At 38.5% G+C, this 57,671-nt stretch carries 58 protein-coding genes and 2 pseudogenes (2 of these 60 running past the window's edge); 39 read left to right on the top strand and 21 right to left on the bottom strand.

Annotation, left to right across the window (positions count from 1 at the left end; all coding sequences use genetic code 11):
* Positions 1–1,110: the 3' portion of an aminotransferase-like domain-containing protein gene (locus J2S10_RS16810; protein WP_307409831.1), read on the top strand. 342 nt of this gene lie to the left of the window's left edge; only the last 1,110 of its 1,452 coding nucleotides appear in the window; its start codon lies off the left edge, out of view; the stop codon is at positions 1,108–1,110.
* A gap of 243 nt (positions 1,111–1,353) precedes the next feature.
* Here J2S10_RS16810 and J2S10_RS16805 read toward each other — a convergent pair whose 3' ends face one another.
* Positions 1,354–3,666, bottom strand: coding sequence for a thiamine pyrophosphate-dependent enzyme (locus J2S10_RS16805; protein ID WP_307409829.1), 2,313 nt, complete (start codon positions 3,664–3,666; stop codon positions 1,354–1,356).
* Positions 3,667–3,683: 17 nt separating this feature from the next.
* Complete coding sequence (locus J2S10_RS16800) at positions 3,684–4,694, bottom strand: 2-oxoacid:acceptor oxidoreductase family protein (protein WP_307409827.1); 1,011 nt, start codon at positions 4,692–4,694, stop codon at positions 3,684–3,686.
* Between the two features lie 485 nt (positions 4,695–5,179).
* Here J2S10_RS16800 and J2S10_RS16795 point away from each other — a divergent pair, with 485 nt between their 5' ends.
* From J2S10_RS16795 to J2S10_RS16775, 5 genes are all read left to right on the top strand, one after another.
* Complete coding sequence (locus J2S10_RS16795; protein WP_307409824.1) at positions 5,180–5,605, top strand: DMT family transporter; 426 nt, start codon at positions 5,180–5,182, stop codon at positions 5,603–5,605.
* Between the two features lie 44 nt (positions 5,606–5,649).
* Complete coding sequence (locus J2S10_RS16790) at positions 5,650–6,348, top strand: Crp/Fnr family transcriptional regulator (RefSeq protein ID WP_307409822.1); 699 nt, start codon at positions 5,650–5,652, stop codon at positions 6,346–6,348.
* A 74-nt stretch (positions 6,349–6,422) separates the two neighbouring features.
* The gene (locus J2S10_RS16785; protein ID WP_307409820.1) at positions 6,423–6,923 is read left to right on the top strand and encodes a DMT family transporter; all 501 of its coding nucleotides are present in this window, start codon (positions 6,423–6,425) and stop codon (positions 6,921–6,923) included.
* A 334-nt stretch (positions 6,924–7,257) separates the two neighbouring features.
* Positions 7,258–7,761, top strand: coding sequence for a hypothetical protein (locus J2S10_RS16780; protein WP_307409818.1), 504 nt, complete (start codon positions 7,258–7,260; stop codon positions 7,759–7,761).
* Positions 7,762–8,029: 268 nt separating this feature from the next.
* Positions 8,030–8,470, top strand: coding sequence for a YfmQ family protein (locus J2S10_RS16775; protein WP_307409816.1), 441 nt, complete (start codon positions 8,030–8,032; stop codon positions 8,468–8,470).
* Positions 8,471–8,626: 156 nt separating this feature from the next.
* On the opposite strand, the gene J2S10_RS16770 is transcribed toward J2S10_RS16775, so the two are convergent.
* Together J2S10_RS16770 and J2S10_RS16765 are read right to left on the bottom strand one after the other, a co-directional pair.
* A complete protein-coding gene (locus J2S10_RS16770) occupies positions 8,627–9,046 on the bottom strand; it encodes a hypothetical protein (protein WP_307409815.1) in 420 nt (139 codons plus the stop codon).
* 289 nt (positions 9,047–9,335) lie between these two features.
* Entirely contained in the window at positions 9,336–9,815 is a 480-nt protein-coding gene (locus J2S10_RS16765) for a DUF3920 family protein (RefSeq protein WP_307409812.1), read from the bottom strand.
* A 549-nt stretch (positions 9,816–10,364) separates the two neighbouring features.
* On the opposite strand from J2S10_RS16765, the gene J2S10_RS16760 reads away from it, so the two are divergent.
* From J2S10_RS16760 to J2S10_RS16730, 7 genes are all read left to right on the top strand, one after another.
* The gene (locus tag J2S10_RS16760; RefSeq protein WP_307409811.1) at positions 10,365–10,991 is read left to right on the top strand and encodes a metal-dependent hydrolase; all 627 of its coding nucleotides are present in this window, start codon (positions 10,365–10,367) and stop codon (positions 10,989–10,991) included.
* A 237-nt stretch (positions 10,992–11,228) separates the two neighbouring features.
* The gene (locus tag J2S10_RS16755; protein WP_307409809.1) at positions 11,229–11,648 is read left to right on the top strand and encodes a DUF3231 family protein; all 420 of its coding nucleotides are present in this window, start codon (positions 11,229–11,231) and stop codon (positions 11,646–11,648) included.
* 434 nt (positions 11,649–12,082) lie between these two features.
* On the top strand, positions 12,083–12,283 hold the full coding sequence (locus J2S10_RS16750; RefSeq protein ID WP_307409807.1) for a hypothetical protein: 201 nt from the start codon (positions 12,083–12,085) through the stop codon (positions 12,281–12,283).
* A 185-nt stretch (positions 12,284–12,468) separates the two neighbouring features.
* Complete coding sequence (locus J2S10_RS16745; RefSeq protein ID WP_307410060.1) at positions 12,469–12,840, top strand: NUDIX domain-containing protein; 372 nt, start codon at positions 12,469–12,471, stop codon at positions 12,838–12,840.
* Between the two features lie 105 nt (positions 12,841–12,945).
* A complete protein-coding gene (locus J2S10_RS16740) occupies positions 12,946–14,136 on the top strand; it encodes a MalY/PatB family protein (RefSeq protein ID WP_307409805.1) in 1,191 nt (396 codons plus the stop codon).
* 443 nt (positions 14,137–14,579) lie between these two features.
* A complete protein-coding gene (locus tag J2S10_RS16735) occupies positions 14,580–14,960 on the top strand; it encodes a hypothetical protein (protein ID WP_307410058.1) in 381 nt (126 codons plus the stop codon).
* On the top strand, positions 14,950–15,444 hold the full coding sequence (locus J2S10_RS16730) for an aminodeoxychorismate lyase (protein WP_307409804.1): 495 nt from the start codon (positions 14,950–14,952) through the stop codon (positions 15,442–15,444). The genes J2S10_RS16735 and J2S10_RS16730 overlap by 11 nt, the downstream gene beginning before the upstream one ends.
* A gap of 278 nt (positions 15,445–15,722) precedes the next feature.
* On the opposite strand, the gene J2S10_RS16725 is transcribed toward J2S10_RS16730, so the two are convergent.
* Both J2S10_RS16725 and J2S10_RS16720 read right to left on the bottom strand, forming a co-directional pair.
* Positions 15,723–16,214 (bottom strand): SdpI family protein, encoded by a 492-nt coding sequence (locus J2S10_RS16725; RefSeq protein WP_307409802.1) that lies wholly within the window; start codon positions 16,212–16,214, stop codon positions 15,723–15,725.
* 164 nt (positions 16,215–16,378) lie between these two features.
* Positions 16,379–16,573 carry an alpha/beta-type small acid-soluble spore protein gene (locus J2S10_RS16720; RefSeq protein WP_307409800.1) on the bottom strand — a complete coding sequence of 65 codons (195 nt, stop codon included), beginning with the start codon at positions 16,571–16,573 and terminating at the stop codon, positions 16,379–16,381.
* 349 nt (positions 16,574–16,922) lie between these two features.
* Between J2S10_RS16720 and J2S10_RS16715 the strand changes: the two genes are divergently transcribed.
* Complete coding sequence (locus tag J2S10_RS16715; protein ID WP_307409798.1) at positions 16,923–18,038, top strand: NAD(P)/FAD-dependent oxidoreductase; 1,116 nt, start codon at positions 16,923–16,925, stop codon at positions 18,036–18,038.
* A 95-nt stretch (positions 18,039–18,133) separates the two neighbouring features.
* On the opposite strand, the gene J2S10_RS16710 is transcribed toward J2S10_RS16715, so the two are convergent.
* A complete protein-coding gene (locus J2S10_RS16710; protein WP_307409797.1) occupies positions 18,134–18,499 on the bottom strand; it encodes an SET domain-containing protein in 366 nt (121 codons plus the stop codon).
* 154 nt (positions 18,500–18,653) lie between these two features.
* Between J2S10_RS16710 and J2S10_RS16705 the strand changes: the two are divergent.
* A pseudogene (locus J2S10_RS16705) lies at positions 18,654–19,131 on the top strand (glycerate kinase); the annotation flags it as partial.
* A 44-nt stretch (positions 19,132–19,175) separates the two neighbouring features.
* Here J2S10_RS16705 and J2S10_RS16700 read toward each other — a convergent pair.
* The 3 genes from J2S10_RS16700 to J2S10_RS16690 form a co-directional block, all read right to left on the bottom strand.
* Positions 19,176–20,003, bottom strand: coding sequence for a COG4705 family protein (locus J2S10_RS16700; protein WP_307409795.1), 828 nt, complete (start codon positions 20,001–20,003; stop codon positions 19,176–19,178).
* 208 nt (positions 20,004–20,211) lie between these two features.
* Entirely contained in the window at positions 20,212–20,517 is a 306-nt protein-coding gene (locus J2S10_RS16695; protein WP_307409793.1) for a hypothetical protein, read from the bottom strand.
* Positions 20,518–20,675: 158 nt separating this feature from the next.
* Positions 20,676–20,828 (bottom strand): lmo0937 family membrane protein, encoded by a 153-nt coding sequence (locus tag J2S10_RS16690; protein ID WP_307409791.1) that lies wholly within the window; start codon positions 20,826–20,828, stop codon positions 20,676–20,678.
* A gap of 151 nt (positions 20,829–20,979) precedes the next feature.
* Here J2S10_RS16690 and J2S10_RS16685 point away from each other — a divergent pair, with 151 nt between their 5' ends.
* Positions 20,980–21,291 carry a DUF4359 domain-containing protein gene (locus J2S10_RS16685; RefSeq protein WP_307409789.1) on the top strand — a complete coding sequence of 104 codons (312 nt, stop codon included), beginning with the start codon at positions 20,980–20,982 and terminating at the stop codon, positions 21,289–21,291.
* Between the two features lie 462 nt (positions 21,292–21,753).
* On the opposite strand, the gene J2S10_RS16680 is transcribed toward J2S10_RS16685, so the two are convergent.
* Entirely contained in the window at positions 21,754–22,455 is a 702-nt protein-coding gene (locus tag J2S10_RS16680) for a VIT1/CCC1 transporter family protein (protein WP_307409787.1), read from the bottom strand.
* A gap of 268 nt (positions 22,456–22,723) precedes the next feature.
* Here J2S10_RS16680 and J2S10_RS16675 point away from each other — a divergent pair, with 268 nt between their 5' ends.
* Entirely contained in the window at positions 22,724–23,518 is a 795-nt protein-coding gene (locus J2S10_RS16675) for an HAD family hydrolase (RefSeq protein WP_307409785.1), read from the top strand.
* Positions 23,519–23,595: 77 nt separating this feature from the next.
* Here the strand turns inward: J2S10_RS16675 and J2S10_RS16670 are convergent, their stop codons facing one another.
* A complete protein-coding gene (locus J2S10_RS16670; RefSeq protein ID WP_307409783.1) occupies positions 23,596–24,573 on the bottom strand; it encodes a ring-cleaving dioxygenase in 978 nt (325 codons plus the stop codon).
* A gap of 169 nt (positions 24,574–24,742) precedes the next feature.
* On the opposite strand from J2S10_RS16670, the gene J2S10_RS16665 reads away from it, so the two are divergent.
* From J2S10_RS16665 to cysI, 3 genes are all read left to right on the top strand, one after another.
* Positions 24,743–25,240, top strand: a complete 498-nt coding sequence (locus J2S10_RS16665; protein ID WP_307409781.1) for a hypothetical protein — start codon at positions 24,743–24,745, stop codon at positions 25,238–25,240.
* 325 nt (positions 25,241–25,565) lie between these two features.
* Complete coding sequence (locus J2S10_RS16660) at positions 25,566–27,392, top strand: assimilatory sulfite reductase (NADPH) flavoprotein subunit (protein ID WP_307409779.1); 1,827 nt, start codon at positions 25,566–25,568, stop codon at positions 27,390–27,392.
* Positions 27,393–27,419: 27 nt separating this feature from the next.
* On the top strand, positions 27,420–29,138 hold the full coding sequence (cysI, locus tag J2S10_RS16655; RefSeq protein WP_307409777.1) for an assimilatory sulfite reductase (NADPH) hemoprotein subunit: 1,719 nt from the start codon (positions 27,420–27,422) through the stop codon (positions 29,136–29,138).
* A gap of 265 nt (positions 29,139–29,403) precedes the next feature.
* Here the strand turns inward: cysI and J2S10_RS16650 are convergent.
* Both J2S10_RS16650 and J2S10_RS16645 read right to left on the bottom strand, forming a co-directional pair.
* Positions 29,404–29,721, bottom strand: a pseudogene (locus J2S10_RS16650) (transposase); the annotation flags it as partial.
* Complete coding sequence (locus J2S10_RS16645) at positions 29,679–29,882, bottom strand: hypothetical protein (RefSeq protein WP_307409775.1); 204 nt, start codon at positions 29,880–29,882, stop codon at positions 29,679–29,681. The gene J2S10_RS16645 and the pseudogene J2S10_RS16650, both read right to left, overlap by 43 nt.
* 791 nt (positions 29,883–30,673) lie before the next feature.
* Between J2S10_RS16645 and J2S10_RS16640 the strand changes: the two genes are divergently transcribed.
* The 4 genes from J2S10_RS16640 (at position 30,674) to J2S10_RS16625 (ending at position 36,395) form a co-directional block, all read left to right on the top strand.
* Positions 30,674–32,020, top strand: coding sequence for an MFS transporter (locus J2S10_RS16640; RefSeq protein ID WP_307409773.1), 1,347 nt, complete (start codon positions 30,674–30,676; stop codon positions 32,018–32,020).
* A gap of 479 nt (positions 32,021–32,499) precedes the next feature.
* Positions 32,500–34,074 carry a spore germination protein gene (locus tag J2S10_RS16635; protein ID WP_307409771.1) on the top strand — a complete coding sequence of 525 codons (1,575 nt, stop codon included), beginning with the start codon at positions 32,500–32,502 and terminating at the stop codon, positions 34,072–34,074.
* 24 nt (positions 34,075–34,098) lie between these two features.
* Positions 34,099–35,190 (top strand): spore germination protein, encoded by a 1,092-nt coding sequence (locus J2S10_RS16630; RefSeq protein ID WP_307409769.1) that lies wholly within the window; start codon positions 34,099–34,101, stop codon positions 35,188–35,190.
* Complete coding sequence (locus J2S10_RS16625) at positions 35,187–36,395, top strand: Ger(x)C family spore germination protein (RefSeq protein WP_307409767.1); 1,209 nt, start codon at positions 35,187–35,189, stop codon at positions 36,393–36,395. Before J2S10_RS16630 ends, J2S10_RS16625 begins: the two co-directional genes overlap by 4 nt.
* Before the next feature lie 147 nt (positions 36,396–36,542).
* Here the strand turns inward: J2S10_RS16625 and J2S10_RS16620 are convergent, their stop codons facing one another.
* Positions 36,543–36,911, bottom strand: coding sequence for a helix-turn-helix domain-containing protein (locus J2S10_RS16620; protein WP_307409765.1), 369 nt, complete (start codon positions 36,909–36,911; stop codon positions 36,543–36,545).
* Positions 36,912–37,096: 185 nt separating this feature from the next.
* Between J2S10_RS16620 and J2S10_RS16615 the strand changes: the two genes are divergently transcribed.
* The 5 genes from J2S10_RS16615 (at position 37,097) to J2S10_RS16595 (ending at position 40,488) form a co-directional block, all read left to right on the top strand.
* On the top strand, positions 37,097–38,101 hold the full coding sequence (locus J2S10_RS16615; RefSeq protein WP_307409763.1) for an asparaginase: 1,005 nt from the start codon (positions 37,097–37,099) through the stop codon (positions 38,099–38,101).
* Between the two features lie 52 nt (positions 38,102–38,153).
* Entirely contained in the window at positions 38,154–39,584 is a 1,431-nt protein-coding gene (aspA, locus tag J2S10_RS16610) for an aspartate ammonia-lyase (RefSeq protein WP_307409760.1), read from the top strand.
* 310 nt (positions 39,585–39,894) lie between these two features.
* The gene (locus J2S10_RS16605) at positions 39,895–40,044 is read left to right on the top strand and encodes a hypothetical protein (RefSeq protein ID WP_307409758.1); all 150 of its coding nucleotides are present in this window, start codon (positions 39,895–39,897) and stop codon (positions 40,042–40,044) included.
* A gap of 28 nt (positions 40,045–40,072) precedes the next feature.
* The gene (locus J2S10_RS16600) at positions 40,073–40,240 is read left to right on the top strand and encodes a hypothetical protein (protein WP_307409757.1); all 168 of its coding nucleotides are present in this window, start codon (positions 40,073–40,075) and stop codon (positions 40,238–40,240) included.
* A 98-nt stretch (positions 40,241–40,338) separates the two neighbouring features.
* Positions 40,339–40,488 carry a hypothetical protein gene (locus tag J2S10_RS16595; protein WP_307409755.1) on the top strand — a complete coding sequence of 50 codons (150 nt, stop codon included), beginning with the start codon at positions 40,339–40,341 and terminating at the stop codon, positions 40,486–40,488.
* A 202-nt stretch (positions 40,489–40,690) separates the two neighbouring features.
* Here J2S10_RS16595 and J2S10_RS16590 read toward each other — a convergent pair whose 3' ends face one another.
* From J2S10_RS16590 to J2S10_RS16580, 3 genes are all read right to left on the bottom strand, one after another.
* Positions 40,691–41,086 carry a GNAT family N-acetyltransferase gene (locus J2S10_RS16590; RefSeq protein ID WP_307409753.1) on the bottom strand — a complete coding sequence of 132 codons (396 nt, stop codon included), beginning with the start codon at positions 41,084–41,086 and terminating at the stop codon, positions 40,691–40,693.
* 85 nt (positions 41,087–41,171) lie between these two features.
* Complete coding sequence (locus J2S10_RS16585) at positions 41,172–42,224, bottom strand: C40 family peptidase (RefSeq protein WP_442417891.1); 1,053 nt, start codon at positions 42,222–42,224, stop codon at positions 41,172–41,174.
* A gap of 283 nt (positions 42,225–42,507) precedes the next feature.
* Positions 42,508–42,690: a YolD-like family protein gene (locus tag J2S10_RS16580; protein WP_307409748.1), complete on the bottom strand. Its 183-nt coding sequence runs from the start codon at positions 42,688–42,690 to the stop codon at positions 42,508–42,510.
* Between the two features lie 182 nt (positions 42,691–42,872).
* On the opposite strand from J2S10_RS16580, the gene J2S10_RS16575 reads away from it, so the two are divergent.
* Both J2S10_RS16575 and J2S10_RS16570 read left to right on the top strand, forming a co-directional pair.
* The gene (locus J2S10_RS16575; RefSeq protein ID WP_307409746.1) at positions 42,873–46,109 is read left to right on the top strand and encodes a DEAD/DEAH box helicase; all 3,237 of its coding nucleotides are present in this window, start codon (positions 42,873–42,875) and stop codon (positions 46,107–46,109) included.
* Positions 46,110–46,389: 280 nt separating this feature from the next.
* Positions 46,390–46,911, top strand: a complete 522-nt coding sequence (locus J2S10_RS16570; protein WP_307409745.1) for an NADPH-dependent FMN reductase — start codon at positions 46,390–46,392, stop codon at positions 46,909–46,911.
* A gap of 177 nt (positions 46,912–47,088) precedes the next feature.
* On the opposite strand, the gene hpaB is transcribed toward J2S10_RS16570, so the two are convergent.
* Positions 47,089–48,537 (bottom strand): 4-hydroxyphenylacetate 3-monooxygenase, oxygenase component, encoded by a 1,449-nt coding sequence (gene hpaB, locus J2S10_RS16565; RefSeq protein ID WP_307409743.1) that lies wholly within the window; start codon positions 48,535–48,537, stop codon positions 47,089–47,091.
* A 242-nt stretch (positions 48,538–48,779) separates the two neighbouring features.
* Here hpaB and J2S10_RS16560 point away from each other — a divergent pair, with 242 nt between their 5' ends.
* From J2S10_RS16560 to J2S10_RS16525, 8 genes are all read left to right on the top strand, one after another.
* Positions 48,780–48,974 (top strand): cysteine-rich CWC family protein, encoded by a 195-nt coding sequence (locus J2S10_RS16560; protein WP_307409741.1) that lies wholly within the window; start codon positions 48,780–48,782, stop codon positions 48,972–48,974.
* Between the two features lie 171 nt (positions 48,975–49,145).
* Entirely contained in the window at positions 49,146–49,382 is a 237-nt protein-coding gene (locus J2S10_RS16555; protein WP_307409739.1) for a hypothetical protein, read from the top strand.
* Positions 49,383–49,626: 244 nt separating this feature from the next.
* Positions 49,627–50,499: a proline iminopeptidase-family hydrolase gene (locus tag J2S10_RS16550; protein ID WP_307409737.1), complete on the top strand. Its 873-nt coding sequence runs from the start codon at positions 49,627–49,629 to the stop codon at positions 50,497–50,499.
* A gap of 313 nt (positions 50,500–50,812) precedes the next feature.
* The gene (treP, locus tag J2S10_RS16545) at positions 50,813–52,228 is read left to right on the top strand and encodes a PTS system trehalose-specific EIIBC component (protein WP_307409735.1); all 1,416 of its coding nucleotides are present in this window, start codon (positions 50,813–50,815) and stop codon (positions 52,226–52,228) included.
* Between the two features lie 70 nt (positions 52,229–52,298).
* Positions 52,299–53,984: an alpha,alpha-phosphotrehalase gene (gene treC, locus J2S10_RS16540; protein ID WP_307409733.1), complete on the top strand. Its 1,686-nt coding sequence runs from the start codon at positions 52,299–52,301 to the stop codon at positions 53,982–53,984.
* Positions 53,985–54,093: 109 nt separating this feature from the next.
* Positions 54,094–54,810, top strand: coding sequence for a trehalose operon repressor (gene treR, locus J2S10_RS16535; protein WP_307409731.1), 717 nt, complete (start codon positions 54,094–54,096; stop codon positions 54,808–54,810).
* Positions 54,811–55,042: 232 nt separating this feature from the next.
* Complete coding sequence (locus J2S10_RS16530; RefSeq protein WP_307409729.1) at positions 55,043–55,522, top strand: flavin reductase family protein; 480 nt, start codon at positions 55,043–55,045, stop codon at positions 55,520–55,522.
* A gap of 88 nt (positions 55,523–55,610) precedes the next feature.
* Positions 55,611–57,014, top strand: coding sequence for a pyridoxal phosphate-dependent decarboxylase family protein (locus tag J2S10_RS16525; RefSeq protein WP_307409727.1), 1,404 nt, complete (start codon positions 55,611–55,613; stop codon positions 57,012–57,014).
* A gap of 116 nt (positions 57,015–57,130) precedes the next feature.
* Here the strand turns inward: J2S10_RS16525 and J2S10_RS16520 are convergent, their stop codons facing one another.
* Positions 57,131–57,643, bottom strand: coding sequence for a gamma carbonic anhydrase family protein (locus J2S10_RS16520; protein WP_307409725.1), 513 nt, complete (start codon positions 57,641–57,643; stop codon positions 57,131–57,133).
* 22 nt (positions 57,644–57,665) lie between these two features.
* Positions 57,666–57,671, bottom strand: the 3' portion of a protein-coding gene (locus J2S10_RS16515; protein WP_307409723.1) for an RraA family protein. It continues 612 nt past the right edge of the window; only the last 6 of its 618 coding nucleotides appear in the window; its start codon lies beyond the right edge, outside the window; the stop codon is at positions 57,666–57,668.

The raw sequence follows: 57,671 nt of genomic DNA, 5'->3' as shown, positions 1-57,671 counted from the left end.
AATAGAGCAGAAACAAATCCAAACATCATTCGCCTTGGAACCGGAGAACTTTCACCAGAGTTGTTGCCCGTAAAAGAAATGCAGCAAATGTTCAAGAGGGATTCTCCCAATACGTTTTCTTTAGGATACTCGGAGCCAAAGGGGAGCATTTACTTAAGGGAAAACATAAGCAATTATTTAAAAATGAAGAAAATAGATGTTTCGCCTGCATCCATCATGATTGTTTCAGGGGGACTACAAGCATTACAATTGATCTCATTAGGATTATTGCACCGAGATTCAACTGTTTTTCTTGAAACGCCATCTTATCTGAATTCAGTGCATGTATTTCAATCAGCAGGAATGAACTTACTTGGAATTCCGATGGATGATGAAGGGATTAGACCCGAGTCGCTTGGGAGGTTAAAAAAGCAGCATAATGGTGCATTGCTTTACACGATCCCTACTTTCCATAATCCAACGGGTATTCTAATGTCTGAAACTAGAAGAAAAGATTTAATGGATGTTTGTATGAAGGAAAAGTTGCCAATTATTGAGGATGATGTCTATGGAGATTTATGGTTTGAAACCCCGCCGCCGAATCCATTAAAATCCATTGATGGTCAAGGACTTATATTATACATAGGGAGTATGTCGAAAACACTGGGTCCCGGTTTACGAATTGGTTGGGTCGTTGGACCAGAACCAGTGATTGATCGGTTAGCAGATATAAAAATGCAAACGGATTATGGGTCAAGTTCTTTATCTCAATTCATCGTTGCGGAGTGGCTATCAAGTGGTTTATATGATGAATATGTGAAGAAGATAAGGACAAAATTAAGATTCCGTAGAGATTTCATGCTTGAAATACTAAATGACCATTTTAAGCCATTAGCAACATGGAATTTCCCACAGGGTGGTTTTTACATTTGGTTAAATATCAAAAACCAAATTTCTATAAGAAAATTATTTAAAAAAGCACTAATTGAGGGAATTTTGCTAAACCCAGGAACTATTTACGACCGCCATAATCAAGTTCATCTACGTTTGTCATACGCATATGCATCACTTCACGATTTAAAAAAGGGATTAATAAGACTTTCAGAACTGATTAAAGAATTCACCGATTAGGTTATATATTGGTACTGGAAATTCAAGCATAGGACAGCTTGCACTTTATCAAAAATGAGGTTCAAAATGAAAAAGCCGTCATAAAACGGCTTTTTATTGAGTAGCTATTTTTTTTTAATGGTCAAGAAATTAATAGTAAAAATACAGGAAACTATAAAAATTATCATCACTAACGCAAAATATCCCTCTCGTGGTAGACAGAAGCGTCTTCACAACAGGGATATTTTTCCTTTTAATTAACCACTATAGATAAGGGCTTTCATGCTTAGCTCTAAGCCTCATCCAGCGGCGCTCCACCTCATTATCAAACATTTGCAGCATGGCTTTGCTGTCTTCTTTTAGTAAATGTTTCGTTTTTCCCATTAGCTTCAACCACTCGGATACGGCGATTCGTTTGTTTTTATCCTCAGGATCGTAAGTGATTGTCGTGATCCCGCGTTCCACTTCATATAGAGGGAAGAAGCAGGAGTTGACAGCAGCCTCGACAATGGTCTGGCCTAATTCATCCTTCGATTTCCAGTTTAATGGACAGGTAATCAAAATTTTGCCGTAGACCAATCCTTCATTTTTGGCATACCACTGTGCTTTAGCCGCTTTCTTTAAAAGGTCGCGGTCAAATGCTTCAGTACCTGTAAATACATAAGGAATATGAGTCGCGGCCATAATTTGAGCGGTATCCTTGTGATGGAACGGCTTACCGTTTTGGAAGCTGCCTACATTTGAAGTACTCGTCATATGTCCCATTGGAGTCGAATAGGATAGCTGGCTGCCTGTATTCATATAGCCTTCGTTATCATACTCAAGGATGATCATTTTATGATTTCGTAAAGCGGTTCCGATGGCAGGGCCCATGCCGATATCCATTCCGCCGTCACCTGTAACCATGACAAACGTAAAATCATCGGAGAGACCGAATTCAGCTAATTCACCGCGCCTTTTTCGTTCATGAAACATTTCCACAAGACCCGATAACGTCGCAGAGCCGTTTTGGAAAAGATTGTGGATGTAAGTTGCTTTATGGGCGCTGTATGGAAAACCAGTCGTCACCACCATCGCACATCCTGTATGGAATAAGGCAACAATATCTCCTTCAATTCCTTTAAAAAACAACTCCAGCCCCGAGAAAATTCCGCATCCCGGGCATGCTCCGTGTCCGGAAGCTAACCGTTTTGGCTTTTTCGTTAAGCTTCTTAAGGGGGGAATTTTCACCTTTAGTTCACCGGTCGTTTCTTCAGGAGTGACAGTGATTAAACCGGTGTTCAAGTCTTCTTTTTTCATTGGATTCAAAACACGCTGCGGAGCGAATTCCGGTCTGCCGGGATTATGCCCGAAATAGTCAAATGGCTTCTCCGCATAGCCTTTATCAGCTGCTTCTTGGGCTAGCTGGAAAAATTGTTCGGCGTCATCGGCATAAAAATCTTTGCCGCCCAAACCGTAGATTCGGTTAATTACCTTTGTGCTGACATTTCCAACTGTTTGCAGTGCCGCTTTTAATTCAAGGGCCATGTTTCCGCCATGCGCTCCATACGAGTCGGCACGGTCACCGACAGTCACCGCTTTTACATTTTTCAAGGCTTCTGCCAATTTTTTTTGCGGGAAGGGGCGAATCATATTTGGCGAGATGACGCCGGCTTTTATCCCTTTCTTGCGAAGCCGATCGGCTACGTCTTTACAAACCTCGGCGGCGGAATTTAACATAAATACTGCAACTTCTGCATCATCCATGCGGTATAAATCAAGGACTGGATATTCGCGGCCCGTTAATTCCGCATACTCCTTCGAAATTCGCTCGAAAACATGCTCTGCTTTGTACATGGCTTCCGATTGTTGAAAGCAGTTATTAATATAGTCGGGTTCATTCATATATGGGCCGATCGTAACCGGATTCTCGCGATCTAAAGCATGAGGGAAGTTCGTTTTTGGATCGCCGATAAACGTATGAACATCTTTTTTATGTTTGATCACCTGAACCCGTCGCTTTTGATGGGAGGTGAAATAACCATCGAACGAGACGATGACAGGCAACCTGACTTCTGAATCTTCCCCCAGTTTAATCGCAATCATGTTCATATCATAGACGATTTGCGGATCACGGGCCATCAGGATCGGCCATCCGGTGTTCAACCCGAAATATAAATCGGAATGATCGCCATGAATATTTAAAGGTCCGGACACAGAGCGGTTCACCAAATTCAATACCATTGGGAATCGAGTTCCCGATTGAACTGGCAGCTGCTCTAACATATAGAGAAAGCCATTTGCACTAGTTGCGTTAAACACACGACCGCCGCCTGTCGAAGCGCCGTAGCATATCCCGGCGGAGCCGTGTTCGCCATCAGCGGGAATCAAGACGATATCATGTTCTCCTTTCGCTTTCATCCCGTCGAGGAACTGGGCGACCTCTGTAGAAGGGGAAATCGGAAAATATCCCATAATATGATAATTAATTTGGTGCGCTGCGTATGCAGCCATTTCATTACCTGATTCAAAAACTACACTTTGTTCAACTGTTCCTTTTAGAGCTGATACATTATCTTGGTTCAAATCTATCGACATAACATCCCGCCCCTTCCTTAATTTTTGATGGCCAAATCAAATAAATGCGGCACACGGTTCTTGTCTGCGTAGCCGTCATTATATTCTCTTTCTCCCGTTATTGCATCAACAGGACAAGCATGAACGCATTTCAGGCAGCCTTTGCAATATTGATAGTCAATCCCTTGCAGGAACATTTGCGGCCGTCCCCGTTTGTCTGCTTTTTCTTCCCAAACAAAACAAAAGTCAGGGCAAGCGGTATCACAGGCTGCACAATTAATGCATTTCTCTTCATGAAAATGGGGGAGCATACCGGCACGGGAAATGCTTAAATCCTTTAAAATGCTGTTTCCCGGATTGGTGATTGTACCTCCAATGGCCTGGGTTTCATAACCGAGCAGGGGTTCCGGTCTGATAAATGATTTAGTCTCAGTCCCATCATCATGTACAAATGTTTGGAATTCGACTTCATTGTACCCGCGGTCAAACGTAAGGATATTTGGTTCAACAAGGTGCGGATACTTCTTCTCAAAGGTTCGGCGAATCGTATCCTTCATCGATACAGGATCGAGGAAGTCCAGAATCCGATAAAGCGCTCCCAGCATAGCGGTGTTGGCTTTTGTTTGTTCTTCTAAAGCGATTCCTGTTGCATCAACGATGGCAATCGTTCCGCTGGGAATTTTCATGAGATTCTTCAGTTCGTCAGGGGATTTTTGAGAGTTCACTAAAATGGTGCTGTCGGGAAATATCCCGCTTGTACAATCGATGGTTTTAAATAGGGCATCATGGAAAATGCCTACAACGTGAGGGCGTTCTATTGGTGTGGTGTCTCGAATAGTTGTCTCAGGGTCGCAAAAACGAATATGCGCTTTTACAGGGGAGCCTTTTTTCTCTGATCCATAGGATGAAAAACCGATTCCGTTAAGGCCGTTTCCAACCACTCCATCCTCGGAAAGCATTTTTCCGGCCAAATTGGCTCCCAATCCGCCGATTGATTCGAGGCGAATTTCAAAAAAACCTAATTCATTGGTTTTCGGCAATTTAGACAAACGTATTCCTCCTATCTGTTTAAATTGAGTAACAATTTGAATTTTAAAAATTCTCTAAAAATTATACATTTTTATTGTAACAGGATATAAAATCAGGTACAACAGATTTTTATATAAAAAATTATATGGAGTATAGGCGCAGTTTATGTTGAGGTGATTGGCTTTCGTTTTAGCACAGGTATCATTTAGTCGAAAACGTTGATATAGTACAGAAGATATATTGTTATACAACAATGTGATTTGAATAGTCATAGGAGCATGTTGAAGATCAAGTGAGAGGCCTTGGAAAAGGGGGAAAACTGAAGCGCGAATTTCAGAATACGAGATTGATCTTTGGAAAAATGTTGCCATCTTTTACATGGCAATTTTATTTAGTAAAAGAAAAATATCGCAACTTAGTCACATTGAGGACATATGTCCTTTCCGAAATACCAGGATTTATCATTTAATTAAACTATAAATCTAGCTGGTTGGGGAGAGAAAAAATGAGAGGAAGTTTATTTGCATTTTTAGGCGGGGCATTTATTACTCTGCAAGGTGTAGCAAATTCTCGGATTAGTCAAGATATCGGCACATGGCAAACAGCGACTATTACACAATTAACAGGGTTCATTATGACCTTAATAATCCTACTATTACTTCGAGATAGAAAATGGAAAAAATTTAAGAAGGTCAAACCATTATACTTGACCGGAGGTGCCTTCGGGGCAATTGTTATCTTCAGTAATGTCACTGCTATTCATTATATCGGTGTTACCCTTACTGTTTCTGCACTGTTGATCGCGCAACTGGGTCTTACCTTTTTAATCGATGGTAACGGCTGGTTTAATGTGGTGAAGCAGAAGATGCGGCTTCCGCAGTTCATTGGAATCGGGATGATGATTGTTGGTGTGGTAATACTGAGATTATAGATCCTAATTCTAACAGTAAAAATGGCTGGAGGTGGTAACGGAAAATGAAAGAAATAAAAGATCGTGATCGGTTGAATTATTATTTGCAGGCTCATCAAATCGAACCGATATTTAATGAAGAAATAATGCCCTATTTGTCACTGTACAGCTTTGAACAAGGGGAACTTATTTGTTCCCAAGGTGAACCTTCCCATTATCTGTATGTCCATGTCAAGGGAAAGATTAAAGTATACAACACTTCGGCAGAAGGCAAAACACTAATTCTTTCTTTTAAGACCCCGCTTGAGGTGATCGGGGATATTGAATATGTACAGGGGATTGACATTATCAACACGGTGGAGGCAGTTTCGTCTGTTATAATGATCGGGGTTCACCAGAATATGTTAAAAAAATTCGCAAAAGATTATTCACCCTTTCTGCAATTTTTACTGAATATCATTACACATAAGTTTTACATTAAATCCAATTCGATGAGCTTTAATTTAATGTATCCGGTGGAAGTGCGATTAGCCAGTTATTTATTGTCTGTCACCTTTGATGAAAACCATTCGCTTCTAAAAGGGGAGATAAGCACATCCAGTCTAACAGATACAGCGAATTTAATCGGTACCAGCTACCGTCATTTGAATCGGGTCATTCATCGGTTTTGTACGGATGGGCTGATTGAGCGCAGCAAAGGGTTTATCACGATTAAGGATAGGGAAGGATTAAGCTCTCTGGCTAGTCGCAACATCTATGAATAAACGAAATCATTCGTCTTAGGAGGGGCGTCACATGACGCATCTTATTTAAATCAACATCTGGGAGTGTATACATTATGATTCTTGGACTATTATTGGCGCTTATTGCAGGTTCGCTGGTCAGTCTGCAGAATATTTTCAACAGTAAGGTGAATGAACACGCGGGGTCTTGGGCGACTACTACATTAGTATTAGGATTGGGATTCCTGGCTTCATTCACTCTTGGTCTATTGTTTGAAGGAAAACATCTATTTATTTTGCATAATATGAAGACCTGGTACTGGTTCAGCGGGTTAATCGGCGTAGGAGTGGTCACTTGCCTCGTGCAAGGCATCAAGCTGCTCGGTCCAACATACGCTATCGCTATCGCTCTGACATCACAGCTCGTGTTTGCTTTATTGTGGGACTCACTGGGTTGGTTGGGTCTGAATAAAGTCCCATTTACCTTTAACCAGTTAGTAGGAGTGTTAGTCATATTAAGCGGCGTTTTTGTATTTAAATTGAGCGAAGGCCGAACGAACGGTGGGCAATCCAAGATACCTCACAATCGGAAAGCGGATCAAACATCTGTTAGTTAATCATCTATAAGCCTATTTTATTAATTCGCTTTTGAATCTTTATGTTTTGTTTACATGGAATCGAATAAAGGAACATAAGGAAGCCGTTTTTCTTTTTGAAAAACGGCATTTCGTGTTTGTTCTGTTCGGGAATTATTTCAGGCGTATTTTGAAGTACAATCATTCCATGATATGTTATAAAATTAGTGTAATTAGCTGTTTATGAATAGTGAAAAGCTAGTTTACGTTTTTTAAAATTATATAACTGAAAAACGATTAGTAAGGATCATTAGGTGATTGAAATCCTTGGGAACGGTGTCTGTTTAGGATGACACAACTGTAGGGGGAATGGTTTATGGCTGTTGTAAAATCAGTAAAAATCGATGGTGAGTGTATCCATATTTTTAAAAGCGCGATTTATATCTTTGAATCCAGTTCAGGAATCACGTTAGTGCTGGATATGATTGTTAGTGAGGTTGCTGTTAAAAAATATCGAAATGTGGATACCTTAATTATGGAGATAGAATTGGAAGATGGTAGAATCATAAATTCAATCATGTATTTGAAAATCTTTTCAGGAGGATTGCCGCAGCTTCATTTATTCTGTGAACTGGACGGCATCCAAGAGTACGAAGATTTCGATAGAGTGAACGAAAATGATTCATGGTTTCCGAATATAGAAGAAGACATCACTATAGAGGAAATAAGAAAAGTGGAAATGCCGAATGAAGATGTTAGTTTAAAATTAAAACTGCCCATCGATCAGGTCGAATGGTTAAAAAATCAAAAAAAGACAGGATTAAATGAAATGTTCAAAGAATTTATTTATGATTATTGGAAAAAATCGCCTTCCAAATAATGTTGGAGCTTCTTTTCTAAATTTGATAGTTGTTGAATAGCATATCTTTATTTTAGACTTTTCATAAAATAAAGTCCCGCTAATAGATCTATTAGCGGGATTGTCTAATTTTTTGGATTCATTTACCATAACAGCAACAAGAAGCGATGAAAGTGGATGGTCTATTTTTAGACGAATTGGATGGTTAATAATTGATCCAGTTGAGTTATTATTTAATTATAAATTATATAATAATATTAATTTAGAAACGTAAGGGAGATGATGAAATATGACATGGGCTGTGCTTTCGATAATTCTTATAAGTATTGTTAAAATATTAATGACCTGTCTTCCAACTGGTCCTGTGGAATGGCTTATTAGCAAATTTGAAATTCATTCAAAACTTAGTGACGCGAATGTGGCCGTAACCATTGACGGAAAACTCTTGGAAGGTGAAGACAAAATTCAAGTTATTAATTATTTTAACGAAGCTACATTTTTAAAGCAGCATTATGTATATCCAGGGACCGAGAAATTATATTTACATCCAGAGAACAGTGAGACTCCAATAGTTATTGATACTAAAAGAGGCAAAAAAGATGTTAGGTTATTTGTTTACAGGAACAACGATCACATTGATGTAGTCAAACAGTACAAGAAGAAAGTAGTTGCTTATAGCCTGCTTTCCAATAGCCTCCAAAAACGTTCTTTATCAGAAAAGGGGATTTAGTTTAAAAGGTCAGAATAAAGATGGCCTTTTTTTTGTTAACATTCCAACATTCGGTGTTCATTAGGATTCGGTTTAAGCAACCTGTATAGTTACCACTATAAACAAAAAAACGACCTACCCGCAGACAAGTCGCCTTCATTTTTGACTTTTCAAACTCTAGTCTAGGCTGATATTTCGAAGATGGAACATGGAAATGCGAACAATTTCTTCTTTATTAATCAATAAAAGATTATCATTATTAACATCACCAAGGATACCCTCTATTTTTTCCGGACCACCACGGTTAATTTTAACCCATTGGTATTTAAGGGTGCTTAACAGACTATTGAAATTATCAGCTTTTTTATACTCGAAGCCTTCAGGAATTTCAAAATTACAATCCAACTTTTCATTCGTATTCTCCGTCACACTTTTTATGTGCTCGGTGTTATAATAAACGACCCCATCTTCTTCAGTGAGTAATACAAGATGATCATCATATACATCTAATAACTTTCCAATTCTAGAATCCGGACCCCCCCGATCAATCCTAATTACTTTACCTGAAAAAGACCTAATCATATCTATAAAAGCCATGATTTTTCCCCCTTATAATTAAACAAGCATTTTACTCTGTATATATATGAATATCTAAGTGAAGTTGTACTAATAAATGAGCCTTTCTTTGTGGGGAAAAGATTGGTGATGTGGGTAAAGGAGCGATATTTTAAGAAATAAACTGGTGAAGGTGAAGTCCCTATAAGCTAAGCCTTGATGTATCAGTAAAATATTTTAATGGCCCCTATAAAAAGTAAAGAATTGGCTGGTGCAACGACCTGAAAAGGAGTAATCTCCCGTGAGTGGAATGGTTCCTTTTTTGAACGGATCATAAGTCAACGTTTTTAAGTGATTCAGATAGTAGGTATTCTTTTGTTTTTTCTTTTGCAAATTGAAAGGCATCCATTTCAGTAATTCGTTCTTGATAAGGTATTTTTTTATCAGATTCGAAATGATGTCTAAAATCAGGATTGAGGTCTTGCATGACATGACGAAATTCATGAAAAAGAGTCTCAATTAATGGGATATATTCACTGAAGGTGAAAATAAAGATAATCTCTAATTCTCTCCAATAAATACCTGATGCGAAACGTAAATATTCATCTTCTTCATCTCCTAAGTCACTAATGATTTTATTCGCTTGACAAATAGAACAAAAAATAACAGGAATAGCAAAATTTGAGTCTAAGGATTTAAAAATAGTATTGGCTAATGTTTTAATGTCCCAATAAAATTCATCATCCAGCACATACCAATTTTTATATTGGTGATAAATAATGTGTTTTTGTAGAACTTGAATTAAAGACATCCAAAAAAAACCTCCTAACCATTTTGACAATCATTCTTACATAAAAAACCTTTTTTCTGAGAGTAGACTAAAAACCACAATAGGATTCGTTATCTATTGTGGTTTTTAAATTTTTACGTAAACTTTATCCTCATTATTCACAAAATTTATAAAATCCAAACGCAATGTTAAATGAAATAAAATCCACCTAAAAAGGTAGTAAATGTTTTGTATTAGTATTTTATTGGGTCAATTTAAATATGATTTCTTATATTTTCCTACTTGGATATAAGAATTATATTAAAATAGAAGGAAGAGTTGGAATTGTGAAGCGTCCAATTTTTAAAAAACATATTAAAAAGAAGGCTGTGTTAAAGGCGAATGTTGATTTTTTACAACTGTTGATTGGAGCGGAGGGCGCTCGACTCCTGCGGGATTGAGAGGTCACGGGAGACCCCGCTTATCTCTAAGCGCCGAGGAGGCTCTCGGACCTCCCCGCGGAAAGCGAGCGCCAGGAGCGGAAATCAACAACCAAGTTTAACAGAGCCAAAAAGAAAAAGGTGAAAAGGATTGAAGGGTACAGCACATATGGTAATTGGAGCAACGACGGGTTTTATTATAGGAAATGCATTTCACAGTGATTTAACTACCCGACTAATATTTGTAGGATTAGGAGGAATCACAGGTTTAATCCCGGATTTAGATATTGATGGCGAGTTAAGTAATAAAATTACACTACCTCACAAAATTATTCGTACTATTACCCAGTTCATCGGCATCCTAATGATAATTTATAGCTACTTGGAAGGTGAGAGGACTGATAAATGGCTTGGAATTGGGGTTGGGCTTGGAATTATTGTGATTTCGTCCTTCATTACAAAGAGACGGATGCTTACTGTAACTGGAATAGGAGTGCTAGCCGGAGGATTTTCACTAAATGAAAATTGGTTATGGTTATTCGGTATTTATATTATTATCGCTTCCTTAATTTCCCATAGAAGCTATACGCATTCAATTCTAGGCATACTATTCTTCGGTGTGATTGCTTTTAAATTCGAGGCCTCGCTAAGAATTCAAGGTGTTTTCATTACTTGTATATTAGGATACATTAGCCACTTGATTGCAGATATGAAACTCTTACCATTTAATAAACGAGGAGTAAAATTCTTTTTACCATTTTCCTCAAAGGACTTTTGATATTGTTTCCAAATCCTTAATCGGACCATTGGTGTTATCTAAAGCATTATTGATGGGAAATTGGAAAATCAGTAAAGTGTAGTAGGGATTGTGAAGGTTTCTACTTACACTATAGGATAAGATCTATCCGATACTCGCAGCTGACGTAAATTTAAATAATCTTTTCCTATTTCAATACCAATACCTAAACCGACTTACTACAGTTAACTGCTCCTTTCTGAATTAGTGGATGAACAAGTGCATTCGGAAGCAGGGATTAACAGTACAACTGACCCAGAATTGAGGAAAGCATTTCATGAAGCAGTAAAAATGTTCAAATCGCAGAGAGAAAGGCTCACAGTATTTTTGCGATTAGAAGGGGTTCCCTTACCACCCTTAAGTGAATCTAAACCAATTTCAGACCCAAATGCGGTTCCGCCCGGAGTGAAGTTGACGGATGATGAATTTGCAAACAGCCTTAATATTAAAATGTTTCTTGGTATTACAATGTGTGCAACCGCCATAAATGAATCCGTACGTAACGATGTTGGTTTGATATGGGTGGAATTTTTACAGGAATACATGACTTTTGGAGCAACTATGAAAACACTTGTGAAGAAACGAGGGTGGCTTAAAGTTCCACCGTTCTATTATCCACCGGGTGCACCAATTCAATGACACAATAGAAAGCTATCTCTTCGTTTGAGGTGTGGAGCTATATTTTAGCTTTCTCTTCTTTTAACGTGTTTAAGCGCGATCCTCGACAACTTATAAACATTTTTATCTATATAAGTATCCACTGAAAATCGTCCAAGTTTTCTGTTTGATTTCATCACGTTAATTTAACCTCTCGAGCAGTTAAACAAACAAAGCCTGTTCTTCAAGCCTTAACTTAGGAGAACCGGCTTTTTGTTTGACACTAGGTAATCAAAGCTGATTGGGATAAGCACCTATACTTAGGTGTTTTTTATTTTATTAAAGCTCTGTAAAGGAGCTGTTAATCTTCATGTTAAACTAACAAAGCAGGTTCAAGAAGGAATTGCAGCCGAAATAATAGAATAAATTTAATGAATAAAAAAGTGGTAATATGAAGATTATAGGAGGTTGTTTTAATGGTAATCCAATCAAATATGACTTCAAAGGCTATAAGCGTAGTGTGGGAAGATACATTAGAGGTTTTTCAAAAATACAATGTTCCAATTACAGAAAAAACATTACAAGTATTAGTAACCGACAACATTCTTCAAGTATTATTAACTGAATTAAATAATGTAGTAGGCAGCTCCCATGCAACTTGCATAGAAGGTGGCTGACAAATGCCATCTAAAAAGGAGTAGGTTACTTCTTCAATAAGAGGCGGCATTTACTTTAAGAACCTTATCATAGGGGAGGGGTATTTATGGGTTACTGTGAAGATATAAGAAAAATGATTGGGAATTCTCCACTAATATTTGTAAGACCAAGTGTGGCTATCATTAATAATAAAAGTGAAATTTAACTGAGTCGTAACGTAGGTGGAACTTGGACTATTCCAGGTGGAGCTTTACAGTTAAATGAGTCAGTTGAAGAGTGTATTACACGAATTGTCTTAGAAGATATAGGCATTAAGATAATGAAATTAAAATTATTTGGTGTCTATTCAGGCAAGGAATTAATAAATCGAGTTGAAGTAAGTGGTGATGAATACCATCCTGTTGCAATCGTTTACGTATGTACGGAGTACGATGGAGAAATAACTCCAGAAAACAATCAAGCAATAGAAGCTCAATTTTTTAAATTAAATCAATTACCTGAACAAATCGTTCCTTTTATTAAAAACAAGTTAGTTGAATTAAAAGGGCAACTTACAAAAATTAAGGACTCTTATTAAGCTGAAAAAACAAAATAATTCATATGTGAACTCTCGTGTAAAAGTCAAATTTTTTTAAGTCAAAGAGCATCAAGTAAGGTATGAATAACGGAGGGTGTGATTTTTATGAAATATAATTTTGATGAGATTGTAAATAGGAGAGGCACCTACTCAGTAAAATGGGATGGAGGACAGTTAATTAAAAACATGGGTCTTACAGACAGATATGATGATGAGACCATCCCATTATTTACAGCAGACATGGATTTACCCGTACCCCAGCCTTTAATAGATGCTTTACATAAAACCGTTGATCATCGAATTTTTGGTTATTCTATTTTTCCCGATGAGTATTTTGATGCTATCCAAAAGTGGTTTAAAAAGCGGCATGATTGGATTATTCAAAAGGAAGAAATCATCTTTAGTCCGGGAACGGTTCATGCTTTGAGCATTGCTGTAAGAGCTTTAACCGATCCGGGAGATGGAATCATCATTCAACGGCCTGTTTATCCGCCTTTTACATCGGTGATCACCGCTAACGGCAGAGAAGTCAGGAATAATGCGTTTACATGTAATGATGAAGGTTATTATCATATTGATTTTGAAGATTTTGAAGCGAAAGCAAAAGATGAAAAGACGAAAATGTTCATTATGTGTAATCCCCATAATCCTACTGGAAGAATCTTTAATACAGATGAGCTTAAAAAGTTATCCGAAATCTGTTTGAAAAATGATGTGATTATCGTTGCTGATGAAATTCACGGCGATTTAATCAGACGGAACCAAACCTTTATTCCCATTGCAAAAGCGGCAAGCAATGTCGATCACATTATCACGTTTACCGCCATTAACAAAACTTTTAATGTCGCAGGACTGCATTGTACGAATGTGATCATTTCAAATCCGGAGCTTAGGAATAAATTTATCAGTGTGATGGGAACGCATCTACCATCACCGTTTACGGTATCTGCCCTTATAGCGGTTTATAATGAGGGGGAAGAATGGTTAGAACAATTGAAAGAATATATCGACGGAACCATGGAGTGGGTAGTAGAGTTCCTAGCAGAAAGGATGCCGAAGGTTAAGGTGAGGATTCCTGAGGGAACCTATATCATGTGGCTGGACTTTAGCGGCTACGGCCTATCACCTGAAGACGTACATGATCGAATTTATAACAAAGCGAATGTATTATTGGAAGATGGAAAAATGTTTGGCGAAGAAGGGCTAGCCTATCAAAGAATTTGTATCCCGTCACCAAGACCCATGATAAAAGAAGCCCTTGAAAGAATCACAAGAGAATTTGAAAATATAAAATAAGCCTCCAACGTTTTGTTGGAATACCAAAAGTCTTTGGTAACTTCTCTAAAGTTAAATGCTGTTTATAAAGAAAGCCGTTTTCCTTTTTAGGGAGAACGGCTTAAAATTTTCAGGCCGATAGGATGGACTAATTGACGTATAGCCTGCCTTTACTGGCGGATATGCCGATTTTATTTGCGAAAAAACTACTTTTATTTACGAAAAGCCGATTTCATTTGCAAAAAAGCTTCTTTTATTTATTGAAAGAAGACCACTCTGATGTGAAGAGTGCTTTTTCATATGTAATTCTCACGGAAAGAAGAAAATAAATCCATAATTCTCCGCATTTTGTCAAATTCACCCGACTTTTTACGTATTTTTATAGATACAATTCGAAAAATTAATAGTTTGGTAGTATAATAAGAACTTGCAAGTTTCTATTCAATAAAGGAGGAATTATTTTGATGGAATGGACGTTAGTCGGATTATTTGGGGTATCCGCTATATTACTAGTCATTTCAATTTTAAAGTCTTCGCATGCGTCTAAAGTTGAACATAAGCAGATTGATATGGTTCATATAGACATTATGAAAGAAATCAATGCCGTTCAAGAGTCAATTCGGAATATTGAGCTTGACATAGAAGTGGTTATGAACGATGCGGGAATTACACTTTCTACTGAAGAAAAACTTTTTATGCGTGAAATACTAGACTTATATAAACGAAATTACTCAATTGAGAGCATTGCTGAGATGAAAAAGGTAACAGAGAATGAAATCGAACAGATGCTTGCTCCTTTTCAGAAATTAAAGGATGAAAGGAGAAAAGTTGCAAATGAGAATTAACTTATTGAGCAGCTTTGCAGCAGGATTACTCATTTCTACCACGATTTGCGGCGCTGTTTACTTCTCTACTAAAAGTGATGTCCCAAAAGCAGCTGTCAAAACATCCGAAAGCCAAACAACTGTAAAAGTTCAACCTTCTGAGAACGAGATGAAAAATACCCTCGTATCGAAAGGCTATATCGTTCAAACGATAGCCGAATTTGATAAGAAGATGAAAGATGCAAAAGGTGCTGATCAGAAACAAGCTGCTCCTGCAGACAATCAGTCTAATAAAGCCGTAACAAAAGTTATCCTTAATGTTTCAGATGGAATGACCAGCATCGATGTCGGCAACATGCTTGTCAGGGCTAATTTAGTTCCGAATGCTTTTAACTTCTCAAAAGATATCGAGAAAAAAGGGCTAGAAAACAAGTTGCGCCCCGGTGTATTTGTAGTGGATAGTAATATGTCCTACGACCAAGTGGTCTCAACTATTTTTAAGTAATGATCAAAGATTAAAATTCCAGGTGACCTTTATTTTTATGGAGGTTACGTGGAATTTTTTTAATATGGAATGGGTCATTTTATATTCAGTGGAAAAAAGATCTTTATAGCTGGTGATGCCAAATTGAAGGAACTTAATAAGCTCCAAGAGAAAGATTTATATAAGCCGGTTCAGCGGTATTTTTTACGTGAAGATTATATGGTTTATGGTGAATAGAAAAGTTGGATAAATACCTCAAATCTATAATTCCTATAGTTAACTGTCTCGGACTTAGATGCTTAAGGTGAAGTGCGGTTTTGTTTTAAATAGCTTGAACTAAATAGTCCTTTTGGGCTTTCCCAAAAATAGGATAATTGGGGGGTATTTTGATTGAAAAGTTGAATTAAGTGATCAAAATTCTTCATTTCATACACATTAAAGACAACGCCATTTTCCGTTTTCGCTTGAAAATAACGGGTTTTGGTGCTATTTTCACCTCTTGATTCTATTTCATAATAGGTGGTTTCGACTACATCCTTCCATGTATATTCATTCACCGAAGTTCCTTTTCGCTTATTGATTACTTTTACCGTAAACCCATTTTCATCACAGGAAACCGTGATGTCGTTTGCGAAATAGCGTATCAAAAAGAAAATCACAACGGCTAAAACAACAAAGATCAAACCGACCCATACGCTAATAAACAACAGTCCGATACCAATGGCACCAAAAATAACGCCCAAAATAACAGAAGTTTTTGAGGATGTGCTATTTGTAAATTCCTTTTGCATACATACCGCCCCTTTATTACGAAGAGTATGCTTCCAATTATTTTAAATGCCCAAAGGAATATTTAAATAAAACGACAAATTTCGTTTAAATTTTCTTTTGCTAAATGATTTATGAAAATGTAAAAGGGTGTCCTTGGTTAGGGACACCCTCTTTTTGAAACCAACTATGGACCTTGTTGATTTCGTAATGATTGTTCAGCGTAAGCGATAAGACGTTTTGTCATTTCGCCGCCAACTGAACCGTTTGCTCGTGCGGTCGTATCAGCACCAAGTTGAACTCCAAACTCATTGGCGATTTCTTCCTTCATTTGATCCAGAACATTGCCTGCACCGGGAACCAAAAGTTTGTTTCTAGCCATGATACATCACTCCCGACGATGTATTGAGCAATAAAAATATTGCTCGAATATAATTTATCCGATTCTTATTTGTTTAAACCAACTATTTAAAAAAAAGACTTAACAATCTCTTGTTGCTTTTTACATTCCTGGCACGTATATTCAATTTCTAATGAATCTTCACTTACCATGTGTTCAGTTTCTTTTTTACATTGATCACAATAAAGGATTCTTGGTATTTCTATCATTTTTAAATGCACCACTCTTTTTTTGTCTTTACAAACTTTTCATCTTGGATTAATATCCCCTAAATAGGAAAAAAATATTGAGACTATTTCAGCATAGGAAAAACTACATGAAAAGGTGCTTTATGAAAAAAATAATTGTTATCGGAGCAGGGATTCTCGGTGCTTCGACTGCTTACCACCTTGCAAAATTAGGTGCTAAGGTTACTTTAGTCGATCGAAAAGACCAAGGACAGGCTACTGACGCTGCTGCAGGGATTGTTTGTCCATGGCTTTCGCAGCGGCGGAATAAAGCATGGTACAGGCTTGCAAAGGGCGGAGCACGTTATTATCCTGAATTAATTGCGCAATTGGAAGCAGATGGTGAGAAAGAAACAGGCTATAAACGGGTAGGGGCCATTAGTCTTCATACAGACGTTACGAAGCTCGAACAGATAGCGGAACGAGCACGAAAACGTCATGAAGATGCACCGGAGATCGGTGAGATTACGATATTGTCACCCTCTGAAACCAAGAGACTTTTTCCGCCTTTAGCGGACGAATTTGGTTCTGTACATGTTAGTGGGGGAGCAAGGGTCGATGGACGGGCGTTAAGAGAAGCATTGATTCATTCTGCGATAAAGAATGGAGCTTTCTTTTTAATAGGAAATGCCAGCATTGTTAGAAAAGATAACCGAGTTATTGGGATTAAGCATGAGGAAAAAACATGGTTCGCGGATCAAGTAATTGTCACAGCAGGGGCCTGGTCAAAAGAACTTTTGCAGCCACTGGGAGTTGATTTCTTAGTCAAACCCCAAAAGGCGCAAATTGTTCATCTAGAATTACCTAAAACAGATACAAGTTCGTGGCCGGTTGTCATGCCGCCCAGTACACAGTACATTCTGACCTTTGAAAATGGCCGGGTTGTCGTCGGGTCTACACATGAGAATGAGGCTGGTTTTGACAGCCGTGTCACCGCAGGCGGAATCAATGAGATTTTAGGAAAAGTTTTAGAAGTGGCACCGGGTCTGGCGAAAAGCTCCTTCCTTGAAACAAGAGTAGGGTTTCGGCCTTTCACACCAGGCTTCCTGCCTGTAATTGGAGCACTTCCTCATTTTGAAGGAATCTATGTAGCAAATGGTTTAGGTGCATCCGGGCTAACGAGCGGGCCGTATCTAGGTGCGGAATTAGCCAAACTTGTCTTGGGAAAACCAACAGAGATTGATCTTAGCAGCTATGATATATCGGGGGCCCTCGTCTAAGAACTAAAAGTAAGGCTGGGATAATAATGGAAAAGAGCTTGGATTATGCAAGCTCTTTTTTTCGGCAAAAATAAGCTGTCGTCCATCTCATAACCTTAAAGCACCTCAAACCATACCGGTGTTTTATCTTCAGGGTTTCCATTGTAATTTACTACTATTTCATCTTCAGATTTTATGTCGGTATGTGCATAAAATTCAATGGTTTCATCTTCTATTCTGTATTTATATTTAGCATTTGGAGTGTAGGAATGGTTAAATAGCGACCCATAGCCCAATGCTATTGCACAATCTTTATTTTTCCCCCAATAAAAAAAGTAGTTTGACAGTATTGTTTTATATAGATAATCAAATTCTTCGTTAGGGACAATTATGACCGGTGCTGTATGAATGAGCTCGCCCTTCTGTATATCATGGGTAGCGAATACCCCTCTACCGTATTTAGATTGCTTTACTTCCAACAAATTTTTTTCACCTCCATTTTACCTAAACCTAATGCCCTTTTTCTGTCCTTCAATTAATTTAATTTATGATTTAAATGGTAATTAGTTAATGGAAAAGTCCTAATATTTAAAAAAATCAACTCTTTTTTTGATTAGCAGACTATTAAATTTAACCTTTTTCGGGATTCTTGGCAACAAGAGTTCTGTTGTGGTCGAAATGGCAGCAACTTTAGGCTTGCACCTGGTACCTAACCAGAAACGCAATCCACTCATTACAACTACCAGAGGGACTGGGGCATTAATTGCAGCCGCACTTGATTACGGGGTGAACCATATCATTATTGGAATTGGCGGAAGTGCTACATATGATGGGGGAGTGTGTATGGATAAAGCCCTTCAGGATGCTGATTACTGGAGAAGGAAAGATTGAGGGACAAACGATTTTTGGAAAAACGCCCATTGGTGTTGCAAAAACAGCCAAAAAATTGGGTTTCCCGGTCATTGGCATAGCCGGGAACATTTCCAAAGACAGTTATATTATCCATCAATATGGAATTGATCCTATCTTTAGTATTGTTCCCGGTTTTCTTGTACTTGAAGATGCCTTTAAAGTGGTAAGAACAGCCGAAAATATTGCTGTGGTTTTGAATTAAAAAAGAGATAAAAATAAGGCATAGAGAACTGGCAAGTATGCTTGCTACTGCACGTCTGACACTACAGGTTCGACATTAACATCTCTGCGAGTGACAGTCAGGTAGCCGACAAGGATAACGATGACAATCGTTAAGCAAAGACTAACGGGACCTTCTCCCAGTCCAAGCCCTCCGCGAGTATGAGACACCGAGATCCAGTCTGAAAACGAGGCCCCTACAGGACGCGTCATAATGTAGGCGAACCAGAAGGCGATAATCTCATTTTTTCGAAACAACCAATAGCCCAAAGCAGGGATCGCAAGCATGACAGCAAATAGCAAGCCAGAGGAGAAGTAGCCCAAGTGCATGGTTGACGCTGTCATGTCTCCTGCAGCGGTCCCGAGTGCGAACGTTCCTAATACGGTGATCCAGTAAAAAGACTCGCGGCGAATGGTAAAAATACTGTGGATAGACAGTGTCTTCTCATATGCATACCATGTAATGAAGATTGCGGCCAAAACCACAGTAAAAAATGTGGTGGATGCAATGTATGGTATGCCCAATACTATGTGCACTACATCAGCAGCCATCGTGCCGAATATACTGACCATGACGACAACTAACCAGTAGATCCATGCTACATAACGGCGCACTGAAAATTGCAGTACCAACGAGCCTACCAGACCAATTCCCCCAAGCGCTACTGCAATTATCGGATTTATATGGTTGACTAGATAATCAGAGAACACCTCACCCATTCCAGTGGTCAGTACCTTTGTGATCCAGAAGAAAATCGTAATTTCCGGAACTTTAGTTAAGACCCGCTGAGCTTGATGCATGTTGTCCGAAATGGACTTAACCTTTGCTATCGAATAAGTTGGATTTTTTGCCATTACTAATCTCCTTTTTTAACTATGAAAATTTCCTAAATTTCACTATAAAATAGTGTTTTTAATTTTATATAAAAATCTTCTTAAAATAATATAAATTATTTATTAAAAAAGACATTGGTATTACTTAAAAAAAAGTAATACTAGTGGGTGAAGTCATTGTTTTTGCAAAACCAATAAAAAAAGGCCTAAAACTAAGCCTCTCAACTATTTAATCTATATCAATTTTTTTAATTTGTAAGAAGTTTTGAATTCCAATTTCAGCGGTCTCTAATTTTCCATTAATGTATCGATACGGATCGAATGTTTCAATCTGTCCGTCTAATTGTTGTTCCATAATGTCCAATAGCATACCTGAAACTTTACATAATTGATCAACTATATTTAATAATTGAAGCTCGACAACACCTGATTTTGTTCTAGTGTTTCCGTGGGTTGCTTGGTAAAAGACGTAATTAAGTCTTTTGTTTAATGCAGCGATGTCTTCATGTGTAAATTTATCCTTTAGAGTAGCCATTTATCCTGATTCCTCCTTAAAATATTTACAGTTTAAAGCTATTCGTAGAGTGGAGGGGATAGAATACAATGGCAGGATTCTTTACATAGAATTTACTTAATGCCAATCATTTTATGGTTTTACATATGTTTCACATTAAGCTCTAAGAGAAATAATTCTTATCCTTTATGCCGATTTCTTCCTGATATTAATTTAAACAAAAACATAACCACTGCTATTACCAGAAGAATGTGAATAAGTCCTCCCAAAAGATGGAACACAATTCCGAGCACCCAAAATAAAATTAATAAGCCTATAATCGTCTTGATCATCGTTTTTCCTTCTTTCTTTTTATATTATATATTCACCAAAATTCAATCATCTATTGATGTATAGTTTACATCTTGATAAAGTTGGTAATGATACCAAAATGTGAAATATTAGCAAAAGTCTTTTAAAACCAGATGAACCGGAGGGATGTTCATGAAGAAACTTCGTAATGTAATTATTATTGGTTTTATCCTTATCATTGCGGCAGTTACTAATCCACCAAAAGAAAAGTTTGTCATTTGGGCAAAGGATCAATTAAAGGGGAAGGCCAATAACGGATTGGTAAATATGGGCATAGAAGTTTTTGGCGATGGGGTAATCAATTCCGTAACCAATACTCAAAACTATGTTTTCTTTTCCGTTTATGATTCAAAAATATCTGCTTCAAAGGATATTAAAGTTTTAGGTATTTTTAACAACTTTATTCCTTTGTCAAATTCAAGTGGTGGAAATAGTTCATCATGATAGTTGGCAAAAGCATCCCCGGTTCATTTAAGGATCTGGGGATTTTTTAAGAAAATTACTGGTCAAAATGGGGCCACTAAGTTTTGTTTTGCAAAAGGAACGTTTTTATATTTGGCTCTGTTAAACTTGTTTGTTGATTTCCGCTCCTGGCGCTCGCTTTCCGCGGGGAGGTCCGAGAGCCTCCTCGGCGCTTAGAGATAAGCGGGGTCTCCCGTGACCTCTCTATCCCGCAGGAGTAGAGCGCCCTCCGCTCCAATCAACAGTTGTAAAAAATCAACATTCGCCTTTAACACAGCCTTATATTTATTTACCTATCCCAAACGTAGCAAGTGCGCCAAAGGAATTTCTCAACCTATATTACATGGAAATAGTAAAAATAATAAAACAGGCGATTCCTTGGGTCGTCTGTTTTATTTGAATCTATTATTTTTTATGACAAACGTGAAAAAAGATTAATGTCTTTTAATGAGCAGAAAGCAAGCGGGCAAGCACAAATGCCACTGCAGCAGCTGAGCCTCCAACGATCACAGTTTGGAATGCACTCTTCCATGGAGAAGTACCAGTAAATCTTCCTTTTATGTATCCGAATACCAATAGGGCAATCAATGTCACGATGACAGATGCTTTTAGAGCAATTGTAGGATGGGAAATGAAAAAGTAGGGAAATAAAGGGACCAGGCCTCCAACAATATAGGAAATCGCAATGGTGATGGCACTATTTCTTGCCCTGCTTGGTTCTGGTTTTTCCAAACCTAGCTCAAACTTCATCATGAAATCAACCCATTGATCAGGTTTTTTTCGCATAGTCGCTGTAATGGATTTTATTTGTTCCTCATCTAGCCCATAAGTTCTAAATATTTCTGCTACTTCTTCTTCTTCTTTTTCCGGGATTTCTATTACCTCTCGCTGTTCACGCTGCAATTCTGTTTCATAATGCTCAGCATCAGTCTTACCGGCTAAATATCCTCCAAGTCCCATAGCAATTGACCCCGCAGCAATTTCTGCCGCGCCGGCTGTCAAAATTAAAGCTGTTGAATCAACTGCCCCTGACAAACCTGCTGCAAGTGCAAATGGAACTGTCAATCCGTCAGACATACCAATAACAATATCACGCACTAGATCTGAACCCATAAAATGCTGTTCGACGTGGGTATGTTGCTTCATAAATTTAACACCTCGCAATTCAAATTAGTAATGTAAATAATTAAACAACCATTTCTAATGCCTATTTTTATAGTCATTCCTATATTTTTCAATCTACCACAGCCCCAAAAAAATTCAAAGTGGTTTCCAGTCACCAATCCCTATAATTAGCTAATTTTTCACTGCCTTCGTAAATTTAAAAAATTGTTTTGTATTTTAATTATTTTTTCAATATTAAAAATGGTAAACTAGTATAATAACTATTATTACTATAAAGTGAGGGGACAGCATGATTAAAGCGATTTTTTTTGATTTAGATGATACTCTTCTTTGGGATCAAAAAAGCATCAAGGAAGCCTTTGTTGCTACATGTAAATATGCTGAAGAACAAAAGGGAATAGACCATAATCAACTTGAGGAAGCGGTTCGGGAAGCAGCAAGAAACTTGTACTCTTCCTATGAATTTTATCCATTTACACAAATGATAGGGATTAATCCGTTTGAAGGACTATGGGGCAATTTTTTGGATCCGCATCATGATAATTTTAAGAAAATGAAGGAAGTCGTGCCTGGCTATCGAAAAGATGCATGGACTACAGGATTAAAGACACTGGGAGTAGATGACCCTGACTTTGGATTTGAGTTAGCAGAGCGTTTCCCACAAGAGCGCAGGAATCTGCCGTTTGTGTACGAGGAAACTTTTCAAATACTAGATGTGTTAAAAGATAACTATCAGCTTCTTCTTTTAACAAATGGATCACCTGACCTACAAAATACGAAACTAGCCATCACACCGGAGCTTGTGCCATATTTTGATCAAATTGTCATATCCGGTGATTTTGGTAGAGGTAAGCCTGATCCTTCTATTTTTGAACATGCCTTGTCTCGCATGTCCATCCAAAAGGATGAAGCGATCATGGTCGGAGATAACCTGATGACAGATATTCTTGGAGCTAATCGTGCCGGAATTAAATCTGTGTGGATTAATCGCCATAATAAAGAACGAAATGAAGTCATCCCGACATATGAAATTAAGCACTTGGAGGGGCTTCATAACATATTAGAAGAGTTGGGTAACAAATAGATAATGAAGGTAAAAAGGTTCATAAAAATTGCCATAAATATCGTTGCATATTTATGGCAATTTTTACAAAGATGAAATTATTCCTTGATCAATTCTTTCGTGCTTCTTACCGTTTCAATCGGGCGAACTAATTTTTCAATTTGTTCGCGTTTTGGTTCTAAAAATGGCGGTAAGGATAATTTTTCTCCAAGCGTTTCATATGGTTCATCGCCCATAAATCCCGGGCCGTCTGTCGCAAACTCAAACAAGATTTTCGGCGCAACTCTTGAATACAATGACCCGAAAAAGTAACGATCGACAAATCCCGACGTTTGGAATCCAAAGTTTTCCATCCGTACTATCCATTCTTCTAAAACAGCTCGGTCTTCAACACGGAACGCGGCGTGGTGGACCGTACCAAAGCCTTGACGGGCTTGCGGCAGAATCGGATTATATTCTACAACAACCTGCGCTCCATTTCCTCCCTCACCCACTTCAAATAAATGAAAAGATTCTTCCTGACCAATTTCTTTAAATAATAGTACTTTTTCCAGCATTTCTTTAAAATAATCAAAATTAGCAACCCGAACAAATATTGGTCCTAATCCGGTAATGGCATATTCCAACGGGATGGGTCCTTTTTGCCATGGTGTACCTGCGGCAATACCTTTATTGTTTTCATCTGAAATCAATTGGTAGTGTTGATCATCAAAATCGACAAATGAAAGGGTCTTTTTACCGAATTGTTCTTTGATTCCGGTATGTTTGACTTCTAAACGACCAAACCGTTTAACCCAATATTCTATGGCAGCATCGCTTGGTACACGGAAGGATGTTTTTGAAATTTCATTTGTTCCGTGTACTCCTCGTGGTATACCGGGAAAGTCAAAGAACGTCATATCTGTTCCGGGACTGCCTATATCATCAGCAAAAAATAGGTGATACGTTTGAATATCATCTTGGTTAACAGTTTTTTTTACTAAACGCATACCTAACACATATGTGAAAAATTCATAGTTCTTTTCGGCACTACTTGTTATTGCGGTTACGTGGTGGATACCTTTTAGGTTGGTCATGATAATTCCTCCAATGGGTCCTAAATTTTTGTACATACTAGTATTCTTTCTGAGTTGATTCACTACTCAAGAGACTCAATCAAAACAGAATAATCAATGTAATATTTTAAAAAAAAATATCTTTAATTAATATATCTTTAATTCAAGATAAATATATCATGGATTTTTTTTGCTGTCAACCAGACTCAACAACAGAGCGTGCAACTATAATATTTACTTGTCCTGGTATTATCGCCGTTTCCGTAATTCACAAATTCCATTTACTATTGTAGATATAAAAAAGGATGTGGATTATTTGACGAATGGTTTTACCGATAAAGATGTTATTGATATTGTAACGAGTGTAAATGGCGTCCCCAATTGCAGGATCCATTTTGAATTAACCACAAAATGCACAACGGCTGCGGGATTAACTACAATTACTTACACTATAACCAACTTCCTGGATTCAAATTCTACGATATATGATCTTATCGTAGAGGATCAAATATTTCCTTTCGATGGCGGTATACATCCAGGTAGTATAGGGAGGGCTAAATTCACAAGAAATGGTACTTGTGTCCCGATTGTTGGTACCGTTTTTGTTGAATTTGGAAGCCAGGAATTCGAATTTGGCTCATTATGCACGGCAATGCTTAAGGGACCATGCAATAATACGGGAAGTTAAATTTTTTATCCTGAGGGACTGTCTTGATGAGAGTCCTCTTTTGGTTCAAGCGGATAAACGAAGTCTTTCCTTATTAAAAACTTTATTATTTATAAATTTTTCTTACATACTTGAAGGTGAAAAGGTTATATTCCATTATTAAACTAAGTTTACCTAACTATTAATATTTTTAATAATTCATATTATTAAATCCTACTTGACTAATAGGAATAGTAAATATACGATAACATTAACAAATTATTTAAATAGCAAGAATTGTCGAAACCAGTTATTAGTAAAAGAATGGTGTACGATCAATTTTTATTTTTTAGTGAGGTGGATGTAGTTGCAACTTCAGGTAATGAACAGTCCGTTTAATCAGGAGCAGGCAGAGCTCCTTAACCGCATTCTGCCAACATTGACGGATTCACAAAAAGTTTGGCTTAGCGGATATCTCGCCGCGTCACAGTTTGCTTCCGTTCAAGGAGGATTGGGAGCACAGGCAACTGAACTTGCTGCACAAGGTACTGGGGAGTTAATTTCAAAAGATGTGACCATCCTTTATGGTTCACAATCGGGAAACGCGAAGGGTCTCGCGACGAAGACAGGAAAGACGCTTGAGGGGAATGGTTTTCAAGTAACCGTTTCTTCAATGAGTGAATTTAAGCCGAATAATTTAAAGAAAGTTCAAAACCTTCTAATTATAGTTAGTACACACGGAGAAGGCGATCCTCCGGATAATGCGATTTCTTTCCATGAGTTTCTTCATAGCAAGCGGGCACCGAAGCTAGAAGGACTTCAATTTTCTGTTTTAGCGCTTGGAGACAGCTCATATGAGTTTTTCTGTCAGACGGGGAAAGAATTTGATACTAAATTGGAAGAGCTCGGCGGAACACGGATTTATCCGCGCTTCGACTGCGACCTGGATTATGATGAGCCTGCGGCGGAATGGCTTGAAGGAGTCATTAGCAATTTAGGAAACGTGCAGGGTGGAAGTGCTTCTCCTGTAACGGTAACGGCAGCAGCAGCTCAAGCCGTTGAATCGCCGTATTCCAGAACTAAACCGTTTAAAGCAGAAATCCTTGATAATATAAATTTGAACGGACGCGGTTCGAATAAAGAAACACGTCACCTTGAAATTTCGCTGGAAGGTTCCGGCCTTACCTTTGAACCGGGAGATGCACTGGGTGTTTATCCCGAAAACGATCCGGATCTTGTCGATCTGCTACTTTCTGAAATGAATTGGAAGCCTGAAGAAATTGTAAAAGTGAATAAACAGGGCGACACGCTTCCACTAAAAGAGGCACTCACCACTTACTTTGAAATTACAGTTTTAACGAAGCCGCTTATAGAGCAGGCAGCGAAGCTGTCAGCGAACGGGGAATTACAGGAGCTTTTATCAGCTGACAATCAAGGAAAATTAAAAGCATATCTTGAAGGTCGCGATTTAGTGGATTTGGTTCGTGATTTTGGTCCATGGACTGGTTCAGCTCAAGAGCTTGTTTCGATTCTCCGGAAAATGCCGGCCCGTCTTTATTCAATTGCCAGCAGCTTAGCCGCGAATCCGGATGAAGTGCATTTGACAATCGGAGCCGTCAGGTATGATGCACATGGAAGAGAACGAAAAGGTGTATGCTCGATTTTAGCTGCAGAGCGACTGCAGTCGGGCGATTCACTCCCGATTTTCATTCAACAAAACGAAAACTTTAAACTGCCAAAGAACCCTGAAACGCCGATCATCATGGTTGGACCGGGGACAGGTGTTGCTCCGTTCCGCTCGTTTATGCAGGAGCGTGAAGAAATAGGAGCAGAAGGGAAATCATGGATGTTCTTCGGCGACCAGCATTTCGTAACAGACTTCCTTTACCAAACTGAATGGCAAAAATGGTTAAAAGATGGCGTGCTAACTAAAATGGATGTTGCGTTTTCACGTGACACAGATAAAAAAGTTTATGTACAGCACCGTATGCTGGAACAAAGCAAAGAACTGTTCGAGTGGCTTCAAGATGGAGCGGTGGTTTACATTTGCGGTGATGAGAAACATATGGCACATGACGTGAATAATACGCTCATTGAGGTTATCGAAAAAGAAGGCAGCATGAGCCGAGAAGAAGCGGTAGAATATCTAGCAGTCATGCAGCAGGAAAAACGTTATCAGCGTGATGTATACTGATTTTGGATTGAAAGGAGTTTTTTCAACATGGTCAAAACAATTATAAAAGCGCCCGAAGGCCCGCCAAGTGACGTTGAGCGCATTAAAAGAGAAAGTAACTATTTACGTGGCACGCTGAAGGAAGTAATGCTTGATCGGATCAGCTCGGGAATTCCTGATGACGATAACCGCCTCATGAAGCATCATGGCAGCTATTTGCAGGATGATCGTGATCTTCGCAATGAGCGCCAAAAGCAAAAGCTTGAACCTGCGTACCAGTTCATGCTGCGCGTCCGATTGCCGGGCGGTGTAGCTACGCCTGCTCAATGGCTTGTCATGGACGAATTAGCCCAAAAAAACGGAAACGGCACCTTAAAATTAACAACACGCCAAACATTTCAAATGCACGGTATTTTGAAATGGAATATGAAAAATACGATTCAGGAAATTCATGCGACCCTTTTGGATACAATTGCAGCATGCGGCGATGTGAACCGGAATGTGTTGTGTACTTCTAATCCATATCAATCGGAAATTCACTCAGAAGTATATGGTTGGGCAAAAAAATTAAGTGATGATTTATTACCTCGAACAAGAGCTTATCATGAAGTATGGTTGGATGAAGAAAAAGTGGCCGGCACCCCGGAAATCGATGAAGTTGAACCAATGTATGGCCCGCTTTATTTGCCTAGGAAGTTCAAAATCGGTATCGCTGTTCCGCCTGAAAATGATATCGATGTCTTCTCTCAGGACCTAGGTTTGATTGCCATTATTGAAGATGGCAAACTGATCGGCTTTAACGTGGCAATCGGCGGAGGAATGGGTAGTTCCCATGGTGATAGGGCGACATATCCGCAGTTAGCTAAAGTGATCGGCTTCTGTACGCCTGAGCAAGTTTATGATGTGGCGGAAAAAACGATTACAATTCAGCGTGACTACGGAAACCGGTCCGTCCGCAAAAATGCCCGCTTCAAGTATACCGTTGACCGCCTAGGGCTTGAAACTGTCAAGGAAGAACTTGAAAACCGCCTCGGCTGGAGTCTTGATGAAGCAAAGCCGTATCATTTCGACCATAACGGTGACCGCTACGGCTGGGTAAAAGGCATTGGAGGTAAATGGCATTTTACATTTTATATCCAAAATGGCCGCGTCGCAGATTTTGAAGATTACAAGCTAATGACCGGTTTGCGTGAAATTGCCAAAATTCATACCGGTGAATTTCGTTTAACAACGAATCAAAACGTAATTATTGCTAATGTAACAACTCAGAATAAGAAAAAGATTAACGAATTGATTGAACAATATGGGTTGACGGATGGCAAGCATTACTCTGCACTTCGCCGCAGTTCGATGGCTTGCGTCGCTCTGCCGACATGCGGATTGGCGATGGCGGAAGCGGAACGCTATTTACCGGTTCTAATCGATAAGATTGAAACCATTATTGATGAAAACGGCTTGCGTGACAAAGAAATCACCATCCGTATGACAGGATGTCCGAACGGCTGTGCCCGTCCGGGACTCGGTGAAATTGCTTTTATGGGTAAAGCAGTAGGAAAATATAATATGTACCTCGGCGCAGCCTTTGACGGCAGCCGTCTAAACAAAATGTATCGTGAAAACATCGGCGAAGAAGAGATTTTGAGCGAACTTCGCGTGCTGCTGTCCCGCTATGCGAAAGAACGGGAAGAAGGCGAGCACTTCGGTGACTTTGTCATCCGTGCAGGTGTTATTAAAGCAACGACAGACGGTACGAATTTTCATGATTAATCGCATGTATTAGAGACAGGATCATTTCCTGTCTCTCAGATTGTCGAGAAAGGGTATTTTTCTCGGCAATTTTTTATTTTGTCAGAATCATACCAAATTTATTGATTGTCCCTGCAAATGGGCCTGTTGATTTCCGCTCCGGGCACTCGCTTTCCGCGGGGAGGTCCTGGAGCCTCCTCGGCGCTTTGGCGCCTGCGGGGTCTCCAGTGACCTCTCTATCCCGCAGGAGTCGAGTGCCCTCCGCTCCAATCAACAGGGAGGCAAATCACCCTAAAGTATTGCAACGCACTTTTTCTAACCTTGCCAAGTGTGTTGCGATCTTTTTTATATTTTGGCAGGCTGCAGTAAGAAGAGCCTGTTCATTTGCATTCTTCAATCCCCTTAACCGGCAGTAGCGAAGCCCGTGCAGCTCTTTTGAGTCTGCGAAGCTTCGCTCAATTTTTTCCTTTCTAAATTTATAAAGCATTTTTCCCGATTTAGATAAGCGATTTAACCTTACCTTTTCCTTGTGCTCCTCCCATACATGTCGTGTTACAACTTTTACTTTATTTTTTGAGCGTGTACATTGGGATAGTAATGGGCAGTGCGTCCATTATCATCACTGTAATAAGGACGGACCTTTTTAAGAAGAAACGAAAAATCAATATATTTATCAATCAAACGAAGAAGATGGTCATCAGGTACCAATTCATCAATAGATACAAATTCACATTCACTTTGGCTAGACTCTTTTGGCTTAAACATTGATTTCACCACTTATTTTTATTATTTATTAGTTGAGTTGAAGGTCTTTATTGAAAACACTCTGTTGATTGGCGCGGAAGGCACGAAGACTCCTGCGGGAGTACGGGGCAGGGGAGACCCCGCAGGAGCGAAGCGACGAGGAGGCTCCCCGGCACGCCCGCGGAAAGCGAAGTGCCTGGAGCGCCAATCAACAGACCTGTTGAAAAGCCTATATATCAATAATATTAAAACAAATTAACGCGGTGAATTATTGAAGTAAATGAATAAAATAAGAGACTGCCGAGGGTTTTTCGACAGCCTGAGAGACAGGATCATTTCCTGTCTCTTTTTATTCCATTTTCCCTTAGAATATATGATTCTTTTTAAAGTGATAAGAATGTTGATAACTATTTATCGATTATTAATCTTCAGGTGGCATTTTTCATGAAAGATTATTATGTAAGCGCATACATTTAAGTAAAGGAAGGAGGTAATACTGATGTTATATCCGTATAGTTACGAATATATTAAATATCTTAACGATGAAAATTCTTATGGAATGACTTACGATCAATGGAAAAATAAGAATAACCATGACGATTCGGATAAATGCAATCGGTGCGGAAATGGTAAAGACTTTTGCAATATTTGTCCTAAATGTAAATATTAAGCGCTTTTACGCCGAATAGGCGTTTTTTTTATGATTATTGTATCTTTTAGGAAGTCTCTTTTATTGGGAATAAGCTTTTTGTTTCTATAAACGGTAAAAATTGAGTAATATAGCTATTGGAGTTGTAAAAAGGGGGTATTACATGAAAAGTAGAACTACAGTTATGGTGAGTATCGTTCTTGCGATGCTGGTTGCATCAATTGATTCAACCATTATGAACACAACGATGCCAATCATTGCCAAAGAGTTAGGAAGATTTGATTTGTACGCTTGGGCCTTTGCGTCCTATATGATTGCAAGTACGATTCTTTCACCTGTGGCTGGAAGATTATCTGATTTATTTGGCAGGAAAAGGGTGTTCGGATTTGGGATTCTGTTATTTTTGGTTGGATCACTTCTATGCGGTTTGTCTGACACTATGATTCAATTAGTCATCTTCCGTGCGATTCAAGGAATCGGCGCAGGATTCATGATGCCTTTTCCGGCCATCATAGCCGGTGATTTGTTTGCCGTTGAGCAAAGGGGAAAAATTCAAGCTTTATTTACAGGAATGTGGGGGCTTTCCGCTGTTCTCGCTCCTTTACTTGGGTCCTTTTTCGTTCAGTTTTTGACTTGGAGATGGATCTTTTTTGTCAATTTACCAATTTGTCTTATTTCATTTTTAACGCTTTTACCCTACAAGGAGCATTATCAGCCGAAAAAAGCAAGTGTCGATTATATTGGAGCAATCCTATTCGCTATCGGGGTAACGTCGCTTCTGCTTGATACGGTCGTTAAGAAGGATAGGCTTGTATACTTGTTAGTAGGAATCGTATTTCTGGTTGTATTCTATTTTTATGAGAAAAAACAAGCTTCGCCAATCGTTCCGCTTTCTATGTTTAAAAACAGGATGATCTCCCAGATTAATCTTAATGCCTTTTTAGGAACGGTTGCTTTATTTGGAGCATCAAGTTTTATCCCGTTATTCCTACAAAATATTGCAGGACTTTCGCTATTCATGAGTGGTGTAGCGCTGCTCGGAACGGCGATTGGATGGATGGCCGTAGCTGTACCTGCCGGAAAATGGATTTTAAAATATGGATACCGCATCCTCTTGATTATCGGAAATACATTATTGTTCTTCTCAGGGTTATTATTGACACTTTTAAATCCAAGCCATGGTTTTTGGTTTGTTTTTCTTGTCATGATTGTTCAAGGGTTAGCCTTCGGATTATTAACCACAGTAGGAATGATTGGCGTTCAGCAGCTGGTTGGCGGACATGAAAGAGGGATATCGACTTCATTTTTTATGTTTTGTCGAAACATGGGGACAGCAATTGGTGTTACGATCATGGGAGCCTTATTGACCAATGCAGCCGATTTTATGACAGGAATTCACCATTTGTTCCTCTTCGGTTTCTTCGGTAGCACCTTGGCTTTACTGACATCATTTCTCATTCAGAAGGAACCGTCTGATCAAAAAATTGCCGCAAGAAGTCAATTGAGTTAGATTTATGCTTAAAAGGATGCCTCATTGCATCCTTTTATCCTTGATTGGAGAAATTGCGACCTTAATCGTCTTTAGTTCAATCATCGTAGTCATTTCCATCGTGGTCATGTTTAACAAAGGAATCAGGAATTTTAATTAAAGAAGATCATAAACCCCGTTACCAAAAGATATAACCACTTTTGGTAACGGGGTTTTCTATTTACAAAATAGGGAGCAATCAAAAATTTTGAATATATAAGGAAGGAATACCAAATAATACTACTTAAGAATTTATGAACTCTTAACTAATTGAAATAGTATCCTTTTAAGATTTCTACTGCTGATAAAAGAATTTAAAGGGTGAGGGTATTGTGGAAATCGATTGTTTCTTATCTTCCGGAATGGGAAGTTTTTATACAGGCATTTGTAACATTTTTCATACCTTTTGTGATATCCAGACTGTTTAAGTGGATCCGCTCAACATAGGAGGACCGATGAAAATGAAAGGACTAAAATTTAAGAGTAGACATCTCAAAAAGCATGAATATCAACTTGATTCAACTCAGGAAACTGATCCCCCACAAGAGTCTGCCACTCATTTTATCGGTGAACTCTCCTTAGACCTGGAACGTGTCAAGCTAGAAATCGGTCATAACTCGGATGTTCACTTTCGGGAATTTTATATAGGGAATACAGGTATTCGGGCGGCAATCATTTTTATCGATGGTCTTTCAGATAAAGAACTTATAGAAAAATATATTTTGAAAACGCTTATGGAAGATTTTCCAACGAGGTATAATCGTGAGCAAGCTGGCGTGAAAGGGAGCGATTTAAAGGATTTTATTAAAAATGAAGCCCTCTCGATTAGTGAGCTAATAGAAATACAAGACTTAAACGTATTAGTTTCCAAAGTATTGACAGGATCAACCGCATTGTTAGTGGATCAGGTGTCAGAAGTGCTAATTCTCGGTACAACCAAAGGGAAGTCACGAAGTATCGAAGAACCGGTTTCGGAAGCGTTGGTAAGGGGGCCAAGGGTAGGGTTCACTGAGACGTTAAGCGATAATACTGCTCTTTTGCGGCAGCATGGGGATAATCGCAACCTATCGATTATTCATTTTCAAGTTGGAGAGCGTGCCAAAAAAGACCTCGTTATCGTCTATATTAGCGAAATTGCTGATTCTGATTTGGTAGATGAAGTCAAGGAAAGAATTAAGAAAATTAATATAGATGATGTTCCCGAATCCGGTTATGTAGAGCAGCTAATAGAAGATAATTATCTTAGTCCTTTTCCACAAGTACAGAATACGGAGCGTCCCGACAGGGTTATCAGTGGCTTGATGGAAGGACGCGTTGCGATCTTGTTGGATGGGACACCCTTCGCTTTGATTGTTCCGGTCACCTTTAGCATGATGTTACAATCACCGGAAGACTATTATGAAAGGTGGATTCCTGGAACATTCATCCGTTTACTTCGTTACCTGGCAGCGACTCTGGCTCTTTTTACACCTGCTTTGTATATTGCTTTTATCTCGTTTCATCCAGGATTGATTCCTACTAAGTTAGCCATATCCATTATAGGGGCGAGATCCAATGTTCCATTTCCGGCACTAATCGAAGCATTATTTATGGAAATATCGATCGAAATTTTGAGGGAAGCCGGACTCCGGTTACCGAAGCCAATTGGTCCAGCAATGGGAATTGTCGGTGGGTTAATCATCGGTGAAGCTGCTGTACAAGCAGGGATTGTTAGCCCCATTTTGGTGATTGTAGTGGCGTTAACTGCGATTTCATCGTTTTCCATTCCTCAATATAGTGCAGGGATTTCATTACGTATTCTTCGCTTCGTGGCCATGCTTTGTGCGGCCATATTTGGATTATATGGAGTCATTCTATTTTTCCTTTTTATGACCATTCATTTAGTGAAACTAAAAAGCTTTGGTGTGCCTTATATGAGTCCAGCCTTTCCTTATCGTTTAAGCGAATGGAAAGATTTAATGGTCCGCATGCCCCTTATGATGATGAAAAGACGTCCAAGGATGATGGATACCAAAGATCCTATACGTAAAGGATAACTACTTTGAAGGGAAGATGAAAGGGTGATTGTCAGTCCAAAAGATCGAATTACCACAGCACAAGTTGCTGTTATCATCAGCAACTATATACTTGGTTCAGGAATCCTCACCCTCCCTAGAGCAGCTGCAGAGAAGGTTCAAACACCAGATGTATGGATAACCGTATTTTTAGGCGGACTGTTTGCGATAATCGCAGCTGTGATTATGGCCAAATTATGCCAGCAGTTTCCCCAAAAAACCTTTTATCAATACAGTCAAGAAATTGTGGGGAAATGGGTTGGCGGGTTCCTTAGTTTACTTATAGTATGTTATTTTCTTTTAACTTCAGGGTTTCAACTCCGTTCAATGGCGGAAGTAGTAAGGTATTTGTTGCTGGAAGAAACCCCTTTATGGGCAATTATGATGACATTTATGTGGGTAGGTCTTTATCTGATTCTGGGCGGTATCAACCCGATTGCCCGACTTTTTGAAATTGTATTACCTATTACAATTTTCCTTTTTTTGCTGGTAGCCTTCATGAGCCTAAGAATATTTGAGATCGATAATTTACGTCCGGTATTAGGAACTGGAATCATTCCTGTGTTAAAAGGGGTAAAGGCGACGACTCTAGCATTTACTGGTCCTGAAGTCCTGCTGGTCATTATGGCATATATGCAAAATCCAAACAAAGCAATAAAAAGCGTTTTAATTGGGGTTTCCGTTCCATTGATTTTTTATGTGATAACCGTTGTGATGGTCATCGGCGCATTATCCGTCGATGAAGTGGTCACGAGAACATGGCCAACACTTGATTTAATACGAAGTTTTGAGTTAACCGGTTTGATCTTTGAACGGTTTGATTCTTTATTGCTGGTGGTATGGATTATGCAAATGTTTACTACCTTTACCATCAGCTTTTACGTTGCTACTGTAGGACTTGCTCAACTTTCGAATAAAAACGTTCGTTCATTTATGTATGGCTTACTTCCTCTTATTTACGTCATTTCCATGACCCCCAAAAATATCAATTATCTATTTAAGCTTGGGGATATGATTGGCAATTTTGCCTTGTTTTTATTTGGTTTACTCCCTCTTCCCCTTCTCATTATCGCAAGATGGAAAGGAAGAAAACAATGAAGTCAAATCATAAAAATGGACGATTTCTCTTAGGGTTGCTATCTGTCTTTTTACTCTTTTCTCTTACAGGCTGTTGGAGCAGTCATGAAATTGAAGAGCTAAGCATAGGTGTAGGGGTGGCACTCGATAGAGCTAAGAAATCAAACAAAGAGGATAAGGTAAATGAACAAACCGAAGGGGATTCAAAAAAAGCTCAGTTTACGGCAACTTATCAAGTTATTACCTCACAAATTGCAAGTTCAATGGGTAAAGAAGGGGGATCGCAGCAACAATCATATGAAAATATTTCTGAAACGGGAGACTCCAACCTTCAAGAGGTTCGTGAATTATCATTAAGAATGGACCATCCTTTTCATGCCAGTCAAATGAAAGTCATTGTAATCGGTGAAAACCTTGCACAAACGTATAGTTTAAAACAATTACTTAATCTATATCTTCGGGATAATGATTTTAGACCAAGCTGCCTTATCTTCATTAGCAGAGGGAGAGCTAGCAATACACTAGTATCAAAGAAAGCAGGAGAAGTCCCTGCATTTCGCCTGTTTGGAATGGTAGAAAATAGATATAGAACAACAAGAATTTTGCCTCCTATTTCACTTATTAAATTAGACGCTAAGCTACAATCCGGATCCAGTTTTCTTTTGCAAAATCTCAACTCAGGAAAGGGAAAAGTAAAATTTGCAGGAGGTGCTGTTATTGACGGAAAGACAAAAAAACTACGTGGTTTTTTGAATGAAAAGGAAATAGAGGGTTTAACATGGCTAACGGGAAAGGGTAAAGGCGGTTTAGTGAAAAGCTTTGATGGAAAGACAGGACAGCCCATCGTATACGAAATAGAATCAATGAAAAGTCATATTCAACCACATGTTGATGGAAACAAAATTTCTTTTCATGTAAAAATTGAGTCCGAAGGTCGTATTTCTGAAAATTGGGTAGTTTCGGAGAACCTCTTTAAAAATGATTTTTTAAAAAAAGCAGAAAAAGCTACTGAAAAAGAAGTGAAGCGCTTGATGAAAAATGTATTAAACAAAACACAACAGGAATATAAACTAGACGTTTCAGGATTCGGTAACAGAATGAGAATTGAATATCCTAAAGAGTGGGAAAAGGTTAAGAAAGAGTGGGATCAAACCTTTAGTAAAGTTCCGATCCGGTATGATGTGAAAATAACCATCAAGGACTATGGGACGTCAGGCTTGAATTAGTCACAATAAATTTTTATGGTTTTTAAGTAAAATCAGCAATAGTTCATTGAATAAATAATTTGAAAAATAATGGCAGTAGAGATCTTTCTTCATTCTCATCTGCCATCTTTTTGTTTATATTTTTGGATAACCTATTTATACTTCTATTTAAGATGACTGCCCATTCTTCATCTCTTTGGACCTTAAATCTCTTTTTACCCTCACAAAGGCTACAAAGTCCATTAATTCATCGGCTGATAGCGGTTCACCGTCTATTGAGAGTGTATGTTCAAAGCTTTTGAAGAAGTCTGTAATCTCTATATGTCCTTGGTCCTGTTGCAATTCTTCTGTTCTACCCAATATATAATCTACTGATGTAGCAAATAAATCCGCTAATTGCGATAATGATTGTAATGAAGGTTCACGGTACCCGGATTCGTACCCGGCATAGGTACTTTTCGCAATCCCAAGTTGATCTGCAGTATCTTGCAAGGACCATTTTCGTTCTTTTCTTAATTCGGATAAACGTTGCAGCATTCGTCTCAAACTCCATCTCTTTAATATTGAACTCATTATAGCATAGGAAAATAGACCAGAAAAGAAAAAAGTACGCGAATCGAATACAAAGTATTGATTTATCCGTATTTAGTTCTATAATAAGTAATATAAGTACGCATTACGCGAAAACAAAAACAATTTTTCACTCTATGGAGATGTTGCTTATGAAGAAAATATTATTACTTGCTACCGGTGGAACCATCGCATCTGTTGAAGGAAATGAAGGGCTCGTTCCCGGTTTATCCGCTGAGGAACTGCTTCATTATTTACCTAATTCATCACAAAATTTAAAAATTGACTCACAAATCTTAATGAACATTGATAGTACCAACATGCAGCCCGAGCATTGGGTAGAAATCGCTAATGCCGTTTATAAACAATATGATGCCTACGACGGATTTGTGATTACACATGGGACAGATACGTTGGCTTATACATCAGCCGCGCTTTCATATATGCTTCAAGGCCTGGGTAAGCCAGTTGTGTTAACCGGCTCACAGGTTCCGATCAGTTTCAAAAAAACCGATGCAAAGAAAAATGTTGCGGATGCTCTTCGATTTGCCTGTGAAGATATCGGCGGAGTTTTCATCGTTTTTGATGGCCGGGTTATTATCGGCACAAGAGCTGTTAAAATGAGAACTAAAAGCTATGATGCTTTTGAAAGTGTGAATCATCCCTATGTTGCCCATGTGAATGAAAGGGAAGTGAAATATCATTGGAAACATGCGTTCACTAAGAACGTACTTTCACTAAATACTAATTTATGTACGGATGTATTCCTTATGAAATTGTACCCTGGAACCAAACCGGAAATATTTGATTCCCTAAAAAATTTGTATAAAGGAATTATTATTGAAAGCTTTGGTAACGGCGGATTACCTTTTGAGGGACGGAACTTGCTTTCGAAAATTCAAGAGCTTACGGAAGCGGGAATTGCTGTTGTGATTACAACGCAATGCTTGGAAGAAGGGGAAGACCTGCTTCTTTATGAAGTAGGACGTAAAGTCGCACAGCATCATGTTATTTTATCCGGAGATATGAACACGGAAGCAATCGTTGCTAAACTGATGTGGGCACTTGGACAAACGAATAAAGTAGAAGAAATAAAGGAAATCATTGAAACTCCTTTGGCAGAGGATTTAACCATTAAAGCTGAAAAAGAAGATTAATGGTATAATAGGATCGTACCAGAATTTTTCCTTAAATAGAGGAGAGAATAATATGACAACGACAAAAGAGAACATGCGGGTCGAGAAAGATTTTTTAGGATCAAAGGAAGTACCTGTTGAAGCCTATTACGGAGTTCAAACCCTTCGAGCAGTCGAAAATTTTCCGATCACTGGATATCGGATCCATGAAGAGTTAATCAAAGCAATGGCAATTGTAAAAAAAGCAGCTGCACTGGCGAATATGGAAGTTAAACGTCTCTATTCCGGAATTGGGGAAGTCATTGTAAAAGCTGCAGAAGAATTGATTGACGGAAAATGGCATGACCAAATTATCGTCGACCCCATCCAAGGCGGTGCCGGCACTTCGATTAACATGAATATCAATGAAGTCATTGCCAACCGTGCCATTGAATTACTTGGGAAAGAAAAAGGCGACTATACCCAATGCAGCCCTAATACCCATGTTAATATGTCGCAATCGACAAACGATGCATTTCCGACAGCAATTCATATTGCTGTGTTAAATCTACAAGAAAAATTGTTGAATACCATGGATGATATGCATAACATGTTCCAACAAAAAGCTCAAGAATTCAATCATGTCATCAAAATGGGTCGCACCCATCTCCAGGATGCTGTACCGATTCGGCTTGGTCAGGAATTTGAAGCATATGGACGGGTTATTGAACGTGACATCAAGCGTATTAAGCAATCTCGCCAACATTTATATGAATTGAACATGGGTGCGACAGCAGTCGGTACAGGACTAAATGCCGATCCGCGTTATATTGAGTTCGTTATCAAACAACTTGCAGACATAAGCGGGTTACCGCTAGTAGGTGCCGAACATCTTGTTGATGCCACACAAAATACGGATGCATACACAGAGGTATCTGCAGCATTGAAGGTATGTATGATGAATATGTCTAAAATCGCGAATGACTTGCGTTTAATGGCGTCTGGCCCTAGAGCGGGATTAGGTGAAATTACGTTACCGGCCCGTCAGCCCGGCTCTTCCATCATGCCCGGAAAGGTAAATCCGGTTATGGCAGAGCTCATTAACCAAGTAGCATTCCAAGTGATTGGCAATGATCATACGATTTGCCTTGCATCGGAAGCGGGTCAGCTTGAATTAAATGTTATGGAACCGGTCCTGGTATTTAACCTGCTTCAGTCGATTAGCATTATGAATAATGCATTTCGCGTTTTCACAGACCACTGTGTAAAAGGGATAAAAGCAAATGAAGATCGGTTAAAGGAATATGTAGATAAAAGCGTTGGAGTAATCACAGCGGTGAACCCCCATATTGGGTACGAAGTAGCGGCTCGCATTGCAAGAGAGGCAATTTTGAGCGGGGCGCCAATTCGAGAATTGTGTCTGAAATATGATGTACTGACGGAAGCGGAGCTTGATTTGATTCTGGATCCTTATGAAATGACGCATCCCGGAATCGCGGGTTCAGCCTTGCTGGAAAGAGAATAACCTCGTTAAAATACTATAAAACTACTTATTGTTTCCAAATGGCCTCGGTTCTGAACCAAGGCCATTTGGTTATTAAAAACGGATAATTTTATAGTGAAATTTTATTAAAATATTTTTGAAAAATAAGAAAAGATAGAAATTTTCGTTTAATTGAGCTATTATGATTAATAGTAACCCCGGATTCATTCGTTGAATTTGGGGTTACTTTTTTTGTTTTTGAACCTAGTGATAATTTCTATCTAATATCTTTTCATGGTTAAGGGAACAGTATGGTAGATGAAACGAAAAAAACTGGAAAGGAGGGACTATGATGAAAAGTCAACGACTTCCAGAGCATGAATTGAATGTAACAACCCCAGTTGGCCAAGCAGTTGAAAAAATGACTGCTACGGATTCTTCTAAGTCATGTACCTCAGAAAAAACTGAGTCACAAACGTTAATTCCAAATGAAGAAAAGTAGAAACTGAAAGGATGGGGGAGTTTCCGAGATGGAAAAATTCAAGTTGGATGAAAAGAAAGATGATTCACAGCTTAATTTGAATCGTAAGGTTAATGAAGAAGTATTAGAAATTAGTTCAACTGGATATGGATTAGAATCTGTATCAAAAGACACAGAGGAACCAAAAAAAAGAAATCCATCTTGTGGCGGATTATAAAATAAACTTTCTTTCAAGGTGAAGGGGTATTTAGAACCATCAAAGTTGGATGATTCACTGCTAAAATAAACCAAAACATAAATAGCGAGGGAAAAGGGATGTTCGACGAATTTTTTGTAGATTTAAAAAATTGGTGGACTGATAGCACAATCGATGAAATAAATGTTGATGAATTTGAGCGGGTGGAATCAAAACATACAAGGGTATGGCACGATGAGGATATTCGAGAGCTCATCCGTGTTCATTAACTATCACAATAGGAAAGGAAACCTTTCTCTTTTAGTACGGATTTACTTTTGAGGTGCAAAACTTCAAAGACATTTTCCCGTTCCACCTGGGAGATTTTGTCCTTGAGCTATCATTTGAGGGACACTTTTCCTCTCCACCTGGGATATGTTGTCCTTCAGAACCTTCATATGTATTTTAAATTGGATCGAAAGTGAATTTAAACTAATACAAAATAAGCAAATTGTTGTTTTCATTTTCTTTTTCCGATGAATCTTTAAGGTTACATTTTTCGATAAATGCTATAGTGTTTTCATGGGAAATGATTGGTGTTTTGGGATAAAGGTCAATTAAAGCATGAACCATCCGCTTGCCAAATCCTTGATCACGATGGGAAGGGTTCACTGAAATATGTTGTAACTGTACTTGGTTATCATCCTCTAAAATTCCCATCAGGCCAATAATACCTTCCTCTTCTTTCCACAGAAAGAGATGGCGGTCCTGATCCATTACATAATCATTCATCGTTTTCTGTAGTTTTTTGAGATCCTTTTCATTCGGCATAAAAGATAAAAGCCCCATGGCAATTTTTTTATAAACCTTTTTATAGCGTATTAACATATCCATCCCTCGCATGCTCAAATTGGTAATAGGCTGAATAAATACGATAGATATATTGTTATTCCGAGTCTGTCGTCCATTTTGTTTAAATTCGAAGGACACGCCCATTGAATTTATTTTTCCAATATCCGCTTGTCATATCTGCAATCGCAACTCCGGTGGAACTTTGTGAGCCAATGAATTTCCCATCTCCAATATAAATGCCTACATGACCATCTTTTTTATAAGTGTCAAAGAATACGAGATCGCCTGGTTGCATTTCCTTTACAGACACTTGCCTGCCAAGATTTTTTATTGAATCTGTACTGAAACCTACATCGATGCCTGCTTGAGCAAATGCCCAGTGAACAAATCCGGAGCAATCAAATCTCCCATTGGCAATATCATCTTCCGTTCTTCCGCCACCAAAAACATAGACCGATTTCTCAATATATTTATAGCCTGCGCTGATGATTGTATTTATGTATCCATTTTCTATTTTCGGAGAAGTACCACTGAATTCAGGTTTTGCATTTATCGCAACCTGATCTTGAATTTCCTTTCTAATCTGTTCTTGTAACTTTTCGTATCTTTTTATTTTTTCAGTGAGTTGCGCACGAATTCCTTCCAAATCAGTTTTCGTATTGGCCATTTCAGCAAGTTTTTTCTCTAATGAAACTTTTTTGTTTTCATAATCCTTTTTATCTGTTTCTTGCTGCTCTAAAAGATGGCGGTCCGCCTCGATGATGATGGCGACTGCACCGACACGGTCGACAAAATCTTTGAAGCTGCCGGAAGAAAACAATACCTGAAGATAGGAAATATTTCCGCCACTTTGCTGATAGGAAAGGGCACGCTCTTTTAATACATTTTTTCGTTTATTGATTTTATCCTCTAACATCAATACATCGGTTTTTAGTTGTTGGACCTGAGATTCCGAAGTGGTGATATCCAAATTTGCTTTAGCGATCATTTTCGTCTTCATTTCTATTTCCTGATTAACTTGCTTTATTTGCTCATTTACATTCTGTATTTCTGAATCCTTTACTCGGTTTTGTTGCAAGTCACTTACAGAAGCTGCATCTACTCTATGATGGATGAATAAATTTCCCGTTGCCAGCAAAATTGTCAAGGTTAGCACCATAAATATCTTTCTGATCACTCCACACCTCTTTCATTTTAATAAAATTGTGAAGGTCATGGTCAATTTCCGGAAATTCGACAAATTATTTTCTAAATGTTCAAACTATTCATATTTCAGGATTATAGCATTACAATTTGTCAGTAGTGTAATAAAAGCATTACAATTAAATATCAGAGGTGTTAGTAACCCTAAAGATTCATTCGAAAACCCTAAATTTGGTGCCGAAAAAACAAAAAACCCAGACCCATTCGGTCTAAGGTACGGTTAAAGCTAATCATTTGTTTACAATAATAAAAGGTTAGTAAATATGTCTAATACCGGATAAACGGATGGAGAATGATTTCTGTTTATCATCTTTTAATGAAAGAATTTGTTCAAGTAAATTAAGTCTATAAACACGACCTTTAAAAGTTTTTATGGCTCCGTTTGAATAATAAACAATCGTGACCAGTCTATTTTCTGTAAGTTTTTTCAAAAACATAGTAATCCTCCTTTCACCGTTTTGTTTAACACAACTCCAGTATAGAAACCAAATTTTAAGAATTGATGAAGAAGATATTAAAGATATATATTAATCATGTTAAATTGATTATGTAATGATTAACTAAAGTAGTATGAAGGTATCTTAAATACCCATTATTTACCTTAGGAAGGAACAAGGCAATGAATTTAGTGTTAACAAAAAAAATGATTAAGCAGTTGTGTGGTGATCATTCTTTTAAGAGAGGGGAAGATCTTTTCAGAAGACAAAAAGTGTCTTTTAATCATTTCTTTCCCGAACGTGATGTTTGTAAAGCAATCGTCAAAGGAAACGTTGACTTTCAAATCTCCATTGAAAATAACCATGGAAATCTACATGCCGAATGTACATGTCCAAAATTAGCTTCTTTCGATAAGAATTGTCACCATATTGCAGCTGTGCTAATAGGTTTACTTGAACTTCAAAAAATGAAAATGAATGAGGATCCATCCTTAGAGAAAGCTGCTGCAATTTCTGCTGAAGATATCCGGTTAACGAACGGGATGTTAGGTCTATTTGGTAATAAGGGAACCCGTCCCACCAGCCATCAGTATTTGATTGAAAATAGGGAATTGATTGATGTTGAATTCACTATCAATCCAATTCCCGTAGAAAATGAAGGGTATATGTTTGGAATAAAAGCGCGGGCTGGCTCCAAACAATTACATAACGTAAATAATTTAACGGATTTTTTGCGGCATATCGAACGAAGAGATTCCTATAAAGTTTCCAAACAATTTACCTTCGATCCTGAACTCCACCATTTTCAGAAGAAAACAGATGAGGTAATTCATCAATTAATTCAAGTTCAACATGACGAAAAATTAGGTCTCCTTACTTCGAGCCAAAAAGATAGGAAAAGCGGGGAGCAAATGATCTTGGTTCCGCCTTCCGCATGGGAAAGCATCTTCCCGTTGCTGTCCGTTGCACCATTTGTAAGGTTAGAACAGAATGAAAAATTGTATGACGGAATCCAATTATCTGCAGAGCCCATTCCATTAAATTTTGTGTTTGACGAAGCAAATACAGGCGGATATCAACTGAGCGTAAAAGGTTTAAATGATATTACGATCATGGAATCTTACGGCTATGTTCTTTTTGAAGGTCAAATAAGGAAAATACCAATGGAAGACATGAAGCGTCTCTCAGACCTGAAACGAATGCTTGATTCATCAGGAAAACATCAATTCCAGATTCCTACTGATCAACTGGAAACGTTTGTCGAAAAAGTAATACCAGGTCTTAGAAAACTCGGTCAAGTACGAATTGAGAAAAACATTACTGACAGACTTATAAAAACGCCGCTAAAAGCCAAGCTCTATTTGGATCGGGTCAAAAATCGGCTGCTTGCTGGACTGGAATTTCATTACGGAAACGTGGTTATTAATCCTTTAGAAGGAGATAGAAACAAGCTTGGTGCAGGTACTTCTTTCATAAGAAACGGGGAACAGGAGCAGCAAATTTTGCAATTAATGGAGGAAAGCTCGTTTACGAAAACGGAAGAAGGATATTTTTTACATAATGAAGAATTAGAATACCATTTCTTGTACCATGTTGTCCCGAAGTTTAGGAAGCTTGCACAAATTTTCGCCACAACAGCTGTAAGATTACGCTTGTTCAAAGGAAATGCACATCCAAAGATTAGGGTGGAAATTGATGGACGGACGGACTGGCTTGTTTTTACCTTTGATTTACAAGGGATTCCTGAATCTGAGATTCGAAACCTTCTTCAATCTCTTGAGGAAAAACGGAAGTATTATCGGTTGCCGAATGGTTCCTTATTATCATTGGAAAGCCATGAGTTTAAGGAAATGAATCGGTTTTTGAATGGAATTGGTGTTAATAAAGAGGAAATTAATAACGAAATCCGGCTTCCTCTCGTTCGGGGGATGCAATTAATCGATTCCCTTGAAAATGAAAATATGATTAGCTTGGGACAATCATTCAAACATTTTTTAAATGATTTGCGAAATCCGGATAAACTAAAATTCGCTATACCAAACAGTTTAGATACCATCCTAAGAGACTACCAAAAACTTGGGTATCAGTGGCTAAAGACTTTGGCGCACTACGGATTTGGGGGCATTCTAGCAGATGATATGGGACTTGGAAAGACATTGCAAAGCATTGCCTTTATCCAATCCGTATTACCTGATATTCGCAAAGAGAAGATGCCTGCATTAATTGTTTCTCCATCTTCTCTCATATATAACTGGATGAACGAACTGAAGAAGTTTGCGCCTACTATTCGTGCTGTAATCATTGATGGCAGTAAAGAGGCTCGAATCAATTTCTTAAAGAATCTTGGTGAAGTGGATATTGTGATTACATCCTATCCATTATTACGGAAGGATAGTAAACAGTATAGTGAACAAATGTTTCATACCTTAATTTTTGACGAGGCCCAGGCTTTCAAGAATCCTGCCACCCAGACAGCAAAAGCAGCAAAAATGCTTCGGGCAAACTATCGTTTCGCACTTACAGGCACACCAGTTGAGAATTCGATCGATGAACTTTGGTCCATTTTCAATGTGGTTTTCCCAAATTTGCTTCCGGGAAGAAAAGCCTTTCATGACCTAACTCGGGAAACTGTGGCCAAGCGAGTTCGCCCATTTATCCTTCGCCGTTTGAAGGAGGATGTATTAGAAGAACTTCCTGAAAAGATTGACTCGATGTATGCTTCAGAGCTGCTTCCGGAACAGAAGAAGTTGTATGCCGCCTATTTAGCTAAGCTTAAACATGATGCCTTTAAACACCTTGACAAGGATACTTTTCAAAAGAACCGCATCAAAATTCTGGCTGGTCTGACACGCCTTCGACAACTGTGTTGTCATCCCGCTTTGTTTGTAGATGGATATCCTGGGAAATCGGGGAAATTCGAGCAATTGTTAAAAATTTTGGCGGAATGTCGGAGTGCAGGTAAACGGATTTTAATTTTTTCACAATTTACCAAAATGCTTGAGATCATTGGACGTGAATTAGGTTCACAGGGAGTTCCCTTTTTCTATTTGGATGGCAACACACCTGCGTCCAAGCGGGTTGAGATTTGCGATAGATTTAATGAAGGAGAAAGTGACATGTTCCTAATTTCCTTAAAGGCCGGAGGGACCGGACTCAATTTAACAGGTGCAGACACGGTAATTCTTTATGATCTCTGGTGGAATCCGGCAGTCGAGGAGCAGGCGGCAGATCGAGCATATCGGATGGGCCAGAAAAACGTGGTGCAGGTGATTAAACTTGTTGCTAAGGGCACAATTGAAGAAAAAATGAATGAGCTCCAGAAAAAAAAGAAAAATCTGATCGGGGAAATAATTCAGCCTGGAAAAGAAAAATTATCGTCTCTTACTGAGGAGGATATTAAGGAAATCCTGATGATATAATTTTAAAAAGGGTTGAAGTAATGAAATTTATGAATAGCAGCGGAATAACAATTGGATAGTTGATTGCTAGCTTTATGCTATGTATTTATCTCTATCGATTTTTATAATAAATTAGGTATCGAATAAAAAAAGAGGCATTCAAAGAACAACTACGACAAAAGTCTTAGATCCTTTGGTTTATTAATCCTACTATTCGGGTATAAAATATCCTCCATCGTCACGATTTATTAAGTGAAGTCTTTTATTATAATAAGAGTATCAAAAATGAAGGAGAACAAAAATGAATATAGTAATCATCAATGGTTCACCAAGAAAAAAAGGAAGAACAGGGATAGCAGCACGATTTATCGCAAAAAAATATAACGCAGAATTAATTGACTTAAGTGAGGCCAATATTCCACTTTATAGCGGAGAATCAGAACAAACAGAGTTGTCACAAGTTCAGCAATTGAAAAAAATAGTGAAAGAAGCGGATGCCGTCATTTTAGCCTCACCCGAATACCATAGTGGCATGAGCGGTGCGTTAAAAAATGCGTTAGACTTTTTAGGAAGTGAACAATTTGCACATAAACCCGTAGCTCTATTAGCAGTAGCCGGTGGCGGGAAGGGTGGAATAAATGCTCTAAATAATATGCGTGTTGTCGTAAGAGGACTATACGCTAATGCAATTCCAAAGCAGCTTGTTCTTGACCCTCATTGTTTTGATTATGAACAAAACACATTAACATATGAAAGTGAAGAACTAGTGGACGCCTTATTTAAAGAGCTTATTATGTACACGAAGCTTTACCAAACGATATAACAGTTAGAAAATTATTAGGATCAGTTTAAAAAAGATTTGCATCGATATATTCCAAAAAGTGGACTCCACCAATCGGTGGAGTTCATTTTATTCGGAATGTTTTTGTCTTACATAAAATGAATGGTCAATTTTTTAGGTGAATTACCTTGATTTTTTTCCATATGCGGGCTATACACATTACGCATTACTTTTAAGATTTAAAAATTCGCATATTACCCCAACATGTTTATCTTTTGGATAGGATTTGTATAAAGTACTGGATAATCGGATCGGGTCACCGAAAAAATATCTTTCGTATTGGGTTTGTCTTGTACCAAATGAACTCATCGTAAGGTCCCATGCTAAACGGAATATTTTTACTCGGTCAGGAGCACTCCTATTAGCCCCCTGAAGATATAGGTCGAGGTCTGCCCTAATATTCGAATGAAAGTCATCCTCGGTTGGTAATGTTACCATTCCACTTGCCCCAATTAATTGGATAATTTCACTGAAGCGTGGATAAATTCTAGGAAACATATTACTGGCGACTTGAAGTGGTAGAATACTTGGACGCATATATCCCCATTCGTCTAATTCCGCATCATTTTCTGATTTCTCCAATAGTGCTTTCATGGTTTCAAGACCAATGATAATTTCTGAAAGTTTTTCTTGTATATGTTGATACTCGCTAACGTTAATTGTCTGTACAAGAAGCTCAGCTAGGCCTAGTATAAATTCTGTTTTTACAACTTGTCTAGTCACTACCTGATGTTTAGCAAAAGGGTGAAAGGAGCTTCGATACATGAAGTCATTTGCTGCTTCGACATTATTGTAAAAAAATACTTGATCCCATGGAACTAATACATGGTCAAAGACAACGATTGAGTCCATTTCTTCATACCTAGAGCTTAAGGGATGATTAAAGGAAGAATTTCCTCCAACAAACGATTCTCTGCAAATAAATTTTAGTCCATTGGTATCAGTTGGGATGGAAAAGGCGAACGCTTCATCTGCATCAAACACTCCAGGAACTGTATATACCAAAATTTCATCGGTTAAACCGCCCTGAGTAGCCAAAAGTCTGGCACCCTTTATAATGATTCCTTTTTCGTTTTTATCAATAACTTTAGCAGAGATGGGCTCATTAGAATATTCAAAATAGAACTGTGATCGGTTCACTTGAGGAGTAATAAATGTATGCGTAAAAGCTAAGTCATTTTTCCTTGCCCTTTCATATAGGCGTTGAATATTTTCAGGAAAACAGTTCTCTCTGCCTGTTAAAAGGACAGCAGACGATGCAAAGCTCATAACAGCCGTGTTCATATAGTCAGGACTTCTTCCCAGCATTCCACCGGTGTGTCTTGCCCAGTGTTCCATCATTTTTCGTCTTTTTTGTAAATCTTCTTTCGTTTTTGGCTGCAAGTAAGAAAGTCCAATCGGTTCTTCAGTTTCAGGAGATAAATAAGTCATTTCCTCTTTTATTCCCAAATCATATTGTAAATCATAAAGGGAAGCTTTTGTTTGTAGAAGCCCTTTGAAGGCAGGGTGTTCTGAAATTTTTCCCTCAATTCTATTTCCGTCATACCAAATTTCAGTATCCATCTGATTTAATCGGTCGATAAAATCTTTTCCGTTAATAGCTCCCATATTCCCACTCCATTTTCATTAGAAAACTTCACCAAATATCGTGCTAGTCCAGCTAGTTTCATTTTATTGGAAAGCATGAATGCTTGTTCTTACTTTTTATGTTTGGATAAGCCTTTATTTCCATGGGATTGGATATGGGAAAAAACCTATGCATTATGTCAGTTGTACAAATCTTATTCAATAAGAACAACTACCTTCACCAACGGGTGCAATGCTACAATACAATTGAGGAGGGGTTGTTAGTGGCTAATAAATATTGTCCAATATGCGGAGAAGAAAACGAGTGTATGACAGGTGCGGGAGAACATGGTAACTGCTGGTGTGACATTGAAAAATTTCCTAATGAAATCTTTGAATTAGTTCCTGGAGAAAGTAGAAGAAAACATTGTATATGTAAAAACTGTTTAAATAAATATACGGATTCAACTAAAAATTGAATAGTTTAAGATTAATTAAAAATGATAACCGAACTCTAACGAAATGCATTTCTTCAACAAGGAGAAAAGTCTTATTTTTTTAATTACAAAGTAGGATTATTCAAAAAATAGAAGGAAACGGACATTTATGAAAGAACTTATAGTTTATTAAATTTTAAGGAGTGTGCTAATATGGAAAAAATACATTTTTTTGTAAGTGAATTTTTCTTTAGTATAACCTTATGCGTTGTAGCTCTCTTTTTCACTTTAAGATCTGATGTTTTTTCAATATCTGTTGTTTTTTTAGGGTTAATTGCTGGATCACTAATTGATATGAATTTACGCTCAATTTATAAAAATAAATCAGTAAAAATAAGTGGGTATCTTGAGCATAAACAAAGAATTGGAGAAAAAGAAACAAGTATGTAAAATTCTTCAACCAATGTGTCAAGATATAAAGTTCAAGCTGCCTTTCGGTGGCTTTTATTATTGACCTAAAGAGGCAGGATATTATTTCCATAAACTGAATGGTATTAAATAATGTTCCCCTTTTGAATGAAAAAGAGTGGCGAAAGCCGACATCAATTTTTGGAGTACATTAGAAAGAAGAACTATTATAATTTAAAAAATTGTATAATATTACGATAGGTCTTTATTTTTAGGGGGAAAAAGCATGTATGAAAATGGATATGTAGAGGTACCGGGAGGCAGGGTTTGGTATCAAAAATTTGATAAAAACACAAAACAAACTCCCGTGATCATTTTACATGGAGGACCGGGTTCTTCCTGTTATTCGCTGCAAGGGTTAAAAGTTCTTGAAGAAGACCGTCCCGTAATTTTTTATGATCAGTTAGGTTGCGGAAAATCCGACAGACCATCGGATGCTTCCTTATGGCGAATTGATCGGTTCGTTGAGGAAGTAGCTCAGGTTAGAAACTCACTTAACCTTGATGAAGTACATATCCTTGGTCATTCATGGGGCACGACACTCGCGGCAGAATATTGCTTAACCAACCCAAGCGGAATTAAAAGTGTTATTTTTTCAAGCCCATGCTTAAGTGCTCCATTATGGGAAAAGGACCAAGACCGGAACCTCCAAAAGCTGCCAAAAGAAATTCAGGATACGTTAAAAAAATGTGAAGAAATCGGAACAACTGATTCAGCAGAATATAAAGAAGCTACTGAGGAATTTAATAAGCAATTCGTTTGTCGATTGAATCCCTTCCCGGAATTCTTGAAAAAAGGGTCACATTTAAAGAATCCTGAAGTGTACAATATCATGTGGGGTCCATCTGAATTCCATGTGAAAGGCAATCTAAAAGATTTTGACTGTACCAAACAATTAAAGGAAATCACCTGCCCGACTCTTTTTACATGCGGCCGTTTTGATGAGGCAACACCCGAAACAACAGAATATTACAGCAGTCAGACTCCTCATTCTAAATTCCATGTTTTCGAGAAAAGTGCGCATATGCCATACATCGAGGAACCGGATGAATATTTACGGATAGTAAAGGAATTCATGAAATCAGTAGATCGCGTTTAAGTAATATCAATATATCCTATGAAAAGCTTATAGCATTAAGCAATAATAGCAGCTGTTTGAAAGGGTTCTCAATAAACACTTTTAAACAGTTTTTTTCTTGTTGACAAACTTGTATATACAGGATAAGATAATACCAGAAAGGAAGCCTGTATATACAAGTTGTTTTTGAAAGCGATTTAGTAGAATGTAAGATTTGGGTATTAATTAGAAGAAACCGTACATGCTAGGCTGGCAAAGGACAAAAAACTAATTTATATGTAAACAATCCGTTTCCTTTTTGGTGAAATGTAAACGGTAACAGGGGGAAAGAAACATGGCAGTCAATAAACAATCCGTAGAACAAATCGTTGAGGCTGTTGGCGGTAAAGAGAACATCGCAGCAGCTACCCATTGCGTAACACGCCTTCGCTTTGCATTAGTAGATGAAGGAAAAGTGAACAAAGAGGCACTCGAAAAGATTGATTTAGTCAAAGGCTCCTTCTCTACAAACGGACAGTTCCAAGTCGTAATCGGTCAGGGGACCGTTGACAAAGTTTATGAAGAAATGGTTGAAATGACCGGTATTGGGCACGCAACGAAGCAAGACATTAAGGATGCCGCCGAAAAGAACTTGAACCCTTTGCAGCGTGCAATCAAAACGCTTGCAGATATCTTTATACCCATTTTGCCTGCGATCGTTACGGCCGGTTTATTGATGGGGATTAACAATGTCTTAACTGGACCGGGAATTTTCTATGATAAAAAATCCTTGGTAGACGTTTATCCGCAATGGAAGGACTTTGCAAGCATTATTAATTTAATTGCCAACACCTCCTTCACCTTCTTACCGGGATTAATCGGCTGGTCGGCTGTAAGGAAGTTTGGCGGAAACCCTTTATTAGGTATTGTTCTCGGGCTAATGCTCGTGCATCCCGACCTATTAAATGCCTGGGCATATGGCGCAACCAAAGAAATACCAACCTGGAACTTATTCGGTCTTCATATTCAAAAAGTGGGCTATCAAGGACAAGTTTTACCGGTTTTAGTGGCATCTTATGTGTTATCCAAAATGGAAATTTTCTTAAAGAAACGGATCCCGGATGCATTTCAGTTACTCCTTGTAGCACCGATTGCTTTATTGGTAACAGGATTCCTATCATTTATTGCGATTGGACCGATTACATTTGCGATTGCTAAAGTTATCACTGCTGCTGTCGTTGGCATTTTCCATGCAGTACCGGCAATTGGCGGATTAATTTATGGTTTGCTGTACGCACCGCTCGTTATTACTGGGATGCATCATACATTCCTTGCAGTTGATTTACAATTAATCGGCAGCACAGGCAGTACCTTCCTATGGCCGATGGTAGCTCTATCCAATATTGCACAGGGCTCAGCTGCTTTAGCGATGATGTTTATTGCAAAGGATGAAAAGGTAAAAGGACTTTCGTTAACGTCCGCTATTTCAGCTTACCTAGGGATTACCGAACCCGCTATGTTTGGAGTGAATTTACGATTCCGCTTTGCCTTTTTCTCAGCCATCATTGGTTCAGCGATTGCGGGTATGTTCATCACGATTAATGGGGTAAAAGCACCATCTGTTGGTGTAGGGGGATTACCTGCGTTCTTATCAATCTTTCCGCAGAATTGGGGCCCATTCTTTATCGGTATGGCGATCGCCATTGTCGTGCCAATTGTTTTAACCTTTGTATTTTCAAAATTCAACCGTAAAAATAATGCAAATCAATAAAATAAAAATAGATTAGACCCTCTGGAGGACCAAAGAGGTCTAATCTCTAAAAAATTGGTGGTGTAATACAATGAAACAGCCTTGGTGGAAAAAAGCGACTGTTTATCAAATTTATCCAAAGAGTTTCTATGATACGACAGGAAATGGTGTAGGGGATCTCAATGGAATTATTGAGAAGCTAGATTATTTAAAGGAACTTGGTGTAGATGTATTGTGGCTGACGCCGATTTACCAGTCGCCCCAGCGGGATAACGGGTACGATATCAGCAATTACTATAGTATTCACGATGAATACGGAACGATGGAGGACTTCGATTATCTCTTGAGCGAAGCCCATATGCGCAACATCAAAATCATCATGGACATTGTCGTCAATCACACATCAACCGAACATGAATGGTTCAAACAAGCAAGCTCCTCAAAAAACAATCTATATCGCGACTTTTATATTTGGCGTGATCCGAAGCCGAACGGGAGCGAGCCGAACAATTGGGTATCGAAGTTCGGAGGATCCGCCTGGGAATATGATGAAAAATCGGGCCAATATTATTTGCACTTATTCGATGTCACCCAGGCCGATTTAAACTGGGAAAACGAAACCGTCCGCCAAAGAGTTTATCAAATGATGAATTTCTGGTTTGATAAAGGGGTTGACGGCTTCCGGTTAGACGTAATTAATCTTATTTCCAAGGATCTGCGCTTCCCTGAGGACGATGGAACCATTCCCCCTGGAGACGGACGAAAGTTTTACACGGATGGTCCTAAAATCCATGAATACCTCCATGAGATGAATCGTGAGGTGTTTTCCAAAAATGATGCACTAACAGTGGGAGAAATGTCCTCAACCACCATCGGGAATTGTATCCAATATTCCAATCCTGACAGCCATGAGCTCAGCATGACGTTCAACTTCCATCATTTAAAAGTGGACTATTCAAATGGAAACAAATGGTCGGAAGCCGATTTCGATTTTCAATCTCTAAAACAAATTCTTTCCAAATGGCAATTTGAAATGCACCAAGGAGGCGGTTGGAACGCGTTATTTTGGTGCAATCATGACCAGCCGAGGATTGTTTCCCGCTATGGCAATGACAGCGAATACCGGACAGAATCCGCTAAAATGCTTGCTACTACGATTCACATGATGCAGGGAACGCCTTTTATTTATCAAGGGGAAGAAATCGGGATGACGAATCCGAAATTCGGCAGGATAGAAGACTATCGTGATGTGGAAACATTAAACACCTATAAATACATGCGGGAACAAGGGCAAAGTGATTCCGAGATCCTTACCATTTTAAAACAAAAATCACGCGACAACTCCCGGACTCCGGTTCAGTGGAACAACCGACCGTACGGGGGGTTTACAACAGGAACCCCGTGGATCAATGTAGCACCGAATTACCATGAAATTAATGTTGAAAACGCCGTTAATGACACAAACTCAGTTTTTTATCATTACCAAAAGCTCATTCAGCTGCGCAAACAATATAACATCATCACGGATGGGGATTATCTATTAATTTTAGAAGACCATCCCGCTATTTTTGCGTATGTCCGTAACGGTGAAGATGAAAAACTTCTCGTGATTAACAATTTTTACGATTCTAATACAAGCTTTTCACTACCAAGCAGCATTGACCTTCACGGCTATTCCGTAAAAAAATTGATCACGAATTATCCGGATTCAGCTGAAACGATCCAAAGCTTCAAGTTAAGGCCTTATGAATCCGTTGTCTTTCATTTAAAAAAATAACCAACTTTGCTTAAACCGCAGTTTCTCTGTACAATAAAATAGGAAGAAATGAAAATGGGGCATATTAGATACCCCTTTTTCTATCAGTTGAAATTGTTGGTGATAACAAATGAGAGAAAATAAGTTTTTATCAATCTATGATGAATTGGTCAATCAAATACAATCCGGGAGGATGAAGCCGAATACCAAGCTTCCATCTGAAAATGAATTAGTCGAACAATACCACACATCAAGAGAAACGATTCGAAAAGCGTTAAATTTGCTTTCACAAAATGGCTACATCCAAAAGGTGAAAGGCAAGGGTTCGTTTGTACTTGATGTAAGCCGTTACGATTTTCCTGTTTCCGGTTTGGTCAGTTTCAAAGAAATTGCTCAAAAAATGGGCAGGCCTTGGAAAACAATCGTCAACAAGCTCGAGGAAATTCAGCCGGATGAATATCTCCAAAAACAGTTGCATATTTCTAGCAAGGATACCGTTTGGAAAGTAATCCGTTCGAGGGAAATGGAACATGAGCGGATTATTTTAGATAAAGATTTTTTTATTAAAAAAGTAGTTCCGAATTTGACAACGGAGATTTGCGAAGGATCCATCTATGAATATCTTGAGCATGAAGCGGGTCTTAAAATTAGCTTTGCTAAGAAGGAAATCACAGTAGATGAACCTACTGAGGAAGATTATTGTTATTTGGATTTAAAAGACTATAAGCATGTTGTCGTGGTCAAAAACTATGTGTATTTAGAAGATATGAGCTTGTTCCAATACACAGAATCCCGACACCGACTGGACAAGTTTCGATTTGTTGATTTCGCACGCCGGGGAAATTAATTTTCAAGCTTGATTACAGTGGTAGAAGCTTTATTCATACATAATCCCCGTTTGATCACTTGTCTTTAATGGATTTTTAGACCTGACATGAATGATATGTTTGGTCTTTTTGTTTTAATCTTCTTTCATATTCCTTTAAAATATCGCTTTCAGGTGCCTATAAGTAGAAAAAAATTAAAATAAAATGTATTCTGAATATACAAAAAATAATCATGAATAGAGGTGTTACAATTTGGATGATCGTTTTTTTCGAAATGCCATGGGAAAATTTGCAACAGGGATTACAGTAGTTTCAACGGAAGTGAAGGGTGAGGCGCATGGGATGACAGCTAATGCCTTCGTTTCTGTTTCGTTAAATCCAAAGCTGATTTTGGTTTCCATTGATAAAAGGGCAAAAATGCTTGGGCTTATTCAAGAATCAAAAAAGTTTGCTGTTAGTTTCTTAGCTGGCAATCAACAAGCTGAATCGATGAGATTTGCCGGTCAATTAAAGGGGGACACACCGTACAGCTTCGAACAATTTAATGAATTGCCAGTTATTCAAGATGCATTGGCCAACATTACCTGTACATTATATAACGAAGTCGAGGCTGGCGATCATGTTTTATTTATTGGAGAAGTAACCGATTTGAAAGTAAGCGAAGGGGACCCGCTACTATACTATCAGGGTAAATATCGGGAATTAACAGCAATTGAACCGACCGAACCCTAATAGTGGTAAGGCTGTGTTACTCAGTACCTTAATTCCTTTCATTTAACCAAAAACATAATCAATAATTGTCCGTTCAGGGGGTAATGAAATGGTAAAAAAAATGAACGAAGATTTCAATGTGATTCAAATGATTTTAGAACAAATTATAAAGGAATCTATCCATTTTTTTGAGGGCCTTGAGTCTCGGGCAGCAGCATTCCAACCGCCAACGCTCCAAAGAGATAAACTTCCTGTTGAAGGTATAGGAGCTATGAATGCTCTAGAAAACTTCAAAGAAAAATATGCTGCCTTTCTCAGTGGAAGTGCTGGTTCCCGATACTTGGGTTTTGTTACAGGTGGTGCAACCCCCGCAGCGATTGCTGGTGATTGGCTTGTTAGCGTTTATGATCAAAATGTTGCCAGTACAGATGATTCTGTTGCAGGGAAGGTCGAGCTGGAAACTATCGATATGTTAAAGGAATTATTTCAACTACCTAAAAATTATAGCGGATCTTTCGTCTCGGGTGCGACAATGGCGAATTTTGTCGGTCTTGCCATTGCAAGGCAATGGTTCGGACATCAGCATGGGATTAATGTTTCGCAACAGGGGTTATTTTTGCTTCCAAAAATGAAAGTTGTCAGCGGCTGTGCCCATTCCAGCATTTATAAGGCACTCTCAATGCTTGGAATGGGAAGAGAGTCGGTTCAAAGTATCCCGTGTTTGCCTGATAGAGAAGCCATTGATATATCAAGATTAAGAGAGTTTCTGAGAGAGCTGAAAGGGGAGCCTTGTATCGTTGTCGCAAATGCAGGGACAGTGAATACAGTAGATTTTGATAATCTTAGAGAAATTGTGAAGCTGAAGGATGAATATACCTTTTGGTTACACGTCGATGCAGCATTCGGTGGATTTGCGGCATGCTCTCCGAAGTATCATGAGTTGGTTGACGGTCTTGATCAAGCAGACTCCATTACCATTGATGCACACAAATGGCTTAATGTTCCCTATGATTCTGCCATGCAGTTTACCCGCCATAAGGATATACAAGTGGAAGTTTTCCAAAACAATGCCGCTTATCTTGGTAATTCGATTGATAATCCGGAATTTGTTCACCTGACACCTGAAAATTCCCGTCGTTTTCGTGCTCTTCCCGCATGGTTTACCCTAAATGCATATGGGAAAGTCGGATATCGGGAAATTGTTGAACGAAATGTAGAAATGGCACAGCTGCTAACTAAACGGGTGGCAGAAAGTACATTTTTCCGATTGGCAGCACCGACCAGATTGAATGTCGTTTGTTTTACGCTAGCGACAGAAGGAATAACAATGGATGTCATTCATAAATATCTTGACTTATTAAAACAAGATGGACGGGTGTTTATGACACCAACCTTGTACAAAGGTACACCTGCAATTCGTGCAGCTTTCAGTAATTGGCGTACCGATGAGGATGACGTTGAAATTATTTGGGATGCTTTATCGGAGGCAATTAAAGATATGGATCGGAAATAAGACTTTACCAAAAATAAACAACCAAGGACCACTTATGAAGCGGTCCTTGGTTGTTTATTATAGGGGAAAATCGGGTTTCCTGTATCCAGAGTGCTTATTCGTTTTAATCCGAAAATTTATTTCAGTATCTCTCTAAACTCTTTTCCTTTTTGCACATAAACGTCAATCGACATTTGGATCATTTGCAGGTCTTTTTCTTTCAATTCACGTACAACTTTCCCAGGGGAGCCAACCACGAGTGAGCGGGGAGGTATTTTAATCCCGCTGGTTAGCAGCGTGTTGGCACCGATAATGCATTCCTCGCCAATTTCCACATTGTCTAATATCGTGGAGCCCATCCCGATTATCGAACGGCTGCCAACCTTACAGCCATGTAAAATCACGTTATGACCCACAGTAACACCGTCTCCAATCTCAACTGGAGAACCTTCATATAAATGAATGGTGGTGTTATCCTGGATACTGCATTGTTCGCCAATCTTAATAGGACCTTCGTCACCGCGTAAAACGGCATTAAACCAAATCGTCGAATCCTTTCCAACCTTGATGTCTCCAATAAGAAAGGCACCTGGTGCTACAAAAACAGAATCGTGTATGGATGGTGATATACCATTGTAGGGAATAATCATTGAAATCTCTCCTTAATGAAGATTATTT

The sequence above is a fragment of the Neobacillus ginsengisoli genome (assembly GCF_030813055.1).
The sequence above is the reverse complement of the archived record's forward strand: the minus strand, read 5'-3'. Positions and strand labels throughout refer to the sequence as shown.

Coding starts and splice junctions, on each gene's coding strand:
- J2S10_RS16670 (WP_307409783.1), bottom strand. CDS start 24,573: ATGACCAACCTAAAAGGTATCCACCACGTAACCGCAATAACAAGTAGT.
- cysI (WP_307409777.1), top strand. CDS start 27,420: ATGGTCAAAACAATTATAAAAGCGCCCGAAGGCCCGCCAAGTGACGTT.
- J2S10_RS16550 (WP_307409737.1), top strand. CDS start 49,627: ATGTATGAAAATGGATATGTAGAGGTACCGGGAGGCAGGGTTTGGTAT.
- J2S10_RS16770 (WP_307409815.1), bottom strand. CDS start 9,046: ATGGCTTTTATAGATATGATTAGGTCTTTTTCAGGTAAAGTAATTAGG.
- J2S10_RS16740 (WP_307409805.1), top strand. CDS start 12,946: ATGAAATATAATTTTGATGAGATTGTAAATAGGAGAGGCACCTACTCA.
- J2S10_RS16600 (WP_307409757.1), top strand. CDS start 40,073: ATGGAAAAATTCAAGTTGGATGAAAAGAAAGATGATTCACAGCTTAAT.
- J2S10_RS16615 (WP_307409763.1), top strand. CDS start 37,097: ATGAAGAAAATATTATTACTTGCTACCGGTGGAACCATCGCATCTGTT.
- J2S10_RS16790 (WP_307409822.1), top strand. CDS start 5,650: ATGAAAGAAATAAAAGATCGTGATCGGTTGAATTATTATTTGCAGGCT.
- J2S10_RS16750 (WP_307409807.1), top strand. CDS start 12,083: ATGGTAATCCAATCAAATATGACTTCAAAGGCTATAAGCGTAGTGTGG.
- J2S10_RS16715 (WP_307409798.1), top strand. CDS start 16,923: ATGAAAAAAATAATTGTTATCGGAGCAGGGATTCTCGGTGCTTCGACT.
- J2S10_RS16695 (WP_307409793.1), bottom strand. CDS start 20,517: ATGGCTACTCTAAAGGATAAATTTACACATGAAGACATCGCTGCATTA.
- J2S10_RS16620 (WP_307409765.1), bottom strand. CDS start 36,911: ATGCTGCAACGTTTATCCGAATTAAGAAAAGAACGAAAATGGTCCTTG.
- J2S10_RS16735 (WP_307410058.1), top strand. CDS start 14,580: ATGGAATGGACGTTAGTCGGATTATTTGGGGTATCCGCTATATTACTA.
- J2S10_RS16685 (WP_307409789.1), top strand. CDS start 20,980: ATGAAGAAACTTCGTAATGTAATTATTATTGGTTTTATCCTTATCATT.
- J2S10_RS16605 (WP_307409758.1), top strand. CDS start 39,895: ATGAAAAGTCAACGACTTCCAGAGCATGAATTGAATGTAACAACCCCA.
- J2S10_RS16805 (WP_307409829.1), bottom strand. CDS start 3,666: ATGTCGATAGATTTGAACCAAGATAATGTATCAGCTCTAAAAGGAACA.
- J2S10_RS16555 (WP_307409739.1), top strand. CDS start 49,146: ATGGAAAAAATACATTTTTTTGTAAGTGAATTTTTCTTTAGTATAACC.
- treR (WP_307409731.1), top strand. CDS start 54,094: ATGAGAGAAAATAAGTTTTTATCAATCTATGATGAATTGGTCAATCAA.
- J2S10_RS16675 (WP_307409785.1), top strand. CDS start 22,724: ATGATTAAAGCGATTTTTTTTGATTTAGATGATACTCTTCTTTGGGAT.
- J2S10_RS16580 (WP_307409748.1), bottom strand. CDS start 42,690: ATGTTTTTGAAAAAACTTACAGAAAATAGACTGGTCACGATTGTTTAT.
- J2S10_RS16785 (WP_307409820.1), top strand. CDS start 6,423: ATGATTCTTGGACTATTATTGGCGCTTATTGCAGGTTCGCTGGTCAGT.
- J2S10_RS16645 (WP_307409775.1), bottom strand. CDS start 29,882: ATGTTTAAGCCAAAAGAGTCTAGCCAAAGTGAATGTGAATTTGTATCT.
- treP (WP_307409735.1), top strand. CDS start 50,813: ATGGCAGTCAATAAACAATCCGTAGAACAAATCGTTGAGGCTGTTGGC.
- J2S10_RS16570 (WP_307409745.1), top strand. CDS start 46,390: ATGAATATAGTAATCATCAATGGTTCACCAAGAAAAAAAGGAAGAACA.
- J2S10_RS16590 (WP_307409753.1), bottom strand. CDS start 41,086: ATGTTAATACGCTATAAAAAGGTTTATAAAAAAATTGCCATGGGGCTT.
- J2S10_RS16680 (WP_307409787.1), bottom strand. CDS start 22,455: ATGAAGCAACATACCCACGTCGAACAGCATTTTATGGGTTCAGATCTA.
- J2S10_RS16625 (WP_307409767.1), top strand. CDS start 35,187: ATGAAGTCAAATCATAAAAATGGACGATTTCTCTTAGGGTTGCTATCT.
- J2S10_RS16775 (WP_307409816.1), top strand. CDS start 8,030: ATGACATGGGCTGTGCTTTCGATAATTCTTATAAGTATTGTTAAAATA.
- J2S10_RS16575 (WP_307409746.1), top strand. CDS start 42,873: ATGAATTTAGTGTTAACAAAAAAAATGATTAAGCAGTTGTGTGGTGAT.
- J2S10_RS16765 (WP_307409812.1), bottom strand. CDS start 9,815: ATGTCTTTAATTCAAGTTCTACAAAAACACATTATTTATCACCAATAT.
- J2S10_RS16795 (WP_307409824.1), top strand. CDS start 5,180: ATGAGAGGAAGTTTATTTGCATTTTTAGGCGGGGCATTTATTACTCTG.
- hpaB (WP_307409743.1), bottom strand. CDS start 48,537: ATGGGAGCTATTAACGGAAAAGATTTTATCGACCGATTAAATCAGATG.
- J2S10_RS16720 (WP_307409800.1), bottom strand. CDS start 16,573: ATGGCTAGAAACAAACTTTTGGTTCCCGGTGCAGGCAATGTTCTGGAT.
- J2S10_RS16725 (WP_307409802.1), bottom strand. CDS start 16,214: ATGCAAAAGGAATTTACAAATAGCACATCCTCAAAAACTTCTGTTATT.
- J2S10_RS16780 (WP_307409818.1), top strand. CDS start 7,258: ATGGCTGTTGTAAAATCAGTAAAAATCGATGGTGAGTGTATCCATATT.
- J2S10_RS16700 (WP_307409795.1), bottom strand. CDS start 20,003: ATGGCAAAAAATCCAACTTATTCGATAGCAAAGGTTAAGTCCATTTCG.
- J2S10_RS16730 (WP_307409804.1), top strand. CDS start 14,950: ATGAGAATTAACTTATTGAGCAGCTTTGCAGCAGGATTACTCATTTCT.
- J2S10_RS16520 (WP_307409725.1), bottom strand. CDS start 57,643: ATGATTATTCCCTACAATGGTATATCACCATCCATACACGATTCTGTT.
- treC (WP_307409733.1), top strand. CDS start 52,299: ATGAAACAGCCTTGGTGGAAAAAAGCGACTGTTTATCAAATTTATCCA.
- J2S10_RS16690 (WP_307409791.1), bottom strand. CDS start 20,828: ATGATCAAGACGATTATAGGCTTATTAATTTTATTTTGGGTGCTCGGA.
- aspA (WP_307409760.1), top strand. CDS start 38,154: ATGACAACGACAAAAGAGAACATGCGGGTCGAGAAAGATTTTTTAGGA.
- J2S10_RS16525 (WP_307409727.1), top strand. CDS start 55,611: ATGGTAAAAAAAATGAACGAAGATTTCAATGTGATTCAAATGATTTTA.
- J2S10_RS16595 (WP_307409755.1), top strand. CDS start 40,339: ATGTTCGACGAATTTTTTGTAGATTTAAAAAATTGGTGGACTGATAGC.
- J2S10_RS16635 (WP_307409771.1), top strand. CDS start 32,500: ATGAAAGGACTAAAATTTAAGAGTAGACATCTCAAAAAGCATGAATAT.
- J2S10_RS16640 (WP_307409773.1), top strand. CDS start 30,674: ATGAAAAGTAGAACTACAGTTATGGTGAGTATCGTTCTTGCGATGCTG.